This window comes from bacterium, assembly GCA_041648665.1.
Classification (GTDB): Bacteria; UBA10199; UBA10199; order 2-02-FULL-44-16; family JAAZCA01; genus JAFGMW01.
This window is the reverse complement of record JBAZOP010000006.1, coordinates 1-49,988: the sequence shown is the minus strand read 5'-3', so window position 1 is coordinate 49,988 and position 49,988 is coordinate 1. Positions and strand designations below refer to the sequence as shown.

91 protein-coding genes (1 of these 91 running past the window's edge) are annotated in these 49,988 nt (G+C 60.3%); all 91 read right to left on the bottom strand.

From position 1 onward, the window contains the following. Positions 1-212, bottom strand: the beginning of a protein-coding gene (locus tag WC683_04290; protein MFA4971807.1) for a radical SAM protein. It extends 589 nt beyond the left edge of the window; 212 of the gene's 801 nt are visible here — the first part of the coding sequence; the start codon lies at positions 210-212; its stop codon lies beyond the left edge, outside the window. After that, complete coding sequence (locus WC683_04285) at positions 205-708, bottom strand: hypothetical protein (protein MFA4971806.1); 504 nt, start codon at positions 706-708, stop codon at positions 205-207. Before WC683_04285 ends, WC683_04290 begins: the two co-directional genes overlap by 8 nt. Next, positions 705-923, bottom strand: coding sequence for a hypothetical protein (locus tag WC683_04280; GenBank protein MFA4971805.1), 219 nt, complete (start codon positions 921-923; stop codon positions 705-707). The genes WC683_04285 and WC683_04280 overlap by 4 nt, the downstream gene beginning before the upstream one ends. Continuing rightward, positions 920-1,372, bottom strand: coding sequence for a hypothetical protein (locus WC683_04275; protein MFA4971804.1), 453 nt, complete (start codon positions 1,370-1,372; stop codon positions 920-922). The genes WC683_04280 and WC683_04275 overlap by 4 nt, the downstream gene beginning before the upstream one ends. Beyond that, complete coding sequence (locus WC683_04270) at positions 1,359-1,559, bottom strand: hypothetical protein (protein MFA4971803.1); 201 nt, start codon at positions 1,557-1,559, stop codon at positions 1,359-1,361. Before WC683_04270 ends, WC683_04275 begins: the two co-directional genes overlap by 14 nt. Further along, the gene (locus WC683_04265; GenBank protein MFA4971802.1) at positions 1,556-1,810 is read right to left on the bottom strand and encodes a hypothetical protein; all 255 of its coding nucleotides are present in this window, start codon (positions 1,808-1,810) and stop codon (positions 1,556-1,558) included. Before WC683_04265 ends, WC683_04270 begins: the two co-directional genes overlap by 4 nt. After that, a complete protein-coding gene (locus WC683_04260; GenBank protein ID MFA4971801.1) occupies positions 1,807-2,049 on the bottom strand; it encodes a hypothetical protein in 243 nt (80 codons plus the stop codon). The genes WC683_04265 and WC683_04260 overlap by 4 nt, the downstream gene beginning before the upstream one ends. Continuing rightward, on the bottom strand, positions 2,046-2,231 hold the full coding sequence (locus tag WC683_04255; GenBank protein MFA4971800.1) for a hypothetical protein: 186 nt from the start codon (positions 2,229-2,231) through the stop codon (positions 2,046-2,048). The genes WC683_04260 and WC683_04255 overlap by 4 nt, the downstream gene beginning before the upstream one ends. After that, on the bottom strand, positions 2,224-2,361 hold the full coding sequence (locus WC683_04250; GenBank protein ID MFA4971799.1) for a hypothetical protein: 138 nt from the start codon (positions 2,359-2,361) through the stop codon (positions 2,224-2,226). The genes WC683_04255 and WC683_04250 overlap by 8 nt, the downstream gene beginning before the upstream one ends. Next, positions 2,358-3,530 (bottom strand): hypothetical protein, encoded by a 1,173-nt coding sequence (locus tag WC683_04245; GenBank protein MFA4971798.1) that lies wholly within the window; start codon positions 3,528-3,530, stop codon positions 2,358-2,360. The genes WC683_04250 and WC683_04245 overlap by 4 nt, the downstream gene beginning before the upstream one ends. Beyond that, on the bottom strand, positions 3,527-3,847 hold the full coding sequence (locus tag WC683_04240; GenBank protein ID MFA4971797.1) for a hypothetical protein: 321 nt from the start codon (positions 3,845-3,847) through the stop codon (positions 3,527-3,529). Before WC683_04240 ends, WC683_04245 begins: the two co-directional genes overlap by 4 nt. After that, positions 3,844-4,140, bottom strand: coding sequence for a hypothetical protein (locus tag WC683_04235; GenBank protein ID MFA4971796.1), 297 nt, complete (start codon positions 4,138-4,140; stop codon positions 3,844-3,846). Before WC683_04235 ends, WC683_04240 begins: the two co-directional genes overlap by 4 nt. Beyond that, on the bottom strand, positions 4,140-4,442 hold the full coding sequence (locus WC683_04230; GenBank protein MFA4971795.1) for a hypothetical protein: 303 nt from the start codon (positions 4,440-4,442) through the stop codon (positions 4,140-4,142). The genes WC683_04235 and WC683_04230 overlap by 1 nt, the downstream gene beginning before the upstream one ends. 293 nt (positions 4,443-4,735) lie before the next feature. Then, positions 4,736-4,990: a hypothetical protein gene (locus tag WC683_04225; GenBank protein ID MFA4971794.1), complete on the bottom strand. Its 255-nt coding sequence runs from the start codon at positions 4,988-4,990 to the stop codon at positions 4,736-4,738. After that, positions 4,991-5,272: a hypothetical protein gene (locus tag WC683_04220; GenBank protein ID MFA4971793.1), complete on the bottom strand. Its 282-nt coding sequence runs from the start codon at positions 5,270-5,272 to the stop codon at positions 4,991-4,993. Beyond that, positions 5,272-6,141, bottom strand: coding sequence for an ATP-binding protein (locus WC683_04215; protein MFA4971792.1), 870 nt, complete (start codon positions 6,139-6,141; stop codon positions 5,272-5,274). Before WC683_04215 ends, WC683_04220 begins: the two co-directional genes overlap by 1 nt. After that, positions 6,141-6,947: a helix-turn-helix domain-containing protein gene (locus WC683_04210; GenBank protein MFA4971791.1), complete on the bottom strand. Its 807-nt coding sequence runs from the start codon at positions 6,945-6,947 to the stop codon at positions 6,141-6,143. Before WC683_04210 ends, WC683_04215 begins: the two co-directional genes overlap by 1 nt. Before the next feature lie 280 nt (positions 6,948-7,227). Beyond that, positions 7,228-8,286: a hypothetical protein gene (locus WC683_04205; GenBank protein MFA4971790.1), complete on the bottom strand. Its 1,059-nt coding sequence runs from the start codon at positions 8,284-8,286 to the stop codon at positions 7,228-7,230. Continuing rightward, positions 8,286-8,654, bottom strand: a complete 369-nt coding sequence (locus WC683_04200) for a hypothetical protein (GenBank protein ID MFA4971789.1) — start codon at positions 8,652-8,654, stop codon at positions 8,286-8,288. Before WC683_04200 ends, WC683_04205 begins: the two co-directional genes overlap by 1 nt. Then, on the bottom strand, positions 8,641-9,510 hold the full coding sequence (locus tag WC683_04195; protein MFA4971788.1) for a hypothetical protein: 870 nt from the start codon (positions 9,508-9,510) through the stop codon (positions 8,641-8,643). The genes WC683_04200 and WC683_04195 overlap by 14 nt, the downstream gene beginning before the upstream one ends. Next, positions 9,507-9,941, bottom strand: a complete 435-nt coding sequence (locus WC683_04190; GenBank protein MFA4971787.1) for a hypothetical protein — start codon at positions 9,939-9,941, stop codon at positions 9,507-9,509. The genes WC683_04195 and WC683_04190 overlap by 4 nt, the downstream gene beginning before the upstream one ends. Then, positions 9,938-10,195 carry a hypothetical protein gene (locus tag WC683_04185; protein MFA4971786.1) on the bottom strand — a complete coding sequence of 86 codons (258 nt, stop codon included), beginning with the start codon at positions 10,193-10,195 and terminating at the stop codon, positions 9,938-9,940. The genes WC683_04190 and WC683_04185 overlap by 4 nt, the downstream gene beginning before the upstream one ends. Further along, positions 10,192-11,103, bottom strand: coding sequence for an ERF family protein (locus WC683_04180; GenBank protein MFA4971785.1), 912 nt, complete (start codon positions 11,101-11,103; stop codon positions 10,192-10,194). The genes WC683_04185 and WC683_04180 overlap by 4 nt, the downstream gene beginning before the upstream one ends. Before the next feature lie 186 nt (positions 11,104-11,289). After that, complete coding sequence (locus WC683_04175; protein MFA4971784.1) at positions 11,290-11,850, bottom strand: hypothetical protein; 561 nt, start codon at positions 11,848-11,850, stop codon at positions 11,290-11,292. Positions 11,851-11,863: 13 nt separating this feature from the next. After that, positions 11,864-12,064, bottom strand: coding sequence for a hypothetical protein (locus tag WC683_04170; protein ID MFA4971783.1), 201 nt, complete (start codon positions 12,062-12,064; stop codon positions 11,864-11,866). Continuing rightward, positions 12,061-13,224, bottom strand: coding sequence for a hypothetical protein (locus tag WC683_04165; protein MFA4971782.1), 1,164 nt, complete (start codon positions 13,222-13,224; stop codon positions 12,061-12,063). The genes WC683_04170 and WC683_04165 overlap by 4 nt, the downstream gene beginning before the upstream one ends. 66 nt (positions 13,225-13,290) lie before the next feature. Next, complete coding sequence (locus WC683_04160; protein ID MFA4971781.1) at positions 13,291-14,325, bottom strand: DUF932 domain-containing protein; 1,035 nt, start codon at positions 14,323-14,325, stop codon at positions 13,291-13,293. Between the two features lie 102 nt (positions 14,326-14,427). Further along, positions 14,428-14,640, bottom strand: a complete 213-nt coding sequence (locus tag WC683_04155; GenBank protein MFA4971780.1) for a hypothetical protein — start codon at positions 14,638-14,640, stop codon at positions 14,428-14,430. Then, positions 14,637-14,876: a hypothetical protein gene (locus WC683_04150; GenBank protein ID MFA4971779.1), complete on the bottom strand. Its 240-nt coding sequence runs from the start codon at positions 14,874-14,876 to the stop codon at positions 14,637-14,639. The genes WC683_04155 and WC683_04150 overlap by 4 nt, the downstream gene beginning before the upstream one ends. Further along, entirely contained in the window at positions 14,873-15,337 is a 465-nt protein-coding gene (gene ssb / locus WC683_04145) for a single-stranded DNA-binding protein (protein MFA4971778.1), read from the bottom strand. Before ssb ends, WC683_04150 begins: the two co-directional genes overlap by 4 nt. A 352-nt stretch (positions 15,338-15,689) precedes the next feature. Continuing rightward, a complete protein-coding gene (locus WC683_04140; GenBank protein MFA4971777.1) occupies positions 15,690-16,001 on the bottom strand; it encodes a hypothetical protein in 312 nt (103 codons plus the stop codon). A 4-nt stretch (positions 16,002-16,005) separates the two neighbouring features. After that, a complete protein-coding gene (locus WC683_04135; GenBank protein MFA4971776.1) occupies positions 16,006-16,263 on the bottom strand; it encodes a hypothetical protein in 258 nt (85 codons plus the stop codon). Then, a complete protein-coding gene (locus tag WC683_04130; protein ID MFA4971775.1) occupies positions 16,260-16,493 on the bottom strand; it encodes a hypothetical protein in 234 nt (77 codons plus the stop codon). The genes WC683_04135 and WC683_04130 overlap by 4 nt, the downstream gene beginning before the upstream one ends. Next, the gene (locus tag WC683_04125) at positions 16,490-16,774 is read right to left on the bottom strand and encodes a hypothetical protein (protein MFA4971774.1); all 285 of its coding nucleotides are present in this window, start codon (positions 16,772-16,774) and stop codon (positions 16,490-16,492) included. The genes WC683_04130 and WC683_04125 overlap by 4 nt, the downstream gene beginning before the upstream one ends. 89 nt (positions 16,775-16,863) lie before the next feature. Beyond that, positions 16,864-17,007: a hypothetical protein gene (locus WC683_04120; GenBank protein ID MFA4971773.1), complete on the bottom strand. Its 144-nt coding sequence runs from the start codon at positions 17,005-17,007 to the stop codon at positions 16,864-16,866. Beyond that, positions 17,000-17,245 (bottom strand): hypothetical protein, encoded by a 246-nt coding sequence (locus tag WC683_04115; protein MFA4971772.1) that lies wholly within the window; start codon positions 17,243-17,245, stop codon positions 17,000-17,002. Before WC683_04115 ends, WC683_04120 begins: the two co-directional genes overlap by 8 nt. After that, the gene (locus WC683_04110; protein MFA4971771.1) at positions 17,242-17,532 is read right to left on the bottom strand and encodes a hypothetical protein; all 291 of its coding nucleotides are present in this window, start codon (positions 17,530-17,532) and stop codon (positions 17,242-17,244) included. Before WC683_04110 ends, WC683_04115 begins: the two co-directional genes overlap by 4 nt. An 80-nt stretch (positions 17,533-17,612) precedes the next feature. Next, a complete protein-coding gene (locus WC683_04105) occupies positions 17,613-17,828 on the bottom strand; it encodes a hypothetical protein (protein MFA4971770.1) in 216 nt (71 codons plus the stop codon). Continuing rightward, on the bottom strand, positions 17,825-18,013 hold the full coding sequence (locus tag WC683_04100) for a hypothetical protein (protein MFA4971769.1): 189 nt from the start codon (positions 18,011-18,013) through the stop codon (positions 17,825-17,827). Before WC683_04100 ends, WC683_04105 begins: the two co-directional genes overlap by 4 nt. A gap of 12 nt (positions 18,014-18,025) precedes the next feature. Next, complete coding sequence (locus WC683_04095; protein MFA4971768.1) at positions 18,026-18,250, bottom strand: hypothetical protein; 225 nt, start codon at positions 18,248-18,250, stop codon at positions 18,026-18,028. After that, positions 18,247-18,420, bottom strand: a complete 174-nt coding sequence (locus WC683_04090; protein ID MFA4971767.1) for a hypothetical protein — start codon at positions 18,418-18,420, stop codon at positions 18,247-18,249. The genes WC683_04095 and WC683_04090 overlap by 4 nt, the downstream gene beginning before the upstream one ends. Beyond that, a complete protein-coding gene (locus WC683_04085) occupies positions 18,417-18,599 on the bottom strand; it encodes a hypothetical protein (protein ID MFA4971766.1) in 183 nt (60 codons plus the stop codon). The genes WC683_04090 and WC683_04085 overlap by 4 nt, the downstream gene beginning before the upstream one ends. 44 nt (positions 18,600-18,643) lie before the next feature. Beyond that, positions 18,644-18,871, bottom strand: a complete 228-nt coding sequence (locus tag WC683_04080; protein ID MFA4971765.1) for a hypothetical protein — start codon at positions 18,869-18,871, stop codon at positions 18,644-18,646. A gap of 16 nt (positions 18,872-18,887) precedes the next feature. Beyond that, on the bottom strand, positions 18,888-19,454 hold the full coding sequence (locus tag WC683_04075) for a hypothetical protein (protein ID MFA4971764.1): 567 nt from the start codon (positions 19,452-19,454) through the stop codon (positions 18,888-18,890). An 86-nt stretch (positions 19,455-19,540) separates the two neighbouring features. Further along, positions 19,541-19,879, bottom strand: a complete 339-nt coding sequence (locus tag WC683_04070; GenBank protein MFA4971763.1) for a hypothetical protein — start codon at positions 19,877-19,879, stop codon at positions 19,541-19,543. A gap of 117 nt (positions 19,880-19,996) precedes the next feature. Then, on the bottom strand, positions 19,997-20,137 hold the full coding sequence (locus WC683_04065) for a hypothetical protein (GenBank protein MFA4971762.1): 141 nt from the start codon (positions 20,135-20,137) through the stop codon (positions 19,997-19,999). Further along, the gene (locus tag WC683_04060) at positions 20,134-20,304 is read right to left on the bottom strand and encodes a hypothetical protein (GenBank protein ID MFA4971761.1); all 171 of its coding nucleotides are present in this window, start codon (positions 20,302-20,304) and stop codon (positions 20,134-20,136) included. The genes WC683_04065 and WC683_04060 overlap by 4 nt, the downstream gene beginning before the upstream one ends. A 16-nt stretch (positions 20,305-20,320) precedes the next feature. Then, positions 20,321-20,479, bottom strand: coding sequence for a hypothetical protein (locus WC683_04055; GenBank protein MFA4971760.1), 159 nt, complete (start codon positions 20,477-20,479; stop codon positions 20,321-20,323). A gap of 80 nt (positions 20,480-20,559) precedes the next feature. After that, positions 20,560-20,913, bottom strand: coding sequence for a hypothetical protein (locus WC683_04050; protein ID MFA4971759.1), 354 nt, complete (start codon positions 20,911-20,913; stop codon positions 20,560-20,562). A gap of 532 nt (positions 20,914-21,445) precedes the next feature. Then, positions 21,446-21,955 carry a hypothetical protein gene (locus WC683_04045; GenBank protein ID MFA4971758.1) on the bottom strand — a complete coding sequence of 170 codons (510 nt, stop codon included), beginning with the start codon at positions 21,953-21,955 and terminating at the stop codon, positions 21,446-21,448. Then, the gene (locus WC683_04040; protein MFA4971757.1) at positions 21,952-22,293 is read right to left on the bottom strand and encodes a hypothetical protein; all 342 of its coding nucleotides are present in this window, start codon (positions 22,291-22,293) and stop codon (positions 21,952-21,954) included. The genes WC683_04045 and WC683_04040 overlap by 4 nt, the downstream gene beginning before the upstream one ends. After that, positions 22,283-22,600 carry a hypothetical protein gene (locus tag WC683_04035; protein MFA4971756.1) on the bottom strand — a complete coding sequence of 106 codons (318 nt, stop codon included), beginning with the start codon at positions 22,598-22,600 and terminating at the stop codon, positions 22,283-22,285. The genes WC683_04040 and WC683_04035 overlap by 11 nt, the downstream gene beginning before the upstream one ends. Before the next feature lie 11 nt (positions 22,601-22,611). Beyond that, the gene (locus tag WC683_04030; protein ID MFA4971755.1) at positions 22,612-23,361 is read right to left on the bottom strand and encodes a hypothetical protein; all 750 of its coding nucleotides are present in this window, start codon (positions 23,359-23,361) and stop codon (positions 22,612-22,614) included. Then, on the bottom strand, positions 23,358-23,720 hold the full coding sequence (locus WC683_04025) for a hypothetical protein (GenBank protein ID MFA4971754.1): 363 nt from the start codon (positions 23,718-23,720) through the stop codon (positions 23,358-23,360). The genes WC683_04030 and WC683_04025 overlap by 4 nt, the downstream gene beginning before the upstream one ends. A 12-nt stretch (positions 23,721-23,732) precedes the next feature. Next, the gene (locus tag WC683_04020; GenBank protein MFA4971753.1) at positions 23,733-24,317 is read right to left on the bottom strand and encodes a hypothetical protein; all 585 of its coding nucleotides are present in this window, start codon (positions 24,315-24,317) and stop codon (positions 23,733-23,735) included. Between the two features lie 9 nt (positions 24,318-24,326). After that, a complete protein-coding gene (locus WC683_04015; GenBank protein ID MFA4971752.1) occupies positions 24,327-26,213 on the bottom strand; it encodes a hypothetical protein in 1,887 nt (628 codons plus the stop codon). Beyond that, positions 26,210-28,483: a hypothetical protein gene (locus tag WC683_04010; GenBank protein ID MFA4971751.1), complete on the bottom strand. Its 2,274-nt coding sequence runs from the start codon at positions 28,481-28,483 to the stop codon at positions 26,210-26,212. Before WC683_04010 ends, WC683_04015 begins: the two co-directional genes overlap by 4 nt. Continuing rightward, the gene (locus WC683_04005; GenBank protein MFA4971750.1) at positions 28,480-31,608 is read right to left on the bottom strand and encodes a phage tail tape measure protein; all 3,129 of its coding nucleotides are present in this window, start codon (positions 31,606-31,608) and stop codon (positions 28,480-28,482) included. The genes WC683_04010 and WC683_04005 overlap by 4 nt, the downstream gene beginning before the upstream one ends. A gap of 13 nt (positions 31,609-31,621) precedes the next feature. Next, positions 31,622-31,795, bottom strand: coding sequence for a hypothetical protein (locus tag WC683_04000; GenBank protein ID MFA4971749.1), 174 nt, complete (start codon positions 31,793-31,795; stop codon positions 31,622-31,624). Between the two features lie 50 nt (positions 31,796-31,845). Beyond that, a complete protein-coding gene (locus WC683_03995) occupies positions 31,846-32,187 on the bottom strand; it encodes a hypothetical protein (GenBank protein ID MFA4971748.1) in 342 nt (113 codons plus the stop codon). After that, positions 32,141-33,451 carry a 6-hydroxymethylpterin diphosphokinase MptE-like protein gene (locus WC683_03990; GenBank protein ID MFA4971747.1) on the bottom strand — a complete coding sequence of 437 codons (1,311 nt, stop codon included), beginning with the start codon at positions 33,449-33,451 and terminating at the stop codon, positions 32,141-32,143. Before WC683_03990 ends, WC683_03995 begins: the two co-directional genes overlap by 47 nt. 16 nt (positions 33,452-33,467) lie before the next feature. Beyond that, entirely contained in the window at positions 33,468-34,244 is a 777-nt protein-coding gene (locus WC683_03985) for a hypothetical protein (GenBank protein ID MFA4971746.1), read from the bottom strand. Further along, complete coding sequence (locus tag WC683_03980; GenBank protein MFA4971745.1) at positions 34,241-34,648, bottom strand: hypothetical protein; 408 nt, start codon at positions 34,646-34,648, stop codon at positions 34,241-34,243. Before WC683_03980 ends, WC683_03985 begins: the two co-directional genes overlap by 4 nt. Next, positions 34,645-35,178, bottom strand: coding sequence for a hypothetical protein (locus WC683_03975; protein ID MFA4971744.1), 534 nt, complete (start codon positions 35,176-35,178; stop codon positions 34,645-34,647). Before WC683_03975 ends, WC683_03980 begins: the two co-directional genes overlap by 4 nt. 126 nt (positions 35,179-35,304) lie before the next feature. Beyond that, on the bottom strand, positions 35,305-35,661 hold the full coding sequence (locus WC683_03970) for a hypothetical protein (protein MFA4971743.1): 357 nt from the start codon (positions 35,659-35,661) through the stop codon (positions 35,305-35,307). Beyond that, a complete protein-coding gene (locus tag WC683_03965; GenBank protein ID MFA4971742.1) occupies positions 35,658-35,912 on the bottom strand; it encodes a hypothetical protein in 255 nt (84 codons plus the stop codon). The genes WC683_03970 and WC683_03965 overlap by 4 nt, the downstream gene beginning before the upstream one ends. Positions 35,913-35,977: 65 nt before the next feature. Next, complete coding sequence (locus WC683_03960; GenBank protein ID MFA4971741.1) at positions 35,978-37,108, bottom strand: hypothetical protein; 1,131 nt, start codon at positions 37,106-37,108, stop codon at positions 35,978-35,980. Between the two features lie 17 nt (positions 37,109-37,125). Beyond that, positions 37,126-37,602, bottom strand: a complete 477-nt coding sequence (locus WC683_03955; GenBank protein MFA4971740.1) for a hypothetical protein — start codon at positions 37,600-37,602, stop codon at positions 37,126-37,128. A 33-nt stretch (positions 37,603-37,635) separates the two neighbouring features. Further along, complete coding sequence (locus WC683_03950; protein MFA4971739.1) at positions 37,636-39,057, bottom strand: hypothetical protein; 1,422 nt, start codon at positions 39,055-39,057, stop codon at positions 37,636-37,638. Positions 39,058-39,082: 25 nt separating this feature from the next. Beyond that, positions 39,083-39,292, bottom strand: a complete 210-nt coding sequence (locus tag WC683_03945; GenBank protein ID MFA4971738.1) for a hypothetical protein — start codon at positions 39,290-39,292, stop codon at positions 39,083-39,085. Between the two features lie 16 nt (positions 39,293-39,308). Beyond that, positions 39,309-39,527: a hypothetical protein gene (locus WC683_03940; GenBank protein MFA4971737.1), complete on the bottom strand. Its 219-nt coding sequence runs from the start codon at positions 39,525-39,527 to the stop codon at positions 39,309-39,311. Between the two features lie 26 nt (positions 39,528-39,553). Continuing rightward, on the bottom strand, positions 39,554-40,063 hold the full coding sequence (locus WC683_03935) for a hypothetical protein (protein ID MFA4971736.1): 510 nt from the start codon (positions 40,061-40,063) through the stop codon (positions 39,554-39,556). 71 nt (positions 40,064-40,134) lie between these two features. Then, positions 40,135-41,064, bottom strand: a complete 930-nt coding sequence (locus tag WC683_03930; GenBank protein ID MFA4971735.1) for a hypothetical protein — start codon at positions 41,062-41,064, stop codon at positions 40,135-40,137. Next, a complete protein-coding gene (locus WC683_03925) occupies positions 41,061-42,695 on the bottom strand; it encodes a phage portal protein (GenBank protein ID MFA4971734.1) in 1,635 nt (544 codons plus the stop codon). The genes WC683_03930 and WC683_03925 overlap by 4 nt, the downstream gene beginning before the upstream one ends. A gap of 24 nt (positions 42,696-42,719) precedes the next feature. Next, positions 42,720-42,962, bottom strand: a complete 243-nt coding sequence (locus WC683_03920; protein MFA4971733.1) for a hypothetical protein — start codon at positions 42,960-42,962, stop codon at positions 42,720-42,722. Beyond that, on the bottom strand, positions 42,959-43,690 hold the full coding sequence (locus WC683_03915) for a transglycosylase SLT domain-containing protein (GenBank protein ID MFA4971732.1): 732 nt from the start codon (positions 43,688-43,690) through the stop codon (positions 42,959-42,961). The genes WC683_03920 and WC683_03915 overlap by 4 nt, the downstream gene beginning before the upstream one ends. Continuing rightward, positions 43,665-43,955, bottom strand: a complete 291-nt coding sequence (locus WC683_03910) for a hypothetical protein (protein ID MFA4971731.1) — start codon at positions 43,953-43,955, stop codon at positions 43,665-43,667. The genes WC683_03915 and WC683_03910 overlap by 26 nt, the downstream gene beginning before the upstream one ends. Beyond that, positions 43,934-44,392, bottom strand: coding sequence for a hypothetical protein (locus tag WC683_03905; protein ID MFA4971730.1), 459 nt, complete (start codon positions 44,390-44,392; stop codon positions 43,934-43,936). The genes WC683_03910 and WC683_03905 overlap by 22 nt, the downstream gene beginning before the upstream one ends. After that, a complete protein-coding gene (locus WC683_03900) occupies positions 44,389-44,574 on the bottom strand; it encodes a hypothetical protein (protein ID MFA4971729.1) in 186 nt (61 codons plus the stop codon). Before WC683_03900 ends, WC683_03905 begins: the two co-directional genes overlap by 4 nt. Beyond that, positions 44,574-44,786, bottom strand: coding sequence for a hypothetical protein (locus WC683_03895; GenBank protein MFA4971728.1), 213 nt, complete (start codon positions 44,784-44,786; stop codon positions 44,574-44,576). Before WC683_03895 ends, WC683_03900 begins: the two co-directional genes overlap by 1 nt. Continuing rightward, on the bottom strand, positions 44,764-45,225 hold the full coding sequence (locus WC683_03890; GenBank protein MFA4971727.1) for a hypothetical protein: 462 nt from the start codon (positions 45,223-45,225) through the stop codon (positions 44,764-44,766). The genes WC683_03895 and WC683_03890 overlap by 23 nt, the downstream gene beginning before the upstream one ends. After that, positions 45,222-45,401, bottom strand: a complete 180-nt coding sequence (locus tag WC683_03885) for a hypothetical protein (protein ID MFA4971726.1) — start codon at positions 45,399-45,401, stop codon at positions 45,222-45,224. Before WC683_03885 ends, WC683_03890 begins: the two co-directional genes overlap by 4 nt. 4 nt (positions 45,402-45,405) lie before the next feature. Further along, positions 45,406-45,573 carry a hypothetical protein gene (locus WC683_03880; GenBank protein ID MFA4971725.1) on the bottom strand — a complete coding sequence of 56 codons (168 nt, stop codon included), beginning with the start codon at positions 45,571-45,573 and terminating at the stop codon, positions 45,406-45,408. Beyond that, positions 45,570-45,779 carry a hypothetical protein gene (locus WC683_03875; protein ID MFA4971724.1) on the bottom strand — a complete coding sequence of 70 codons (210 nt, stop codon included), beginning with the start codon at positions 45,777-45,779 and terminating at the stop codon, positions 45,570-45,572. The genes WC683_03880 and WC683_03875 overlap by 4 nt, the downstream gene beginning before the upstream one ends. A gap of 1 nt (position 45,780) precedes the next feature. Continuing rightward, the gene (locus tag WC683_03870; GenBank protein MFA4971723.1) at positions 45,781-47,037 is read right to left on the bottom strand and encodes a hypothetical protein; all 1,257 of its coding nucleotides are present in this window, start codon (positions 47,035-47,037) and stop codon (positions 45,781-45,783) included. Further along, positions 47,034-47,783, bottom strand: coding sequence for a ParB N-terminal domain-containing protein (locus WC683_03865; protein ID MFA4971722.1), 750 nt, complete (start codon positions 47,781-47,783; stop codon positions 47,034-47,036). The genes WC683_03870 and WC683_03865 overlap by 4 nt, the downstream gene beginning before the upstream one ends. Positions 47,784-47,812: 29 nt before the next feature. Further along, the gene (locus WC683_03860) at positions 47,813-48,538 is read right to left on the bottom strand and encodes a hypothetical protein (GenBank protein ID MFA4971721.1); all 726 of its coding nucleotides are present in this window, start codon (positions 48,536-48,538) and stop codon (positions 47,813-47,815) included. Then, positions 48,529-49,104 carry a PIG-L family deacetylase gene (locus WC683_03855; protein ID MFA4971720.1) on the bottom strand — a complete coding sequence of 192 codons (576 nt, stop codon included), beginning with the start codon at positions 49,102-49,104 and terminating at the stop codon, positions 48,529-48,531. The genes WC683_03860 and WC683_03855 overlap by 10 nt, the downstream gene beginning before the upstream one ends. Continuing rightward, entirely contained in the window at positions 49,104-49,469 is a 366-nt protein-coding gene (locus WC683_03850; protein ID MFA4971719.1) for a hypothetical protein, read from the bottom strand. Before WC683_03850 ends, WC683_03855 begins: the two co-directional genes overlap by 1 nt. Beyond that, positions 49,466-49,768 (bottom strand): hypothetical protein, encoded by a 303-nt coding sequence (locus tag WC683_03845; protein ID MFA4971718.1) that lies wholly within the window; start codon positions 49,766-49,768, stop codon positions 49,466-49,468. Before WC683_03845 ends, WC683_03850 begins: the two co-directional genes overlap by 4 nt. Position 49,769: 1 nt before the next feature. Continuing rightward, positions 49,770-49,988: hypothetical protein (locus WC683_03840; protein MFA4971717.1), on the bottom strand; the 219-nt coding region annotated here is incomplete at its 5' end.

Here is a 49,988-nt window from a genome sequence, read left to right as displayed (position 1 = left end):
CCCGCGAGAGCCTCCGCTTGCAGATCGAGCTTTTGAAGCGAGAAGCTCTTGAGCAGCCGGTTGGAGCCGTGATACTGCTCCTTGGTCACGTGCAGGACAGCGGGGACATAGCAGTACTCGCATCCGTGCGAGCATCCCCCGAATATGTTCAGGGCGAGCGGTGAGTACTCGCGCGCTCTCCCCTTCGGCTCATAGATCGGTCCGTCACTCATGGGCCAATCCCTTGTGTCCGTTCATCGAGCGGTACATGGCCTCCCCGTAAGGCACACTCCTCCACAGGGTGCGCTCGGGACTATCGGTAACGTCCGCTCCGCCCTGCGCCTCGTACCACCGACCTCCGAAGATCACCCAAGCGTGCGGGGTGTCGCCATCGATCCCGGTTGCGAGCGATGGGTACTCGCCCGTCTCCCAACGAATCAAGTACATCATCAAGAGCGCGATGTCCTCGCAATCCCCCGACCGCTCAAGCCACGTCAGATCGGGAGGTGCCCAATACTCCGCCCGCTGCTGCCGTTCGATGTCCTTGGATCGACGGATATGAGACCCAAGCCATTTCCCTATTCCCTCCGGCGTCGCGTCGCCACCTATCGTTGAGGAGACGGGATGCGGGATGCTCTCGAACTGCGGATCATAGCCCATCTCCCCGAGCCACCAGCCGGTGCACCCCGACAACGCGAGGATGCAGACCGCGACCAATACTCGCTTCATCGTTCCCCTCCTTTCCTCTCCCGCGCGTCTTGCAACTCCGCGTAGCTCTTGCCTCTCCGCTCGGCTTTGCTCAGGTGGGTTCCGTAGGCTTTCGGCCGCCGCTGGTAACCCGCCACGTCGATGACGTGCGCGCCGTCCTCGAATGCCTCAGCCGCCTTGGCATGAGAGAGAAAAACCATTGCCGCGAAGGCGCTCAGATGCGTTCGCCGGTTCACTCCCCCCCTCCCCCTACGCAGCGGACCAGTACGCCCGCGATGCACTCCATGGGCTTACAGTCGAGTGCCTGCTCGTGTTCCTTTTCGCCGTGAGGACATCCCGTCCGTAGCTGGCAACCCTTAGCGTGGTCACAGATCACGCGCCTCGGTGCGCTCGCCGGGGACAGGGCGACTACGGGACCGAAGCACGCCATGCCTCCGGGGTGCTTGTCGGCGTGGCCTACCATGTCCTCGACGCGCACCATGTCTTTGCAGACCTTGCATTGCCGGTACTGCGAGACGTTGGGGTCAGGAATGATGTTGAGCATGGGCGTCTCCCCCACCGGGTCCGGGGCGTACTCACGGGCAGCGGCTTCGGGTCCGTGCGGGCAATATCGGGGCCAGTCATCACGAGCATGCCACCCCGCCACGAACGCCCGCCGCGCTATCTCGGCCTCATGCGCGGTCATGGGGAACCTCCGGGTCGGGGTACTCGGCGAGGGCTTCCTTGAGCAACCACTCCTCCGGGTAAGACACATCGAGATGATCGACCGCTCCCTTGACATACGCCTCCCGCTGGAGCTTGCGGCACTCGGCAAGGGAGACGAACAGGCCCGCTGCCTTACCGCTGGTCACGGGCTTGGAATTGTCACTCACGGGGAGACCTCCTTGTCGGGGTAGCGGCGATACGCCTCTGCGCCCGCCTTCCACTCGCGAGTTGCGACATCCTCCTGATCCCACGCCCATCGACAGGCGGACTTGAAGTCCTCCCGCCGCTGCGCTGCCTCGGGGTACCGGGCGAGAAGGGCGCGGATCAGCTCTGCCACTTCCGACCCGGTATAGGCGTCATCGTTGGAGTAGGCTTCCAGTCGCTCGCACAGCTTCACCAGCTCACTCTGTAGGCTCATGGCAACCTCCTTACGAATCGTGGTGGGGCATCCTGCTCCGTGAAGTAGGCCCGCGCTTGCTTGTAGGCTTCCTCGTAGCCGTCACCGATCAGCTTGTAGAGATCGTGCTTGATCTTCCGTGGCAGACGCATGAAGCAGGAATAGCAGAATGACTTCCCTGCCCCCTTTGTCTTTCCGCATTGGCACTCGCGGCCAAGCAGCTCGTCTCGAAGTTCTGCCGCCGTCGTTGGTAGGCTCATGGCTTCCTCCCTCGCTTCTCCTTGCGGTAGGCGGCGTTAAGGGTGTCAACTATGAGTCGTGCGATTTTCTCCATGTTCCTCGCCGACACCTTCCTTGACAGATCAGACGGATAGATATGCCACCCCATCGTCCCCGTCTCTATCGTGAACGGCCCCGCCCGCGTCAGCAGCGTGCTACTCATGGGGTGCCTCCCGGCGCTTGTGCCGCATGATGAGGCGGAAGGCTGGCTCCCACATCACCATCACATACAGCGTGACGAACATCAGCGCCGCGCCGGTTGCGATGCCGACGAAAAACACAAGTAGCATCATTCCTCCCCCTCCTTTGGCTCCTCGGCGAGGGCGGCGAAATCGGCAAGAGCTTTGCTGTATCCGCAGTCACAGTCCTCTCCGTCTCGCACTCCGCATCGAGAGTCATGGACAGCATAGAGACTGAGTGCCCGCAGCCGCACCAGCCGGTCCTTGCTGGCGGCAAGCTCAGTAGCCGCTCCCCCTGGCGTCCTCCCGGCGAGGGCGGCGCGGGCACGACTCCCTCGGTCTATGTTTACCTCTGCCGACAACGGGATGGGTTGCTCTCCAACGCCGATGTCAACCGTATCTGGCTTGTGGTTCGCTTCATCTGCGTACCATGCCAGCGCCCCCTCCAGCGCCGTGATACGCGCCTGGGCTGTGAAGAGGTCGCGCCCCTTCTCCTTGAGGGCATCGAACAATTCGCAAGCGTTTTTCCCTTGCTCGTCACGCTCGCGCTTCGCCTCGGCAAGCTCGCGCTCCTTTGCCTCCAGCAGCCTGCGCACCTCGGCGAACTCGCTGTCGGCCAGCAACCGCTTCTCGTGCTCCAAGACAAGCTCGCGCTCAAGGGCGGCAACTTTCTCCGCATGCGCGCCATAGATGACGTATGGTCCTCCCGCGTCCACGACCTGCTTAAACGTCGCATTTCCTTCATCGCCGCATTCAGCGACTATCGAGTACCGCTTCACTTCCACGTCTCGCGCCCGTATGTCGGGTACCCTCATCTTCCTTTGCGTCGCGAGCGCAAGGGCATCGTCCTTTTCCCTCTTGGCGATCATCTCCGCCGAGTACCCCTGCGCGCGCATCCACGGCGCTTGCTCCCTCACCATCAGCGCCATCGGAAGCTCCTTGGCTTTCTCCGCGTGCCAGTGCGGAGCGCTCGCCCCGGCGACTCCGTTGATGGCGATGTCCGCGATGCCTCCGCCGTTCGGACCGTGGACTTCAACCCCGTCGATCATCTCCCCCCGGGCGACGCTGAGAATCTTCCCCGTGTCGTAGCAGAATCCGAGGAGCCGAGCCGCCTGACTTCCGCAGCTACCGCACAGATGCATCACGCGAGCATCCCCGCTCGGATTCCACCACGAGACAAACCTCAACTCGATCTCCCAAAGCTCGCGGCCATCGAACACATCCCCGCCGCACGCGTCGCAAACGCGATGAATCACGACCATCTCTCTTCTCTCCTTTCTCACCTCTTCGGCTTCCGGATGAGCCGGTAGAGCCGCCCGCCAACGTGCTCGTACCGACCGTATGAACTGCCGTCGATGATGCACCCGTAGATGAAACGCATGTCGAACGGCTCGCCCTTCCGTTCCTTCTCCTGCTCTACCACGAGCCGCTTCCGAGCTTCGGCAAGCTCCGCCATTGCCGCGTCCAGCCCCGGGTCTTTGTCGCCGATGACCGCCTTACCCCCCTTGCCGTCCGCCCCGACGATAAACACCTCCATCGGTCCGACAAGCATCGACGCGTGGCCGAACGTCTTGGAACCAAAGTCATAGGTGGTGATCATCGGCGCAACCCATCGAGGAGAGCCTCCTCTGAAACGTCGATAGGTTCCGGAGGTTCCGCGATCGTATCAGCTTCGAGCTTATCGTCAAGCATTGCCTCCGCCGTGATCGCCGCGAGCTTTGCGGCCTTCACCGCCGCGTCTTTGTCGTGGTAGTCGCGGTCCGCGAATATCCGGATCCACGCGCCAATCGCCTGACCTTTGTAGTACTGCCGAAGCGTCATGCCCCTGTAAAGTGTCTTTGTTCCGTCCGCGTGTACTTTGACGAGAGGAAACGCGGGTTGATTACCGTCCATCAGCTTCCTCCCCTCTCCGCAAGCTCCGCGATACAGAGTTGCTTCTCCGTTGCGCACGGCTCGCACAGCGTGACCGTCACCGGGTCCATCATCTGTTGCGTCACGTCCTCGTCAGTTCCCATCACCCGCGCAAGCTCCGCGCTTCCGAGGAGCGCCGCGAGACCTCCCTGCCTGATGAGCGTGTTGACCTTGATGCCGTGGCGCTCGATGGTGATAGTCCAGAACAGGGGAAGGCCGGTATGCGTAATGACCTTGCCGCAGTTGGAGCACTTCGAGTGCTTTCGCAATTCGTCTTGCTTCATACAATCTCCTTCTTTTCTCCGCCGCGAAAAGAGAGCGGGAGAGCCGGGCAACGCCACGGCTCCCCTCGCTCAAGAAGAGGAACGGCGCATTGTCCCGTGGCTCAGAACAGCGCGGGTTGCTGCTCCGCGATCTGCTTGAGCAAAGCCACCCGACCTTGAGGAGCTTGATGGGTCTTGTCATTCGGTTTCCACTCGATGAAGCTCTCGCGCGCCATTTCGTTTCTCTCCTTCTTTGAAGTGAGCGCGCCCCGTCACGCCGACAGGACGCGCCCGATTGTCTACCGATCCGCCGATCAGGCCGGGTCTTGCGAGTCCAGAGCCTCCTTGGCGTCCTTGGTCGCGTTCGGCAGTTCTGGATCCTCCTCGTGCTCCACGATGGTCACCTCCGCGTCGAGGAACAGAAGATCAAGCAGCTTCTTCTCCTCCGCCTTGTCGTACGGAGCTTCGAGGGTGATGGTCAGTTTCTTCGTGTCCCTGAACCGTCTGTGCCGCACGTCAAACACTTCAAACACGCCCTTGTAAGTCTTGGGTGTTTTCTTCGAGGCCATTCAAACTCCTTTCCGTTTCTCCCACTTGTCACACGTCCAGCCGTTCCGTATCCACGCGGCCGGATCGTCCATGACGCCGATGAGTGTGCATTGCATCCCGCGCGCTCCGCTGCGGAACGTTGGCACCGCCATGTTCTCGCACCGCTCGCACACCGCCGCGCACACTCCCGCCGCTTGCCGATAGTGGACCTCCCGCTTGATGAGCTTGTACGGGCTGATCCCCATGTGTTCGGCTTGCTCGATCAACCGCAGCACGCTATTGCTCCGCCGCTCCTCCCTCATCACCTCCTCTCCTTCGCTTGCCTCAGTCGGTAGTCTCCGCCGTCGAACCGTATGAACTGGCACGCTCCCACCAGCCTCGACACAACCGCCCCGCCGAACTGCCGCGCGAAGTCCTCGATGCTCGTGAGGTTGGTCGTGATCAGAACGCTCTTCTTGTCCGCGATGAGCCGCGACACGACGCGGTAAATCTGCTCCTGCACCCACGCGTTGTCGCTCGCGAGCTTGTCAAAGTCATCGAACAGCACCACCCCGCGCGAGAGCAAATCCTCCGCGTACTTCCGGCCCTTGTCGCGATCCGTGAACTGCCCGACAAGCTCGGCCATCGCTTGGTACCAGATCGAGAGTCCGTCAGCCGCCGCGCGCCTGAGCACGCTCACGGCGCACCGCGTCTTGCCGGTCCCGTATGGACCGTACAGCACCAGACCGCTCCCCTCGCGATACTTCCTATCGACCGCGAAAGCTCGCACTTGCTCCATGGCGCTTTCCGTCTCGCGATCCACGGTATGGTCCCATGCCTCGAACGTCGAGCCGCGATAGTCGAGAGGAACCCCCGCGTTCAGGAGCCGATCCTCGATAACTCTGATCCGCTCGGAGCGCTCCTCCTCCGTCGATTCGCACTCACAGTCCGGTTGCCAGTACTCGAAGGATGCGAACCGCGTCACGCTCCGCGTCTTGACATACTGCCTCCCGCACTCGGGACACGCTCCGCCCTTCACCTCGCGCTCGATTCTTTCGCCCCGCCTCTTCTCATCCGGGTCATCGCTCGCCAGCAAACGCGCAGCAGATTTTAACGCTATCGCGTTCACCTCCTCGCCGGTCACGGCCTCGCCTTGCAGCACGCCCTTGATGATCTGTGCATGGTCACGCATCAGTGCATCACCCCTTCCAGTGCCGCCGCGTTTCGTTTCGCCCATGTGTTCTGAATCGCCTTCGCTCCCGCGTGTAGCGTGGAGTTGATCTCGTTGTAGTGCGAGAAGAATTGCGCGAACTCATATTGGAGACCTTTCCTGAACCACCAGACCCGCTTCTCATCGAAGTACGCCGCCATGCATTCGAGCACCACCTCAAGAGGCTGCGTCGTCGCGAGCACCTGCGCCATCTTCGCGTACTGCGCTTTCCAGACCGGCTTCTGCCCCTGACACCGCTCCTGAAACTCCTTCCAGAAAGCATCGGTGATAGCCCGGGCGGAAACGGCCTTCTTTTCCTTTGGTCTTTCCTCTTGATCTTCTCTCTTAATAGAGTCTCCATCTTTTGGGGAGTTTGAGTCTCCATCTTTTGGGGAGTCTTGATCCTCCAAGTTTTGGAGAGTCTCCATTTTTTGGGAAGTCAAGAAGTTGACCGCGTTCCCGTCTCGACCGTCTTTGCACTTGAACTCTTCTGCTTCTTCGAGGAAGGCCTGTATGCAGTACCGATCTGTACGACCGTGCCCGCGTCGCGCTCTCCCGATCCATCCCGCGTTCACGAGCACCTTGACCGCTCCCCCGACCGCCGAGAGCTTGAGTCCGGCGCGCTCCGCGATGTCCTCGTGCCCGGGGTTGCATCCTTCTTTCGCTCCCTCGAAGCTCGACAGGGCGATGAACACCCGCAGAGCGTTCGGAGTGATACGTTGATCCTTGAGTATCATCAGAGGCACCGCTCCGAACACCCCGAGCTTTGCATGAAGTCCACCAGCCATCTTCCCTCCCGAAACGAAATGAGCTTGTCTGAATCCCCGGCCGGTGATAGCCGCTCCCCTCAGGCGACCAAGGAGAATAGGATCGCAGACAAGCTCAATCCGCCGCCTGATACAGAAGACACGCGAGCGGCTCACCACCTCCGCTCGCCTTGGAGTATATCCGACAATCACTGAAAAAGAAAGCCCCGGTCATTTCTTTTTCTGCACCCTCTCGATCAACACCACGCCCGGCCCGAGCCTCGATTCCAGAACCTCATCGCCCGGTTCCAGACCGCACATCTCATTCAGGTGCACCGTCCTGCCGGTCTTTCCCGTCCTCTGTACCTTGTACGGCTTGAGTCTCAATAGCTGCTTCCTCTGATCCTTCAACTGCTCCCCCTTTCTCGAAAAGCTCTTCTTGCGATTCGGCTTCCTTGTCGCTCTCCGTGTCCGGCCACTTCAACGCGAGAGCAACCTTGTACCGAGTGTGCTTGTACTTCGCGACGAAAGCAACCGCTCCGCCGCCCGGCTCTGACCAGAGCGAGTGACACTCCGCGCAGAGCGCCAGCCAGTCGCTCGCCTTGTGCTTGGCCTCCGCGAACGTGACCCCGCTCCCTTGGCTTGAGATGTGGTGAACGTGATCGGTCTTTCCTCCGCATCCTTCGCAGATCGGGTTGCCCGCGCGGTACTGATCCTCCGTCAGATACTCCTCGCCGAGTACAACCTTGTCGTCGTTCATCTTCTTGCGCCACTGCATCCACCAATGTGCAACGTCCGCTCCCGATTCGAGATCAACTCCGTTGATCGCGAGCCGGTCGAATTGCATCTTGATGTGCTGGTGCATCCTGATGCTGTTCCAGTGCGAGCTTGTGATTACAACGTCGATCACGACCATATCGGTTCCCTCGATGGGATGAACTCGCTTCACGGTAACCATCTGTTTCAAGTCCTCGACCGCGACCGCCTTGGTTGTGAGCGGGAAGGTTGGAGCGTAGTCGAGCATGTCCTGTGAGTACAGGCTCTCGGGAGTCACCAGCTTTTCCGGATCTCCGCCCGGTCCGTTGTGCTGGATCGCCTCGATTCCGTACAGCGACCACATCAGCGCGTTGGCTTCGAGGCTCCGCTTGGCGTAGTGGATCTCAATCAACACGTCCAGATCGACCATCCACGCGTGCTCCGCCCGCTCCTCCACTGTCGCCTTCTCTCTCCGCTCCCTCTGCTTCTCATCGAGCTTCACAAGAGCCTTCCCGACCGCTTTGAAGTATCTCGGATCGACGCGGAGTACGAGGTACCCCGGAGGCAGTCCGCTCTGCTTGCGCCAGACCGGATTCCAATTGGCTATGAACTTTGTTCGAGCCATCAGGCCTCCCCGTACACGACCAGCACAGCGAGGAGCGCCGCTCGAACGGTCCACGGGTTGGCCTTGGCGTGTGGGCTTGCTTCGTTCTGGATCCAACCGATCAGGTTGTGGCTCAGGCTCTCCTCTGACGATCCGCTCTCCGTTTCCCTCCACCACTCGCGCACCCTCGCGAGCGGGAGCCACTGTCCACCGAATGACGGACCTCCGACAGACGCGACACCGATGATATCTCCATCCTCCTCAGCCCAACAGTGCCGCTCGGCAGTCTCCACGACCGCGAAGCAGTACCGCGTCGCGTCCCCCGGCTGGATCTCCACGATGGTCGCCCGTGTCGTCTCGCCCTCCCACGTGAGATCAAGCGTCTGCATCTTCGACCTCCGCCCCGAGTGCCGCGCGCTTCTTGTCGCGCTCGATGAACATCGTGGCGTTGCTCCCTTCCTTGAACTTCTCGACCATCGGTCCCCAACACCGATCTCTCCACCGACAGTAGTTGCACTGCCAGTCCGTTTTGTAGAGGTGCTTGTCGAGCGTGAAGCCCTGCTCACGCAACTCCCCGTTCTTGATGGCCGCGATGTAGTCGCGCTCCGGAGGCTCCTCGGATTCGAGCGATGCCTCGACAGCGGCAAACTTCTGCGTCAGAGCCTCGACCGTCCACTCTGACCAGTCGATCTCCTTGTCCCCGACCATGTACTGCCCGTCATCGCTTTTCGACAGCCAGAACTGTGTGCGGTACCCGAAGTCTCTCCCGAAGTACGCGAGGATCGCGGGAAGCAGGAGCCGCTGGACATAGAGGAACGTCTGAACGAGGTGCCCCGGCTTCGGAGCTTGTTTCTTCTGAATCTCCTTGATGCCCTGTCCGAACATGCTCTTGACCTCAGCAATGACCTGTTTCCCTCCGTTCTCTGTGATGAGAAAATCGAGCTTCATGCGGATCGGATACTTGAGCGCTTCCGGGTGGAACTCCTCCCTGACTTGCTTCTGGAAGCTCTCGATGAGACCATCGTTCACCGCGTCCGCGAGCGCTTCCTCAACGATCACCTCCACGCTCCCCCCGAGCCGCATCTTGAGCAGATCGCCAGCCGTGGGCGGGTTACTCGGTTCGGTTCCCTTCCACGAGTACCACAGTTGCCGCCGACAGGCATCGGCATCGCTGGCGTAGTGGCTCTGGCGTGTCCTTCGGTCCTCTTTGAGTAGGTACCGGTCCACCAAGTCGATCAGGTTCATGTCTCCTCTCCTTTCTGCTTGACCGCCTCGGCGATCAGAGCCTTGACTCTCGCGATCTCCGCTTGAGCGTCCTCGATATCCTGCTTGTTGCGCCGGATTCTCGTTTCCAGATAGATCAGCGCGTGACGGAGCCGCATGATCCCCTGCGTCGGCTCCTCGCCTTCGAGGAAGTTGACCAGAGAGCGGAGGTGCTCCTTGTCCACAGAGTACAGGTAGGCTCCCTCTTTTACCGCGAGGAGCTTACGCGCGATGTCCAGCGGAGTGTCCTCGATGCGGATTCCATCGGTGAACTTCTCGATGGCTTGCACCCTCTCCACAAACAGAGACCGCGTTCCCTCCGGCAATCCCTTGAACTGGAAGGCCAGCTGCTCGTCGTTCGGATTCGTCGGGTCCATCCGCCCTTTCCCGAATGTCACGGTGATCAGATTCACGCTCTCCTCCTTTTGTTCGCCTTCCTTGACGGAAGTATTCGCAGCTTCACCGCCTCGAACGCTTCTGCGCTCGGCGAGCAGATCACTTCAAACGTGACCTTCTTGAGCACCCTCTCCGCGAGGAGCGCTCGCCCGGCCGTTATGTGCTCAAGGCTCGGTGGTATCTCCTCGATGGAGACCTTGACGCTGAGCGGATTGAAAAGCTCGAACGCGCGGACCATGTACCGCTCTTTCGGCAACCTCTTGCGTCTCACTTTCTCTCCTCCGCCGAAACGCTCGGAGGTTGCGCGGCCGGTCCTGCCGAGAGCACCGCCTCCCCGAGATACACGACGCGCCCGTGCTCCTTCGCGTCCTTGCGCCGCATGTCGGCCTTTGCCTTGGTGTCCTGATAGAAGGAGTTGAGCGCTTGGAGGTTGCGCTTTTCGGTATCGGCCTGACGCTTGAGCGCGATCCGCTCTGTCCCGTCGAACAGAGGAATGCGCCTCTTGTCGGGTGAAATCTCCGTGTCGTTCAGGAGCACCATAAGCGCTCCGTACACGGCAGCGTTGTCCTCGGGCAACGGTGCTTCCTTCTCGCGCGGTGGCTGCTGCTGGGCGCGCTGCTGGTTCCTCCCCTGCTGCTGCCGCTCACCGGCCTCCGGAGAGCCGTGGTCTGGATCGGTGCTTTGCGGTTCGGTCTCGATGAGGAATAGCCGCTTGAGAGCGTTCTTGAATGCTGCGGTCTCCGCCTTGTTGGTGGCCTTGTCCGAACTGTCGATTGCCTCCCCGTAGGCGCTCATCCTCAGCGTCGATCCGTCCTCGGCGCAGACCATCGTGTACCGCATCTTGACCGACACGCGGATGCCTGTGCCTCCGCTCTTGTAAGCGCGATCCTCCTTGGTCGAAGAAAGGGCATCCTGCAAAACCACGATCCTCTCTGCTGCCATCTCCTTGCTGAGCTTCTTCAGCAGCGCCTCGATGCCCCAGAACATGTACCCCTGATCCTTGTTCCGCTCCGTCTTTCTCATCGCCCCGAGCCGCCCCATGATGGCAACTATCTTCGAGACGATGAGGATGCCACCAGTTGGCCCCCGCTCGATAACCTCCTCCGCCGCAGCCTCGCTCTCCTCCTCCGGCGGAGCGAACAGGTTGCGCTCCCGTTTCTCTTGATCGGTTTTCTCCATGCGATCTCTCCTCTTGACTCTCGGGTGGGGTCACGCGTATCCTACTGACAGTAGGGGCATCGTAAGCCGCCGCACGCGATGATCCCCGATCACCCGGAGCCGATGATCTGAACTCTCCTTCTGCATCGGCTCCGTTCTTTTTGCCCTTCCATTATAAATTACTTCACCGGGAAAGTAAAGCGCTTCTCAAATCCCCCGCCGCCTCGCGGCCCTGCACTCGTAACGGCACCACGACTCTTGCCAGTCGCAGCGCCTCGCGTACTTGCGGTGCAGCCGCGTCATCCCTTCGAGATTGTCGGAACAGATGTCGTCCCATATGTCGTGCCACACCATCTGATACCGCTCGCCCTTCGGTGGCTTGTACTTGAAGGCATCCGCGCACACGATCCTGACGCGCGGATCGGAGGTGTAGTGCTGACCGACCAAGTCGATCAAGTCCTGCGATATCTCCACCACCGTGACCGCTGTCACCTCCGGCCGAAGCAGGACCGCCTTGAGCACCGCTCCCAACCCGAGTCCGTTGATCAGGCAGTGCCCACGCGCCATGTGCAAAGCCGCTCGGAAATCCTCAAGCTCTGCCGGTGTATCGGACATCACCAGCGTCTGCCCGCGAAAGAGCCGCGTGAACGTTTCCCCGATAGGAACGGCTCGACGGGCTTTCAGCGCCGACCAATCCTGACGGTCCGTTGTGAACCTCTCGATGCGCCACGGCCCCTTCGAGCCTTCCGGCAGATCGACCTTTTCCACCGCCCCCCTCCTTTCACCCCGCCCATATCGAACGGGGCAGATGCTTCCGGATAACGTCAGCCACCTCCCTCGCCTCGGTGCACCCCGTGGGACCAAGCAGCGCCGCCTTTATGTTGTCGCACACCGTCATGCTCTCCGATGACACTCTTGGAGCTCCGTCAACAATGAGGGTGTAAGTGCCCGGTTCCGCTCCGGGCACAATGTCGATCTTCACGCGCGCCATCCTTGCGCTTCCGAGATCACCTCATCCTCGAACAGCGCCGCGAGGTGAGGGCTGATCTGATCGGAGTGGCGGTCCAGCCACACCTTGAGGAACGTCGCGGGAGTCTGCCGCTTGCGCGCGATGAACTGCTCGATGTACGAGTCCCATCCGTTCGACATCTCGCACGCTTTCGACATCGGCTCCCCGACCACGACCACCTCCGCGTTCCCGTACTCTCTCACGAGAGTCTCGCGGTGGGATTCGTTGCGAGCGGGAAGCGCTCCGGGGTGCTCCTCGCGGAAACGGAAAAATGCTTTGTCGGCGATCCGCTGCGCCCACTCCCCCTCCCCGGTCGGGTTGCCAACCTCGAACAGCGAAGCAACCTCGGGAGCCTCGCGCTTCATCATCTCGACAACCTTGTTCTCCTCCTCGCGCAGTTCTTGGAACATCTTGGCGGTGGCCCAATTCACCTCCCACGACCAGACCATGCGCCGGTCCCGATCCACGCGCACGACATCCGGATTCAGATCGTACCCGTAGGTTCGATCCTTCTCCTGCATCGTGCAGACATACAGGCCTCCCACGTACACCCTCCGCTCCTCTCCCTCCCCCGAGAGGAGGAATCCTTGGCTGGTGTGAGCCTCGTGCTGCGGACGTTGGAGCCGCCGGGTGTTCCTCCGAATCTCCTGCCACTCCGCCGGGGTGATTCCCGAGACGGCAATGGCGAACGTCTGATCAATCGCCCACCGCACGTCTTTCTGGATTTCGAGGGTCAAGACATCGCAGTCGAAAGTCCGGCTGTGGGAAATGTACGGCACCCACGTCTCGCTCCCGTTGCATATCTGGACGCTTTTGCCGCCGCGCAGCAGCACGAGGAGCGCGAGCTTGTACCCCTCGCCATACTGCCCGATGCTCCCCGGCGCCTTCTTGCTGTGCCCGAGTACCAGCGTGCGCCTCGACAGCACCGTGTTCTCGTTGGACACCACGAGGGTCCGCGTCTTGGCGTGGTACTTGATGCGCGCTCTGGACAAGACTGTGTCCTCGCTCACCTTCTCCCCGTCCAGAGCGTTCTGGATCAGTTCGCGCGCCGCCTCCCACGTGCCCCACGAGCCTACGTAGTTCTTGGAGAGAGGCAACTCCACGCGCTCGACCGTTTGACCATTCTTCTTCATTCGTCCCTCCTTCTGGACACCGAAGAGAAACGGCCCGGAGAGATTCCCCGGGCCGCACCGCCGTTGTTAGTTGTTCAGCACCTCCCACTCGCTCGGCGAGAGCGCGACCACGTCCCACCCCGTGGACTCGGCGTCGTACTGCCGGTCCGGGGATTCGATCTCGTGGGCCAGAGCCGTGATCGCGTTCGACAGTCCCCACCGCGTCGGATCGCCGCCCGTGATGAGGTTGTTCATGACCTTGGTGCCCTCCGCCTCGCTCAGTCCGAACCGCCGCGTGACCTTCTCGATGAGCTTCACAGGATCGTTGATCCGATCCTCCGCCGCCCCCTTCATCTGCGCCAGCTTCTTCTGGAAGCGCGCCTCATCGAGCGCCGTGGAGACGATATCGCGGAGCTTGAGTTGGAACGCTTTGACATCGGCCTCGACCGTGTCGCTGCGGAATATGCCGTAGTCGGCATCCTCCACCCGCCGCCCAACGTGGTACTTGTTGAGCAGGCTCTCCGCGACCGCTCCGTTGGAGCAGACGTAGTTGAGCAGGAAGCTCCGAACGTCCACCGCTCCGCACCCGACCTCGCTGTTGGAGATCACGAGGCCAGCCGCCACGAGCACGCCCGGCTTCACCTCGCCCGCGATGTTCGGGAACAGCACTTGGAGGTACATCCGTTTCTCCGTCAGCGCTTGCGCCCACACCTTGAGGTTGGTGTGCTCCTTGAGCGTCGGGAGGAGCGCCGAGAGAACATCGAAGTTGTCGTACGGCTTGAAGCTGTCCGACAGGTATGCCCTCGCGTTCCCGTCCAGCGTCCGCACCAGCCGCTTTTCGTTCTGCGCCCCGAGCCACGCGTTGACCGTGTAGGCTCGAAGCCCGGGCACCTGCGGCATCCGGTCGTAGTACGCTTTCGGAATCGCGAGCCGAGCCGCGATCTGCGAATGCGCGACCTCGCCAATGCCGAAGCTCTCGGTGTGTCCGTTCGGTGTGATCACCAGCGTGTTGTCCCCGTCCATTTCCATGGCGCGGGTGTGCACGAGGTAATCCTGCTTCGACCGCTCGACCTCTTCGATACGCGCGGCCAGGGCGGTGAGAGTCTCGTAGTTGCCTTTCATGCAACCCTCCTTGAAAGAGAATGACTTGAGAACTGCCCGGCAACGCCGGGCGAAAGAGAGGAGCGGGAATTGCACCCGCTCCGTGACGCCACTCGCGCTCTCTCAGATTCCGAACGCTTCTTTCATCTCCTCCTCCCATTCCCTCTTTTGCGCGACGTGTATTTGCGCCCGGCGAAATCTGTCAGCGACAAAGAATCTCAGCGCCGTTTCGTTCCAATTGTCCGGGAGCTTTTGGATGTTGATATCCGCGATCATCCTTGCCGTGACTCTCGCGACCAGACCACGAATGAACTCCTTTTGCTTGGCCTTCGTCATGTCCCATCCTCCTCCGTGGAATCGTTTCTGACTTCCTCGTGGGTTCCCCCGATCCGATCCACGAGAATCTTGATGAGGTTGATGACCTGATGCTGCCTCAGGGCGCAGTACTTCTCCCCGATAGTGAACTGCACCCCGGCTCTCCCGATATCCCCGCCCGAGAAGGCAGTCACCATCATCCTGTCTTTCCCGGGTCCCAAGTCCATCGACCGATAGTTGCCGATGGTCGTGCTCACAGCCCGGCCTCCTCCGTGGAATCGTTTCTGACTTCCTCGTGGGTTCCCCCGATCCAATCCACGAGAATATTGATGAGGTTGATGACCTTCTCTTGGATTGATTCGGGAGTCTCGGGAACATCATCGCCGGACTTCAAACGAGGCTTGAACTCGACGCGCTCCGCGACGATGACAACCTTGCTCTTGGGCTTTCCTTCCGTGTCGGTCCACCTGTCCTGCTTGAGCCGTCCGACCACGCGCACCCCACGGCCTTTCTTGAGGTACTCGCCGCAGACCTCGGCGAGCCGAGCGAAGGAGGTGACCTCGAAGAATGAGACCTCCTTCTGTAGCTGATCGTCCTGCTTGTAGAACCGGGTGACCGCGACCGCGAAGCCGCAGACCGCCGTTCCCTTTCCCGTGTAGCTCAGTTCAGGATCATTGGTCAGGTCCCCCTCCACGAGAATCGAGTTGAGATTGTCCATAGATGCCTCCCCTTCTTGCGCTCCTCGCGCTTATGTCCCGAGCCATACGGCTCGGAGGCTCTCCGCCCGCGCTTGCAGTCCGGCTCCGAGGTGCCGCAAGCGCTCCCCGCTTTACTCGGGGAGTGTCATATCCCGTTCCTCCTTTCTGGCATTCGCCTCGCGTGGGGAAGTGTCCCAGTCTTGCGCCTCCCCGCGTCGAGTCATTTACAGCCGCACCGGAAACGCGGCCCGTTGTGCTTCTTGCACCACCCGCACTGAGTGTGACCGCCTTGCCCGGCCTTCCGACAGTTCACCCGTTCCAGATCGTCCTGACGGGGCAGTCTCCCCGTCCTCAGAAGGAAGCCAAGCGCCGTCATCTCGGCTCCTCCTTGAGCATGTGCGCCGCTCCCGCTCTCGCCAAGGCGATCAACGATGAGAGGTTGAACCGAAACTGCGGCACGTAGTAGCAAGCGCTTCCACTCCCGTCCCTGTAGAGCAGGACAACAAGCTCCTGCTGACCAGCCGCGATCCGCTCGGGGTCAACCTCCTCGCCATGCGCGTTGTTGAGCCGATCCCCAACCACCCTCGCCGATACGCCCTGCACGTCTGGATCGTGCATGTCATCTCGGCACCCGTCCGTCGCCCTGAGCAGATTCTTCGCCAGACCTTTGAAGTATTCATCCATCGTTTCATCTCCTCGCCCGAGCCGATGTCGCGAACGCTTCGCACGCATCGTCTCCGAAAAGCTCTGACGCTCTTGCCGCGTCCCTGACCAGCGCGCGCCGTTCCCGCTCGCGATCCTTCTTCACCCTCGCGTCGAGGCAGACCTCATCGTACCAGCCTCCGCGATACCACATGGGATCCGGGACCATCTCGCCGCACCCGAAGCACCGATGCGCTCCGCCCAACTCCCCCGAGGTGTAGCCGCCGCTCTCGCTCCTCTTCATTTCGTTCCCTCCTCCTTCATCGTGGCGCGAACCGACCGCCGTAGCCGCTCGGCTTGCTTCCTTCGATACTCGATCAAGTCACGGAGCCTCTTCTTTTCCGACTCGGGCCAGTCGCGAACCTCTCCCCACTCCTCCCGCAGCCGCCCTCGCTTCTGCTCGATTGAGACGTTTGCCGCCGCGATCATCAAGCGCAGATCGTGCTGGAACATCTCGCGCCTTGTCGCTCTCATGACGCGCCTCCTTTGCCGCTCGGCAACCACTTCAATCCGTCCGCTCGCATCGCGCAGAAGAAAGCCCACGGCGTCATGATCGCCCCGTCCGCAACGAGAGCCTCCGCAGCCGTTCCGGGCTTGTAGTAGTTGGCCCATTCGGTCCTGCGGATGAACTCCTCCACGGTGATCTTCTCCCAATCGTCATCACCCTTGTAGCGCCGTTCGATGCTTGCGATGCCGTGCTTCTTGAGAAGAGCCTCCGCCTTGCGGACATCCTCCGCCGTTCTGCCCTTTTCCATACTCCACCTCTCTCCTTCTGATTCGCGTCGCCGGGCTTTGGACCGGCGTTGCGGTTTACCGCGCGGAGCCGAAGCTCCCCGCGCGTCCATCACCGTTGCGATTCGTGAAGCAGCCGCCGCATCTCATTGAGCGCTTCCCCGAATCTGCTCTTGAGCTTTCCGTCCGCGAGACGGCGCGAGTAGATCAGCCAGCTCACGGTCGTGTCGAAGAATCGCGCTGCCTCTCTACTCATCGTGCACCACCTCCTCTCTCTCGACAGGCTCCTCCGCGTCGCGCTCCCATTCCTCGATCCGCTGCGCCAATCGCTCCTTTGCGCTCTCGCTGACCACCGCGAGGAAGTCCTTGCCGTCAGGATCCAAACGAATCGCCTTGATGGTCGCGATCCGGTTGAACCTGTCCCACTCGTACTCCACGACCACGTCGATGCCCTCGATGTATCCGAGGTACACGCTCGGCGCTGCGCCCCTCACGCCTTCGCTCCCTTCCCTTGGGGCAGCTTTCCCCACTCCGGGGAATTAGCCTCCGCCCACAACATCGCAGGGTCATCCTTGTGCGAGTACATGTAGGACGCGCACGACTCGCAGAGGCACAACGCGTCATCGTGCCACTGATTGCCGAGCGGATCGTTTCTATCTGTCCACGGTCCGCTGAAATAGTCCTCGCCCGCGCTCTTGCCACATCGGTAGCAGGGGTTGAACTCGCGGTACCGTCCATCCTTCGAGCGATACCTCTGGCGATGCTTCTGTGCGTTTGTCATTTGATTCCTCTCCTTCTGTCGTCCACGGGCTTCGGACCGTGTTGCGGTTTACGGCTCCTCGCGGAGCCGCCGTCACCATCTCACTCCCCTCGCTCTGCCGCCGCCTTTGCCTCCTTGTCCGTCCACCGGTGGGAATGGCTCAGGCAAGCCGCCCGCATCCCGTGCTCCCTCTGAATCTCGGGATGAATCAGGGTTGCCACTCCCCCGTAAGCTTGAGCGATCATCGAGTGCTCAGTGGCAATCTTCATGATCTGGTTCCACGCTTCCTCCTCGCGCTGCTTCTGAGTTTTCTTCACGCTCCGCTCCCTTCCTCGCTCTTGGAGGTGACGTACCATTTCCCGTCGATGGCCTTGATCTTTCCTTCTTGCTCTGCGACGCGGAGCGATCCGTGCGCCGAAGGATTCCAGCCCTTGAGCTTGAGACCAAGACCATCGAGGCCGGGGTAATCTCGGACGAAATCGACAGCCGTTCTCTTCTTCATCTCTCGACCTCCTCAATCGTTGAGCACGTGAAGCTCCGTTTGCGACCTCGGCGCGTAGTACACCCTCCCGCCATCCTGTAGCGGTCGAGTGACCGGGCCGTATATCTTCGCATCACCGTTGTCGTCCAGAACCACGATTATGGACGGCCACTCCCCGGGAGCGAGTCCTGCCGTGCTCGCCTCGATGATGAGCTTGCTTCCGTCCAGCGTCGCGTCCCGCTTGTTTATCGCGATCATCTCCGCAGCCTCCCCTCCCGTTCCGCGATGATCATGTCGAGAGCCTTCTCTTTCGGGATTCCCATAATCTCAGCAAGGACACTCGAAGCTCCGAACGCTCCGTCTTTGAATCTCTCCACGCTCAACGCGATTACGCGCACCACGGTATCGACGTGCACGGTGATGTTCATACAGGCCTCCTCTCGAAGTCCCGCGCGAGCCGAACCGCCTCACGCTTGGTCAGCGGATTGCTCCGCGTCACGAATCCCCACCCCCTCACCACGACCACGTACCCGCCCTGCCCACCGATCACCTTCACGCTCATATCTTCTCTCCTTCTGTGCGGGATTGTCACCGCGCGATTCTTCATCGCCCCGCATTACGGGCGAGCCTCGCGACTCGCCTGACTCTGCGCTAAGTCCACTTGTTCGTCTGACCGGCGTAAGGCTCATACCTCAGCACCCCTCGCCCTTCCCCGTCCGTTCTCTTCGAGTGAGCCTCGCAGCGACCGGAGAAGAACAGCCCATCCTCGGTCATCTCCGATCTCTTGACCGCCACGAGCACGCCCGGCTTTCCGCATTCGTGACCGTATGTACCGGCCTCCGCGAAGCCGCATAGATTGTTGACTGGCGATTCCCTCATCTTCGTCCTCGCTTTCTCAGACCATCAGGCCCGCAAGCTGCTCGGCGTCATCGCGCTCGGTCAACTCTGCGAGTGCCTTCCTCGAAGCCCTCAAGACTCTCTCGGCCTTGATGGCAAGAATCCGATCCCGCGCAGCAACCCGCTCGGGATAGAAGAAGTCCAGAACGTCCGACCACGTTCCTTTGACGACCTCTTCGTCTATTGTTTGGAAACGATTCCTTGAGCCAGACAAGTCAGCGACCAGCGCCTTACCACAATCTTGCGTGTGACCGTTCCTCGGGGTGATCCAGAACAGAACCTCTTGGTCATCGAGCTTGCAGATGGAGAAGGAATCATACAGGCTCCCGTTCACGGGGCAGTTATTCTTGAAGAAGACATAGACCTTTTCGGGGTCAAACCGCTTGCTCTTCGCGATCTGGCAAACCCTTCGTCCGAGCCTCTGCGTTTTGGCCGCAAGCGCGCTGTCCTTGCAGAACCAGTCGAACCATCCCGCCTTCATTTGCGTGTGCGCATCGGGCGCATCGTAGTCCCCGCGATTGAACCTGTTCACCCATTCCTTCAACGAAATCTGGTTGTCTGTCATGGCCTCTCTCCTTCTTGAGTTTTGGTTTCGCACGGGCTTGTGACCGTGCTGCCGCATTAACGGAGCCTCTCGGCTCCGCCACTCTGCTACTTCTTGAGAGCCTCGGTCAGACGCGAGACAACGTACTCTGCCGCCTCCGTTGTATGCCGAGGGTGAAACATCTTGCTCTTTCCCTTGTACATTTCCTCAGTGATGGATTGCATCGGATCGCTCTCCCCGAAATAGACCACGATGGAATCCGATCCGCGAGCCTCGGAGAAGCAGACGAATCGAACACCCGCCAGAGAAAGCGAGTAGCCCTGCTCCCTCCCGTTCTGGTAGGCTCCAACGCTCACGACACCCTCGGCATCGACCATCGCCAGCCGAGCCTTTGCAAGCGCCAGAACCGCGCCAGCCACGTCCATCTTGTAGGAATCAATCTCCATATTGCTCTCCTTCGGCTCTCGCCTCGCCCTGCCGCCTTGCAACGGCTCCCCGTGATACGGGAAGGGCATTAACGGGGTTCGCCATTCGTTGGCATCTCGCGCAACCCCGCTGCTCTGCTACTCGTCATCCTCGCCCGCGTTGTCGTTCATCAGCGCGATCAGCGCGTCCAGATTCCGCTTGACCATCGAGTCTCGCTCCGCTCTCGCCCTGAGCCGCGCTTCAAGCTCGGCCTTTTGCTGTTCGCGAGTTTTTCTCATCCCCGCTCCTCCGTTTCGAGAGCCGCCAGAACGTTTCGCAAGTCGATCCTGATACCGGAGAGGATCGTTTCTCTTTCGAGCTTGGTCATCTCTTTGCTGAGTTTCGCGATCTGATATGCCGCAGCCCTGCACGATACCGACAGCCTTCTGTAGTCCGTTGTCTCCATCGCTTCTCTCCTTCTGTTAGCGCACCCAGTAGATCGCAACTCCCGTTCCGATATCGAAGCACTCGAACGTCGCGCCAGCCTCGCGCCTCTTCAAGTGCTCCAACGCTCTCTCCGCGTTTCGGTACGTCGCCAAGGCTCGATTCCTCGCCAGCTTCCCGCCGATGTACACGTCCATATTCCTCTCCTTGTGATTTGTCGCTCGGGCTTGCAACCGAGCCGCCGCATTAGCGGAGCCGAAGCTCCGCTGCTCTGCGCTTACTTCGCTTCGATCAAGCGAGGTTTGAAAATCGAATTGGGTGAGTAGTGAATCGTGATCCCTACATCGCGCCCGCAGAAAATCGAGTGCACCACGACCAGAACGTCATCGGGAACCTCGAAGGAAGGAAACGCGCGCCGCGTGTCGCCGAACGCCGCAGCCTTCATCTCTGCGACGGCCAGCTTGTTTCCGAATTGCTTGACGGCTCGCGTGTCGTCCTTTGTCCCGCCGCCCCAAACGTTCTCGACCGCGACTGTCGTGCTCTCGCACGCTCTGAACTTGCGGCCCCTGTACTCGGGGAACGTCGCCGCGATGATCTCGGCAACCTGTGCTTTCCGAAGTGTCGTTGTCATGGTCTCTCCTTCTCTCGATTTGTTCGCTGGACTTGCAACCAGCGCTGTGCATTAACGGTCGTGCTCTCCGCTCTCCGCTCTCCTCGCCTTCGTGCACTCCTTGGCCTTGGCTCCTCGTGGCTGTGATCGCTTTCGACCGCTGCTCTGCCGCACCCCCGGTACTATCTCAACCGGCCCCCCCAGGCTCCGCCTCAATCGCTCCGCGCTCCTTCGCTTCGCGAGTCGGCTTGTTCGCCTTCCCCTTCTCTCTTTCGCGCGTCGGCCTCACTCAGCCTCAAGGCTCCCTTACCGCCGCTCCGAACATCTTTCAAAGAACCCAAACCCTAACGATGTAAATATAAATGATGATAAGTTATTTCACAAGCCCATAGACAAGTTTTTTTCGAGAAATCGTCTGGAATCGGAGATAAATTACTAAACGTGCGTTTCGTGTGTTTTTCGTTGGGAATCGTGGTGGGTTTCGGCCCTCGAAGGACAAAAGAAAGCTCCCCGCGTTACCGGGGAGCCTCGAAGGAAGGAACGGAGAGCGATTCTATGGCGCGAGGATCGCCTTGAGCGCGAGCACAGTCAACGGAATTGCGACCAGCGCTCCGACCACGGCCCCTCCCGCCGCCCACTTGAGCTTCGCGGTCCAACTCTCCGGCTCGGGAAGCAATCCCACGAACGTCGCCGGATCGAACGTCACCGACCACGAGAGCTTCCCCGCCGTGACGGTGATGCTGCCGATCTGCGTCATGTGCACGTCGCGCCCCACGACAACCGCCGCCCACTTGGGCGCTTCGACAATCGGCTCCGAGTGCTCGATGTAGTCGTACTCGATCACGACATCGACCACCTCGCTCTCGGGAGCGAAGTCCATCCAGAGCCGCGCTTGCTCGGGAGTGAGCCGCTGATACTCTTCGGCCTCGACCGGCGCCAGTCCCGCGAACATGGCGAAAACGAGGGTGGCGACAACCACCAGAACGCCCCCCTGTCGCTGAAAGAGCTTGCTCTCGCGCGTGCGGACCCGTTGGTTGGTATCTTTTCCCCTTACAGCGTTCACGGATTGCTCCTTGAGGCTCCTCGCCTGTCTACCGGCTGGTGCTTGATCTGGACGTGAGCGTATGTCGCTCCCGTGTCGAGGCCAACCGCATCGACCTCCCCGGGCTTCACTCCGTCCGGGAGAATAACGGTGATCTCCTCGCCATCCTGTACCGCGATGATCTCGTGGTCGTTGCCGGGAATCGTGCTGAACGGAACGGGAGACGCAACGTTGTGCCGCATCGAGTACCGCTTGATCTTCCGATACACGACCAGCGAGACAACCGCGAGGAGCACGACCACGATTGCCGCCGCGATCCTCTTGACCCACGTCCAGACCGCTTCGAGTTTACTTTCCACCGACGCCCCCCTTGAACTTCGTCAGAACGGAGTCGATGGCCTTCTCGCCGATCACCATTCCCGCGACGGTGATCCATCCCCACTCGTCAATCTTCCCCGCGTACAGGAGGCCGGTCGCAACGATGAAGATCAACCCCTTGAACCCGAGCAGCTTGATGAGCAACTCCGCCGCCCGCTTTGGTATCGAAGCGAGCAACTCCTTCAAGGTCATCCGCACCGTTACAAACTCGCCCGCGTTCCCCGTGACAGCCTCGACCGATTCGCCCGGTTCCGCAAACCCCACCACCACCGTTTCGTCATCGCCCATCGTTCCCTCCCTTACATGTCAAACAGATGTTCGGTCGAGTAGTACACCACGACCTTGCCGTTGACGCGTCTGACGCACTTGAACCGATTGAGGAACGTGATGCCCTTCTGCTCTCGAAGCTCTCGGTACGCTGCGACCATCTGGCTCTCGGGCATCCCCTTCGTCAATGCGCACTCGGAGTACACCTTGGCGACCTCGTGGATGTCCATCTCCTGATCGGGAGCCTGATAGTACTTCTCCCTGAGGATGGCGTCGAGCAGCGCGCAACTCCCGCCCGCCGTGAACCCCGCGCTGTGAAGCTCGACGTGCGAGTGTATCCCGTCCGCGACTCCGTTCGCCCCTATCGTCCCGAGGAATGCCTTGCGGGTGATGGCCGCTCCGGCGGTTGCCGTGTCTATGACGGCGCAATCCTTCGGCCACATGTGACAGAGCCTGAGGGAGAATCCGTGAGCGTGATGCAGCCAAAGCTCCGTTCCGAACGGCGCGCTGTCCGCAACCCATCCGCTCTTGTAGAAGTCGAACGGCGCGAACATGCCGTTGCTTCTCCCTTGGAACGTGCAATCACTCGCTCCCCGATCAACGCCAAAGTGGATCCCCGGCGTTCCCCACTCTAACTTCCCTCCCGCCAGAACGCGGTACCGCTTCACCAGACCGAAGCTGCACGTGAACGGCGCGCGAGGCCTGAATACAACGTTGTCGAAGTTGAGACCTCCGTACTCGGCGAGGAATCCCTTGAGGCCAACTGCGGTTCCGTTCTTCATCGAGGCACCCTCAGCATCAGCGAGTCGATCTTGTCGCCGAACTTCTCCACGGTTTTGGTCAGCGTCTCAACCTGTTTCGTAAGCCCGGCGATTTCGCTTGCGACGTTCTTCTGCTCCCGTATGGCATCATCCTTGAAAGCCTCAACGGTGGAGATCCGGGAATCTATAGCCTGATGGTCCTTGTTCCCAACCGCCACGACCGCCGTGAGAGTGATCCCGAGACAGATGCCGACAATCCCTCCCGCGAGCTTCAACGCCGTCATTGCGTTCCGTGCCGCCTGCCCATTCGGCTGCGGCTTTTGCGATCCGTTGCCCGACGGAGCGCCCATCGTCTCGACCGTCGCCTGAACGTTGCTCATCGCGCCTCCCCTTTACAGAATGTAGTCCACTATGACCCATCCACGATTCACCGAGGTATCGTTGTAGAGAGTTGAGTCGAATGTACCCCCCGCGTCGCGCAGGATTTCGAGAGTCCCATCAGGGTTGAAGTTGTAGTACCCCCCCCTGGCCAACTCGCTAACAATAGTCAAGCCGTCATCCATTATGAAACATTGAATCCCAACGATTTTCGTCTGCATAGATGCAATACCCGAGGTGATGTTGACCTGTGAGACCGTGTCCATATCCCACGATCCGAGCCTGAACACCTTTTGGTAAACGTGCGCTTTCAGATCGGTACTGCCAGACTTGTAGCTCCTCTCGACGGAAGCTCCAAACGTGTTCTTGGAAGCGAGTCCCGATGCCTTCGGATACTTCGCGAACGTCGCGGTGCCCGTGAACACCGTCGATGTTTTGAACGTGACGGCATTCTTGAACGCGACGGTGCCGGAGAAAGTCTTGCCCCCCCATATAGTTATTGAGCCACTGCGAAGCTCCTTGAAGTTGTCGACAGCCTTGTCCCATCTACTCTTCTTTGTGCTCTCGCCAATCGTCACGGTCGAAACATCCCACGCCATCTCGTCACCTCACCACCAATAGGATAGATACCGCGAATCCGGATCGGCAGGATCAGCGAATCCTCCATCGTCAGTCCAGTATCCCCAATTCGCCTTGGCATACGCTTTCTGCGCAGCCGTCCAACTACTCGACCACGTTGCCCCACTCCCGCCTCCCAGGTCAGTGGGGAACGTCGGGGTGTCGCTTGTCCAGTGCCCGATCAACTCTCCGATTCCGCGCAGATCGTTCGCCCTGATCGCTATCACAGAGCCGTCGAAATCCTTTTCGATAGAACTGATCTCGATGCGTCTGCTGTTGAGCCAACTCAGCGCATCGGAACTCGGAGTGCGGCGCCACGTTATCCGCAATCGCTCCCCGATGTCCAAGTCAGCCAGTTGAAGCTTGGTCCTGAAACCGACCTCCGTCATAGCCATCGAGTAGATGAGCGCCAGCCTGTCGCGGAGGAGGTGCGCTCCGGTCTCCGTTGAGAGCAGAGTCTCGACGGTGATGCTCTTGCGGATTCCGTACAGCCGCTCAACCTCGGAGGAGCTTACCTGAACGTGGGCGCTGTCCCCGTCAACCCATTTCCTCCTCCACCCGACTCTGACCACCTTCCGTACATCGTCGAGCGCCGTGTCAGCCTCAAGCGATCCGTCCGCGATCTCCACGTCACTGATCGTCGGGAGAGTCGCTTCAAGCTCAGGGTCCCAAACGTTGATGCTCACCTGTCCCGCGTTGTTGATGAAGATGTTTCCGAGGCAAGACTTCATCAACTCTCCGCAGACATCGAGGAAGGATGGCGCGTCGATCACGGCCAACCCAATCGCGAAATCCGCCGCCCTTGTCTTGGCGGTCGCGAACGCTGCCGAGTCGGGAGTGTACGTCCGGCCGCAGAGCGTCGCGAGCTTCGTGAACACGTCCACGGGATTCTCTATCACCACGGTGCCGCTCTTGTAGCCGATGCAATCGACGCTCACCGAATCGCCCGGCGCGTAGTGCGTTCCCGAGAGCTTGAACGTTGCCGCCGAAACGCTCCCGCTCAAGTACGGCACCGCCACTCCGTTGACGCGGACAGTGCTCAACTCGGACACCGCGTTGAGGCCGGTGTACGCGTACTTGAAACTATGGATGCTCGTCGCGGTTCCCTTCGCTCTCGTCACGCACACAACGGGCAACTCTCTCACCGTCCCGAACACGAGCGGTATCTGCCTCCCCGCGTCATCGTCTGCAAGATTCGCCCACGCGCTTTTCTCGAACGTCCCACCGCTCTCGGGCAGGGCCGCATCCTCCCAATTCTCCTTTTCGTCCCGGAAGCTCAGATCAAACAACTGCTCCCCGAGGTGCTTTTTCTCAATCACCCCCGAGAACAGCGTTGAGTACTCGCTGTACGGCAAGTCCTCTCCTCCCACGAGGAGCTTCACGGCCTTGTTCTCCCAAACAAACCGGTTGGTCAGTTCATCGAAGAATCCGTCAGCATTCTGCAACGACAAGGAGCCGCCCGATATCACTGACACTCCCCAATGGGAATCGGTCTGCGACTGCTGGACGGAAGGAACCGAAAGGAGCATGGGGAGATAGTGCCTGTCGTTGAACGTCGATCCTCTCCGCGAGAACGTCAGGAAGTACGTCGCCACGACCGTCTTGGTGAAGATGGAGCCGGACGCGACCTGTACCGTGAGCACCCCCCCGAGCCAGCAATATTTCTCCGCCCCGAGCGCCGCCACGGAGTACACCCGCGTGTAGCTCACACCGTCCACGGTGAGCGCCTCCACCTCGTACGCCCCGACCGTGATCGTGTAGGTTGGAGAGCTTCCCGCCCAATTGGTCAGAAGCTCGCTCGGCCGAGCTTCGAGCAAAACCTCTTTCTTGCTCTCCGCCGCCGCGATGAGCTTGGCGAACGTTGTGATGCGGCTCACTTCTGCTCCCTGATCGTGATCGTGCTCGGCTGGAACGCGCTGCTGTTGCCGATGCGCGAGAACTCGTGCCCCTTCACGATATATCCGTACACGCTCGACTCACCGTTGAAGTCAGTGTAGAACACCCGACTGTCCTGAGCTTCCTCAAGGAACGTCTCGATGCGCGTCTTGGTCCCGCTGTTCAGGTACGGGTCATGCAGATCGAGCGGCACCTCGTACTCCCAAAGTGGATCCTCGCGGTCGATGTAGCTCACCCCCGCCCGGCTCATCGTGGCCTTGCTTCGGAGGATGCGAGCCTTGCGCTTGAAGCTCATCGGTAGTCCCGTGTAGTGGTACTGCTGCTCGGCGTGGTTCCCGATCCAGAGCCGCCCAATCTCTGAATAGTCCGTGGTCGGATCGTGCCACGACAACTGGACGCTCTTGCCCTTGATCGGAGTCGAGAAGTAGTGAACGCTCCGGCCCGCCTTGAGGCCGATCTCCTCATCGGTGTGACCGTGGCCGTCATCGGATTCGAGGTACGTCATCCACGGGGTGTTCTTGTAAGAGTAATCATAGACCGGCGTTTTGCTCGCATACGCGGCATCAAACTCGGCTTCGGTTGCCCAATACACCGGATCGTACCCGCGCCAGAGCTTGAACTCTTGGATGTAGCTGTCAAGGTTGTTAGGGGCTGTGTAGGTTGCGAACGCGAGGTTTGTCAGTTGCGACACCAACGGTTCCGCCGCGCTCCCGAGAGCATACACGCTCACGCCGGGATTCCAGAGCGTCACCCGCGCTCCCGCCACGGTTGGACTCAAGTCAATCGAGAACACCCAAGTGTGATTAACCATCAGTGACCCATTGTCGGTATAGAGCGGACTGACGTTCCAACTCTTGAGCGTTTCCCCCTCGAAGTAATAGAGCAAAAATCTGTCCGAGTTATAGTGGTATCTGAGGAGGAAGTATGAACCGGCGAAAGAGCCGAGCGATGAAGGTTGGTTGCTAAAAGCGAACGGGTACTTGTATCCGCTGGCGATGTCGAAGGGGAAAAGAGGCTTCATCTTCAACTTGAAAGTGAACTTGGTCGGCAGAGGCTCGACGTGGTGGTTGAATCCCGTTTGGCTGGCGCGCGTGGTTTGTGTGTAGGCTGTCGGAGGAGTAGTGTCCTCGGCCATTGCCGCCGTCGCGTATACCGTGGCACCGACTGCCCCGAGGGAGCCGAGCACGAATCTATTGACGTTTCCCGTCACCACTCCAACCATTTGCGCCCGCACTATAACAAGATCATCAGAAAGCCATTCCGAGCTTCCGTTCACCGCTCCATCGGCGAAAGAGACCGCTTTGGTGGCCCAGTTTATGGTTATCGTTCCGCGCTGTGCGGCTGCCGTGAAATCCCGTACATAGATGTTCGTTGTAGCACTCGTGCCGCGAACCATTATCGCACTGATAGATGGGGTTGCTGTAGTGAAGGTAACGGCTTGTTGAATATACCCGCCAGCCGTTATTGCAGAAAGCGCGGTCAATCTCTTACCGAGAGCATACTTCAAGGACAAGTACGAACTCATGTTAGAGACGCTCCAAGGACTGACAGACCAATCCTCCGGATTCGTCACGAGGTTGGTTGTCGCCCTGAAAACTCCCTCGCCCCGATACCGATCATTCAGCCCGTTGAAGTAGCTGCCCGTGCTGTGAGACCGAACGCGCATCACCGTTCCGCTCGCGAGATTGTGCGCGTCGATCACCATCACCGTCCCGCTGATCTGGTCATCGAAGTCTACGCGCAGCCACTGCTGATTTCCGCGCGACTCCTTGTGAGAGTAAAAGCTCCCGTAGAGCGAGGAGGCTGTGCGGTCCGTTTCGTTCATCCCGAGCAGATGCGCCAGCGAGCGATCCTTGCTTGTCCCGAAGAGCAGAGCGAGTACGGTTGCGGTCGATCCTTTGATGAAGCGGAATCTCCGATCCGTGGTACCCGCTCCGTTGTAAGTGAACGTGTGCCCGTTGTACCTACCGTACCCGCGCAGCCCGCTCTGCACTTTCGCGGCCAGCCCGCTCCCCGTGTAGGTTCCGCTCGCCACGACAAAGCATCGGATCGAGTCGGTGGCCGTGTCGCGGAAGCTCACAACATCGTTGTACCCGCCGACCACCTTGAACGTGCCGCTCGCGCTCTTCCACTTCTTGAGCAGCGAGCAGTCCTGTAGGTTGGAGACGGGCAGAGTCTCGATCTGCGAAGAGTACACGCTGATCGTGCCCTCATCGACGTAGTTGTGATAGGCAAACCGAATGATGCTCATGTCCTCGCCCTCACCGCTCTCGGCGCGACGCGGAATGTCCCACGGTCGCTCTCCTCCGTGAGAAACGGTATCTGCGCCCGCGCGATCTCCCGCCCGTCAAGACTCAGCACGACCTCGCCCGGCGTGATCGTCAACCCCTGCCCCGCCCCGCCTCCCGAGCGGATCGCTTCGAGGAGTCCGATATTGGCTGCGGTCTGTTCGGACGGCATGATGAACTCCCCGGTGCTCGCGCGAATGACGTTGGTGTCGATGCCCGGGCTTCCCCGTAGCACTCCGCCTTCGTTCGCCCCGACCAATCCGCCCTTCTGATACGTGGGGAACACAGGCTCTGGCGCGTCCGATGCGATCTTGTACTGCGCGGCCCCCGCGAGAGCCATCAAACCAGCCGCCGCGATGCCCCACGGAGTGAAGCCGAACTCCGCGAACGTCCGCACGACTCCCTTTGCGGTATCGGCAACGATACTCACCAGCTTCGCGTCGCGATCCGCCTTCCACTGCTTCAAGGCGATGGCGTTGAGCTTGTTCCTCGCGTCGCGCTCGGCATCGTCGCGCGCCTTGTCGTACTGATCGCGGATGGCCTTGATCTCTTCTTGCTTCTTCTCCTCGCTCAGCGCGGATGCTTCGACGGCCTCGATAGCCGCTTTCTCCTCCGCGTCGTACCTCTTCTCGACCGCCTTCTGCTCGTTTTGCAGAATCTGTTTCTCATTCGCCCACTGCTGATCCTGCTTCTCGCGCAGAGCATCGTACACCGCCATGCCAGCGCTCGATATCTGTCCAAACGCGGTCTCCCAATCCTCCACCCGCTTCGCGTTGAACTCCCGCTCCTTGTTGGCGATCTCCTCGTTGGTCTCTTCGACGTTATCGGCCTTGTCAAGCTCGCCCTGATAGACCTGAGTCCAGTACTCCTCCCAAGCCTTTACCCGCTCCTTCGCGGCCCATTTCTCCGCATCGACCTCATCGACACCGGCGTTGATGAAGCGCTGCTTCTCCATCTCGATGTCGTACGCGTTCCTCTCGTACCCGTCCATTTGGAGCTTTCGGAAATCCTCTTGCGCGTTATACCTCTGCTCCAAAGCATCGTTCTCGGCCTCGATTGACTCGATCATCTTCTGGACGTTGTCGTCCCGCATCTCGGTCAACTCGTCATAGTACTCCTTGTGCTTGAGCTTCATGTACGCGAGAATCGTGTCCATCGCGATACCGAGCTTGGAGTACTCTGCAATCTCATCCTCTATGATCTGACCTTCGGTCTTGGCTGCGTTGGCGACCTCCCTCTCAATCTGCCTGATTCGGTTCAGCCTCTCCGTTTCTATGGCTTCGCGTTCTGCCGCCGCTGCCGCGTCTTTCGCGGCCTTTGTTGCTGCCGCTGCCGCCGCTTCGGTCTCGGCCTTTATCCGAGCGTTCAGAGCGTCAACAGCCGCTTTCTGCTCGGCCTCATATGCACTCTTCGATTCGGTGATCGCTTTCGTCTCACCCTCAAGTCGCTCGATCATGTCGTCAATCTCTTCGAGCTTCTTGCTCCCGCTCCAAATCCTGTCGGCGTTCTTCTTGTCCTTCGCGGTCTCCCAATAAACATCGCCCGCCTTCTTCAACTCGTACCCTTCCCGCCGGTATCCGTAGAGCAACCTGTCCTTTTCCATCTGTAGCTCCACGAGGTACTTTCTCTCTATGTCGAGCGCCTTCTGGTATTCCTCGGAGCTTTCGAGCAGCCCGTAGCGCGCGTCCTTGAGTAGCTTCTCTTCCGCCTGCGCTGCTTGCATGGCAGCGCGGTACTTGAAGAACGCAACGGCAGCGGCAGCAAGGAGAGCGGTGATGACTCCGATTGGTCCAGACGCGAGCGTCATAGTAAGGGAGAAAGTTTTCACGGCAACCGCAACCTTCTCCGCGATCAGCAAGGCAGAGAATCCCGTCGCCACTACCATCAGCAGAGAGCCGTTTTTCCGTAACCACTCGGCCATCCCCGACAGTATCTCGACAAAGCGCTGGAAGAATCCAACGATGCGATCCTTGTTGTCCGTGAGCCAAGTGGAGAACATTTCGAGGAAGTGCCCGAGAGTCGGCATCAGTTGCGTCCCGACCTCGATGCTGACCGTGTGTAGGGTCTCCTTGAACACATCCCAACGATGCTGCAACGTGGCGGTCTGCTTGGAGTACGCGTCCTGCATCACGGATCCGGTCGAGAGCGCCTCGTTGAACAGCACCACCTCGCTCCGCAAGTCCTTGGCCGCGTTCAGGATACCAGCCAGTCCACGGATGTTCGGGAATAGCTTCTCCAACGCATCGGGATTCTGCTCGGCGACGCGCGCAATATCTGCAACCACCTTCGCAAACCCCTGAGCGCGCACAGCGGACAGGCTGAAATCTATACCAAGGTCAGCCGCCGCCTCCCGAGCTTGCTTGCTCGGAGAGATCATCGCGTTGAGCACAGCCCGAATCTGAGTCATTGTCTGCGACGCATCAACCCCGTTCCTCGTGATCACAGATATCGTGGCCCCCAACTCTTCGAGCGACACCCCCGCGTTGTACGCCAAGCGCGTGACGTCGCCGATCTGCTCGGCCAACTCGGGCATCGTGATCACACCGCGCTTGATGATCTCGAAGAACAGGTCACCAACCTTTGGCGCGGCCTCCGCCGCCGAGAGTCCGAAGCTATTGATTACCGCAACCATTGCCTTGGTCGCGCTCGCGGCATCCCCCAACCCCGCCTTCGCTGCTATGACCGACTGTTCGAGCACGGTGATGGCGTCCGATGCTGGAATGGTCGCGGAGAGGATGTCGTACAAGCCCTTGGTCAGCGTGTCCGTCGATTCTCCGTACGCTCGGGAGATATCCAGTACCTGTTTGCGGTACTGCTCCATGTACTTGATCGTTGACTTGTCGAGAAGGGTGCTGATGTTCGCCAACTGCTGCTCGTAACGTGCGGCGTCTGCTATCGCTTTCCCCGTCGCGGCGCTGATCGCGGCAAAGGCTGCGATGGCCGCTTTCTTCACGAGTCCGAACATCTTGTCTGCCGCAGATGAAAACACGGTCGCTTCCTCTGCGGCCGTTTTCATCCCCTGAGAGTACCCGCCCTTGTCGAGCTTGAGGTATGCGATCAGATCGCCAACTGATATCGCGTTCGCCATCGCCCCTCTCCTCTCAAATCCATCCCTCGCCCTTGAGCACGTTCAGCAGCTGGTCGTCGGGCATCGGTTCCATACTCTGGAAGCGACAGCCCGTGTGCTTTTCGAGAATCTGCTCAACCTTGTTCAGCAGGACCGCGAGAGTGGGCTGTTTCTTCCTACACAGCAGCAGCGCCCGAATCTCTCGCATCGACAACTCCTCTTCGATTGTGCGTACCGTGTAGCCCGGGTACGCGACCATTACCGCGTGGTATGTCTCCGCCCAGGATGCTTCCCGCCGCCCGGATTGACCGTCTCCGTTTTGATCGTCCTCGGCTCCGCCGTCTCCTCCATCTGAGACAGGGTTGACAAGCTGGAGGCCAAGGACTTCCGAAAAAAAGGCACGACCCATCCCAACTGGTTCAGATCGGCCAACTCCTCGATGATCACACCCATCTGTCGCAGGGAGATGTTCTCCTCAACCCACTCCCGAGTCAGTGGCTCATACTCCGCGTTGCGGTACTCGAAGATGTAGTTGAGGAGCTTGGTCAGTTCTTCAAACGCCAGCCCGCCGTACTTCGTCAGAAGCTCTTGAATCGGCATCCGCAAAACGCTTGACGCGTCCTGCCCCGTCTGCGGCTCCGCCGCCGCCTTGATCCGGTCGAACGCCGCCACCGCTCTCAGGGCGAACTCCTTTGCCCTGCCTATCGACATCTCCCTCATCAGAAGCACGCGAGTGCCGAGCGTGAACTGCCTCTCCGATTCGGTCAATCTCTTCACCTCGCTTGTAGAGGTGCTCGAATCCTTTTCCGCCACTCTTGATTACCTCCTCGATTGGAACGTATGGCATCTCCTCCGGATCGATCAGCGACCGGGGAGAGCAGTTGATCATCGGCATCCGGTCTATGCGCCAGATGTCGAACAGAGCCATCTTGTATTCGATCTGCTCCTCTGTCGTGAGAAGCCCTTTGGCCGTGCGGTATATCTTCCTCGTGGGAGGTGGCGGAGGAGCACACACCCTAACCCATGGATCCAAGAGCGTTCCCTCGCGCTTCAACTGGACATCCACCTTGTGCCTCTTCCAGCCCTCGCGCTGTACCCTCGCGGTCCACGGCCTCTCGAACATATCCGCGCGGTACACTTTCTCATTGAAGCCGAGATCGAAGCCCACAAGGAAAATCGGCGAGCACCCGATGAACCATGCTATCTGCACGAGGTTGTTCCCCGTGCTCCCCGCGTTCATCACAGAGCAGCGGATGTACGGGAACAGGACGGGGAGCGTGTCCTCAAACCAATCGTGGCCGAAATGATTCATGATGTAGTACCGCTTGTTCCAGCGCGACGCGTGCGGCCATCTCCACCAGCGCATCACCTTCGGCGACACCGAAGGATTGGTCACGAGTTTCGCCTTGCGGTACCGAGCGCCCCGGATCTGGTCGTACACGGCATCCCCGCAGTCGAACATCCCGATCACGTCAGGCTCTCTCCCGTACCTCATCAGCGTCTTGGCGTTGCTGCCCGTGCAGAACACCATGCCTTTCCAGTCCTTGAGCAGAGGAGCCGCGTCATTGAGCGACGGTCCCGAGCCGACCACTATCGCGGGTCCGCGCCAGTGGCGCTCGATGCGCTCCCTTTCGTGGTCGATGTGGGCGAGGTTTAGCAGCGACAGGTCACGCCGACCAAACTCCCATTCGAGCGTGGGCCAGTTCTGAGTCGCGTTCCGCACCCATCGCGGAAACCACGACCGAAGCACTCCCATGTTTCGCTCATCGTGAGTCTGCGTCAGTTGTTCTCCGTTCGCGACACCGGCATCGTCGTCCGGCTCCGCGAGCAATTCCTCAAGCCGCTTCGCTTCCTCGCCCATCATCCGTGATCCCTCCTTCTCAGCTTTCCAGCGTCCAGTAGAACAGTTGCTTGCCCGGGACTTGGCTCATGTCCGCGAGCACCTTGAACGTCATCGGGATTCCTCCGAACTCAGCGGCAATCGAGATTGCCAGATCGCTCGCGCCCATCTTCTTTGCCCGGTAGGCGTAGAACTGTAGAGTTTTCCCGTCATTCAGGTAGTGCACGAAACGGAGCGGAGCCTCGTAGTCGGCCATCTTCCCGCCCGTCGCGATCTTGCTCACCGTGACGTTGCTCTTGTTGTACTCCACGATGACCGTTGCTCCGGTCGGGATAGTGCTCGCTGCGGTCCGTTTGATCGTCCCGACGCTCGACGTTCCCGTCCAGTCCGTGCCCTTCGTGTACTCGACGCTCAGGTCACTCTTGTGAACCTGTACCGTGCCCGTGACCCACGCGGCCTTGCTGACCGTCGCGGCCGTGGTGCCCGAGAGCTTGATGTTTTCACGGAAGCGAACCGTGGCGGTGGTGCTCGACTGATAGGCAGTCGTGTCGAGCGTCGTTGCGCTCGCGTCGCTGTTCGCCTGATCGTACAACCAGCGCATGCGCTTGAGGTTCAGATCAGCGATCACGATGTCCACCTCGCAACTCTCCTTGACCTTTTTGGAGAGCACGTCCACTCCCATCTCCTCGATGGCGCCCTGTACCGTTTCTTTCGTGTAACGGATCGTCACAGCACCACGAGTGAAGCCCAGGCGCTTGTCTCCCCAATAGACATTGCACGGCCCGATGGGGATTGTTTTTGCAGCAGCCTGACTCATGCCGATTCCCTCCTGTCATGAATCCTGTAGCCGTCCGTCCTGCCCCAACAGTTGAACTCCGCATCGTAAACATCGCTCACCCAACCGGTGTGCGAAATGTACGCCGTGCTATTCACCGTCTTTTGATGCAGAACGTATTTCACGCGGCGCGCGATCTGATCATACACCTCAGTCACTCCCCAACTCACGAGGAGCATCTGAACGTTGTTCAGTTCAAGTGCGCCGTCCGTTTCCTCGTCCTCGTTCGACCCCTCAAACCAGAACACCACCTCTGGCAGCGTCGGCTTTTTCGGGGGCACTTTGTAGAATATCTGGTACGGGTACGCGGTCGGAGTCCCGAGCAGAGTCAGCAGCGTTGTGTCTCCCTTGAGTAGATCGCGGATCGCTTCCTTGATGTCCGTCATCGCGGACCTCCTCCGAAATGCAACCCCTTCGAGAGAGCTATCAACGTGCGCCTTACCCCTTCTCCGATGATACCGAAGTTGCGTCGAGCGGTTTTCATGATCGCTGGCCTGAAAAACGGAAAGGCTCTGCGCCCCGCTCCTCCGAACTCAGTCAGCGCAGCCCACGGATTGAAAGCTCCGCCTCCGAACGTCGCGGCACTCTTCCTCCCCGTCTCGATGATCGCTGCGTAGTCCACTCGCGTGTCTCCCGCCACAACGGGCACCGTTATCGCAAGGTCACTGACTTGTGCGTTCTCGGCCCGCATACTGTTCACCAGATTTCCCGTGCGAGTGTAGAATCTCGGGTCACTGTGCTCTCGAACCGCCGCCGGAGATTCGGGTGGTCTCCGATGGTTTGCCTTCGCGTGCTCCACCACGTTGTTTCCCGCGATCTCCATGGTCAGAACGATCATCGGGTGGTTGAGACTCGCGAGCTTCTGTAGGTTCGATACCAGATTGCCCTTGACGTACTCGCCCTTCCACTCCGGCATTCAACTCCTCCTCCTCAAGATATTGCTCGACGGGGAGCACGTTGCCGTCTATCACGATCACGCGGTCACCTCTATCTCTCGCGGCAAGAAAGTGAGCGCGCGTCAACGGCGCCGGTATCGGTTTCTTCATGCCCTGCCCTCCACTCTTTTCGCCCAAAGGCGCTTGTGGTCCTCGTACGCGTCCACCCCGAGCACTTCGAGGTACCCGACCGTTCCTGAGAACGCGACGTGGTCCCCGACCTCGACCGTGGCGCTCGAAGCGCAGTACAGGTGGTGAGTCGCCTCAGCAACCCATCCCCTCGCGTCCTTGGTCATACCGGCTCGGATCGGCGTGGAGTGCATACGCGTGGATGTCACAGAGGTGGCGGTTTGCTTCGGAGGTATCAACTGGACCGCTCCCGACACGTGCCTGAATACCGGCCGCGTCACGGTCCCGTACGGCTCATCCGCGAGGATAGAGACCGTGTCGGAGATATAGCTCATCCGTCATCCCCGATCACCGTGGAGAAGTCCTCGCCGAATGCGCTGATATCGACATCGACCATGCTGACATCCTCCGTTGGAGTGTCCTTGAGAAGCTCGGTGTACATCTTGCGCATTTCCATGAGGTACTTGACCATCCCGGCCTTGTCCACGCTCTTGTCGCCGATCCGATAGCTGACCACCGAATCGGGAGAAGCCGCGATTGCGGCGAGCTTGGTATCAATCGCGTCGATGATTGTCTGTACGTCCACCGCCATCTCCCTTTGCGAAAGGAGCGGAGCCTCACGACTCCGCCCCGGTTCCCGTCTCTTCTATCTCAGCCAGCGCCGGTGGACTTGATGACGTAGCGGTTGGTCACCGCTCCGCACCCGCCCATGAAGCGAGCCTTCCACTGGTAGATCACGTCTCGCAGCCACTCCTGATCGCTGCCGGGGCGAGCCTGAGTGACCTCGGGAGCGAACACCTCGGTGTAGATGAACTGCTTGCGGAACGCTCCGATGAACCACGCGGTCGCGCTCACGATGCTGTTGACCCACGGGGAGGTGTAGGGCTGGTACTTGCCCTTGTAGATGTTGTCCCCGAGGCTCGAAGAGGCCAGCGTGCGGTCCTGCTGGAAGAGCTTCATGGCCGTGCTCGCCTTCCCGAGATTGGTCAGGATGGCATCGGGCACCACCTGAATGAACTCCCCGTTTTCGTCCTTTGCCGACGCCCACGCCACGAATGCAGCGTCAATGTCGGTTTCGTCGGAGAGTACATCGGTGATGTTGTTGTCGAACGTGGTGGCGCTGTACGGATCGGTGGAGGTGTCGGAATACAGAGCGGTCGATGTTCCGCCCGGCCTCCAAGCCGCGAGAACTCCCGAGGAGGTTTTCTCAAGGACAGCCTCCATGATGACCTGTTCTCGCTTGGCCTTCATCTTCTCGCCGATCAGCTGCGCCCGCGCGATCATCTGGCCCGTCTGGTCGAACTTCACCGCTTCCTCGGTCAGTCCGACGATGCGGCCAAACTTGCGGTTGTAGATTTTGTGGTGCTTTTCCTCAAAGCCGGTCTCTTCGTAGCTCAGGCCCTCGCCCACCTCGAAAAGCTCGCCCTCTGCGGTCATGCCCACGATGGTGTCGTCTTTCTGCGTGCTCGGAATCACCCGCACCAGCCTGTCGCCGATGCCGTATTCCAGCTGGTACGCATCCATGACGACCTTGTTGATCATCGTCCCGGTAATCTTCGGGAACATCGTGCTGTCAACGGCCTCCTTCAGTTCGGCATCGTTCTCGATCTTGCCTCTGAACAGGCCACCGGTGGAAGGAGAGAGCCGGGGACGGCCCATGGCCTCCCACAGCGCCCTCAAGGAGAACTCCTCCGGCTTCAGCTTCCCTTCGACGATGAGGTTGATGAGCTTGCGAGTGAATACAACCTCGCCTTCGCTCTCGTACAGTTCTCTCAGTCCCATATCCTCTCAACCTCTCCCTACGCACCCCAGGTGCCGGTGGACCGCCTGTTGATCTGCGCTGCCCACCTCGTCTGCCTGAACATGACCTTCACGGTGCTGCCGCTCGCGGCCATTCCTTCGGCCACGATTGCGACTGCGTTGGTCCCTGTAACCGCGATGTTGGTTGCGGTCTTTTTGCTCAGCGTCTGTTTCCCCGTGATCTTCAAGGCCTGTCCGAAAGCGAGCGCTGCGGTTGTCGTACCGCAGATGAACTCGAACACGCTGCCGAACATGATGATATTCACGGGCACCTTCGCGCCGCTTGCATCGGTCGCAGGGGAAGCTCCGCGCGCGACAGCGATCAGTCCGGTGCTGTCACCAGACACGCTTGCCGGCGTGATCTGCCCCGAGGTGTTGAGCTTGAGCATGTCACCTTCCTCGATTGCCACGGTGCCGCTCTTGGCGATGTATGCCTCGGCAACGGGTCCGCGAAGGTAACGCATCTTGTTTGCCATTCTCTCGATTCCCTCTCGTGATTCGCCCGACGCCTACGCGCCCCGGGCACTCTCGACAACGGCAGCGTGGTACTGATCGTCCGTCGCGCCATTGTCCTTTTTGCCACCAGCGGATTCATCGAGCTTCTGCTCATCGCCCATGTCCCGCACTCCCGCATTCGCCCCTTCGATGAGCGCTTTGCGATCGGTGAGGAGCGCCTTGACCTTTTCGTCGGTGTCGGCCGCTTCCAGTACCTCGCGGAACGTGGCGGTGATCATCTCTTCTTTGATCCCGCTTTCCTTGATCGCTGCGGTGATCTTCGCTTTCCTCGCCGCGATCTTTTCCTTCAACTCCGCCTCGTCAACCTTGGTCTTGAGGGTCTTGTTCTCCGATTCGAGCATGGCAATCCTGTCCTTCTGCTCCTTGTCGGTTTTCTGAGCCTCGACCACGGCGCGCGAATCGGCCTCCACCGCCTCGACGATGTCCGGCCGCGCTTCGCGCAACTCGGCAAGAGTCAGCTTTGTCAAATCCATTCCCGCTTCCTCCTCTTGCGTTTCTGTTCCCGCGTCACTGCGGGATTCGAACAGCGAGCGCGTACTCCCGGTCTCCGTCACCAGATCGGCGCTCTTGAGTCGGGTCAGCCGCTCCACCTGATCCATGCCCCGCTCCGGGTCCGCGACAACCGAACCGAAAGCATGCACGGAGAGGCCAACCTTGTCTGCCATCTGCTCCACGATTGGCTCGAACCACGGAGCGTGAGACGCGAGGTAGTGCAGATTGCTCCGCACGACCTTGTTCTCATCAAGCCGCGAGTCCTGCAAGTACCCGAGCAAGTCCCGCGTGCTCCTCACCCCGCCCCGAGTCTCCGAGCCTCTAACCTCGTGGTCGATGTATACCTTGGTTCCTTCGCTGAGCACGGTAGCGTCCTGTAGAGCCTGGTGACCGTAGTACCGGCCTCGCCCGCTCTCGCTCACGTTCACGCTTTCCGGGCGTAGCACCGCCACTCCCTTCACAACGTGCGCTTGCTTGTCGAGCGATACCCCCGCGAACTGCGCCACCCCCGCTGCCTCCGTGATCTCGGCAAAGGCAACCCCCTCCTCACGCTCCTCATCGCCGGGATTCGCGCTCTCGGCGTACTCCCCGATCTTGTAGCGCTTGAGCAACCCGTCGATTTTCCTCCTGATCTTCGAGGGCATGCTCATCGCCTTCCCGGACCTCGCGCCTCCGATGGCCGCTGCTACGGCCCGCAGAGCCGCGATGTTCACCTCGCCCGCCTGTCGATAGAGTCCCGTCTTGTCGTCGATACCGCCCGCACCCTCGCGATACGGCAGATGCCACGTGGCTTTCTTCTCTGGATCCTCTACCCACAAAAAGCAAGCAGCCGGAAGCTTGGACTTGTTCACCTCGCTCCACGGCCTCGTGGACTGCTCGACAAGCTCGGCGAGCTTGCCAGCAAAGACTCCGTTTTCGTCCATCCCTTCCCCCTCCCCTCTCCCGCGCTCAGTCCTCTGCTGACTCGACAGTCAGGTTCACGTACTTTCCGACCTCGAACGCTCCCCACGTCTCCTTGTCCTGCAAGACGATTTCGATTGACCCTCCCGAGTAGGAGGCATCCCAAAACAGTTGCGCGGAGGTGAGACTGACCGTGCGCGTGTTGGGGTTGTTCTGGCGAATCGACTGGACGTAAAACTTGGCCTTTGCCGTCTTCATTTTCCCTTCTCCTCTCTCAGAGAGCCAGCCCCGTCTCCGGGGCCGGTGCCGCTTCCTCTTTGACGACCGTGAAAACCGCCTCGACCGATCTGCCGACCTCGAACGTGATGAAGTCAGCCTTGTCGGTCAACCGCACTTCGAGCGCCTTTGGCATCCCGGGGAACTCGGTCTTGAGCGTGACGATGCGCGCTCCGTCATCAACCCTCACGCTCGCAACAAGGAAAGTGATTTTCACGGCAGGCCTCCCCCGCTTCGCGCGGATCAGAACCGCTTTTGCAGATGCCCGTTCGGGAGCGCCGCGATGCGCTCTCCGTACCCGACCAACCGGCCCATCCCGTCCTTCACCGGCTGTCCGTACTCGCCCTCTATCCACTTGAGCGCCGCACGAGTGAACCCGGCCACGAGAGCCGCGCGGTGAGTCGGCTCCTGCCGCGTGATGCCCTTGTCCAGAGCCGCCGCGTCGAGCTTCGAGACTCCGAAGCGATTGGCGAGATCAGCGCCGATCTCGACCGGGAGAGTGCCGCCCGAAAGCGAGAGCCGAGTCTCGATGTACGGCACCATCTCCTTTGTGATCTTCTCATCGCCGGGATTCACGCTATGCCGCGCGACCGATTCCGCCTTCAACTCGCTCACCCGCGCGTCGAGAGCGTTCTGCCTCACGATGCGCTCGCCTTCGGTCAGCGGACCTTTCCTCTTGGCCTTCGGAGCCTCCTGAACGACATCCTCCTCATCGTCTGCTTCCGGTGGTTGAACGTTTCCAGCCTTCGCCATACCTTTCTCCTCTTCTGATTCCTATGCCTTTGATTGTATCGCCAACGGCGATTGTGTCAACGCCATTTTCGTCACGCCGCCTCCGCCCCTCCGAGGCCAAGCGCTTGCAGATTGTAGACCACGACCAAGTAGCAGAGGCAGTGCGGGTGTCCTGAGTCGGGAGCCTCCCCCGCCGGATACACTCCCGCCCCCATCCCGTACAAGTCCTGAGCCGCGAGGGTGTCGCAGATATCGACCTTGGGGTGCGCAGCGCTCAACGTCCACCTCACTCCCGTCGCCCAACTCTTCTGTCTCGCGTACAGTTGTGTTGCCGTTCGGTAGGCTCGATTGCTCTCAGTCCTGAGAACGCGCTGAACGTTCTTGTAAGCGCTCCGATACACTCCGCGTCCCGGGGGATTCTGCTCGAAGAAAGACCGCCACGCCTTCGTTCTCATATCGACGTTCGGCATGAGCAGGAAGGATCGGATATGGGAGACGATTTCCGACCTCGACCGCGCGGAGGCCATCGACTGCGCGAGGTACCGCTGTATGCTTTTCAGCGTCGTGCGCTCCACCTCCCATATTCGCGGAGAAAGCTCGATCCCCGGGGTGCCCCCGTACAGCGACTGCACGGCCTCGCTCCACAACCTGTCGAATCCCATCGGAGTCCCGAGAGTCTTCACCGCAGCGGCCCTCCCGACCGCAGAGGTGGCCGTGGCGTAGAGCGTAGCCTCCCCGTCGCGGAGACCTTGCGACACAGAGCGGTTCAGATTCCTCGCGACGATGGCCTGAGTGCGCTGCGTGAGACGGATGATCTGCTCGTCAACTTGCTGCGATGCTTTGCGTAGGAAGGAACTGGCCGAGACATCATCTATCTCGTCAATCCTCCTCGCCAACTCCGCCGCCGCGCTCCGATACACTCTCAGCAACTCCCGCTCCGTCACTTCGAGAGCGGCAGTGTGATGGACCATCCCGCGTCGAGCGTACTCCTTCGCGATGCGGTCCGCTTGGACTTGGGTCACTGCTCCTCGCCCTCCAAATCGGTATTCATCTGCTTCTCGGCCTCGCGACTCTTGAGCAAGTCCTCATCGCCCTGCCCTTCCTCGCCGGTCGTCAAGTCCATCTCCTCGCGCTCCTGCTGGATGCGCTGCTTTTCGGTCTCGTTGTCGTACCCGAGCTTGGTTCTGGCCGTCTCATCGCTCACCCAATCGTTCGCTTTCTGAATATGCAACGCTTCGCTTTCCGTCTTCACGTCATGGTGAGTGATCTCGGGGAACGTAACATCACACTCCGTGGACACCGGCCTCCGCGTCTCCACGGTGGTCGGCTCTCCGTCGAGAGGCTCATCAACCGCAGGCTCTCCGTCAGCCTCTGCCGCTTCGCGGAGTCTCTTGACCGCCATGCGCGCCGCCTCCCGAGCTTCGAGCGAGGTGAGCATCGAGCCAACGGGAATCGTCTCTTGCACAATCTCGTACTCGGGAATCTCGCCGATAGTCATGCCGTACTTGATCACGCGCTCATACATCCGCTCGAACGCGCCCCTGAAGAAGTCCTGCCAATCGTAGAACTCCATGACGCCCGGCGACTCGGCCACCAGCGTCGAGGCATAGTTGGCGTTGCTCGCGTCGGCAGTCACCATAAACTCGGGAAGCCCGACGCCAGCGCTGATCGAGAGCAGCACAGACCGCCCATCATTCTGCGCGTCCGATGCTTGGAGATTCGGCGTGAGGAACTCGTACTTGACCCCTCGGCTCGCGGTCAGGATGTTCACCCCGTCCATGAGCTTCTGCATGTAGGAGCCATCGGGGTTGACCTTGCTGGCCGTCTTGGTTGCGGAAGCGATGTTGGCGACCTGTGTTGGAGTCCCATCGACGTTCTTCACCAGCCCGATTGCCGTGCGGAGCTTCGCGAGGGTCATGCGGTTCTGTAGCCAAGATCGGTAGTATGTGAAATCGGGCATGTCGATTTCGAGTATCGACCGCCCGCGCTTCACGTCGCTGTCCACGAGTATCTTTTCATGCTGGACCTCTTCGGCCGGTATGCGCTTCCCCTTATACCAATACGCAAGCACCGTCTCGACATCGTCGTTGTCCGTCTCGACTCCGCACGACACGTTCCCCACGGCTCCCGCGTTCTTGGCCGTGGTCGCGTCCGGCTCCGCCACCAGATCGGGATTCATGAAGCGCACGATGGGCACCCCGTCCTTGTCCTTGAAGTATCGGAGGAACACCTCACCGTCCCTGACCGTGCGACGGACAATCTCCCTCCGCCTCCGGTCCATCCCGTTCTTGCGCCAGAACGCTTTCCAATAGTCGGCCACCCGTCGGAGCTTGGCCTTGGGGGAAATGTTGAAACCTCGACCGGCGATGTACTTCTCGAAGAGTCGCACGATGCCGCGAGCGTGAGGGTTGCGATAGAAAAAGTTGACGGCCTGTGTGCGCATCGTTCCGTGGTCAGCGGAGTCGAGCGCTTTCAGATCGGAACTCCCCCCGATCTTCTGCCACCGATCCTCGTCAGGGTCTTTGAGCTTGTCGCGCGGGTCATACGCTTCGTGCAACGCGCCTTCGAGCACCCTCAAGACCTTGCGCTGGCTCTCGATCTGCTCGACCTCCCACAGCGCCCGCGCTCGCCTCGCTTTCAATCCCTCGAACATCTCGACCTCCTCCGCCCTTTCTGATTATGGGTCATCCCCAATGGTCCCGCTCAATCCATCTTCGCGTTCCTTCGGAAGCAGAGCGCGCAGCTCATCCCGAAGCGCAATGAACTCGGTGTGATCCTTCCCGCCGACGCGGATGGCCTCTGTTGCGAGGCCAATCAGCTTTTCGATTGTGGTGTCCGTTCGCTTTCTCACTATCCACATCGTGATCAACACAAAGCCAAACCCCATGAGCGCCATACCGACCGCTGCCAGCGCTATCATGGCGATCCCTCCTCGGAGAGCACGACCTCCGCGAATCCCGCATCCAGTTCCGCTTCCGTTTCGAGTATGCGGATGAAGTGCTCCATTGTGATCTGCTTCACGTCACCGTACCATCTGCCGCAGTTGTACACGAGCAGAGCCTTGAGCCACTTGCCGAGCCGCCGCGAATCCGCAGAGAGCTTCTGAGCCGAGAGCGATATGTTGAGCGCTGGCTCCGCAAGCTCGGCGACGCTGTAGCCCGGAAAGCTCCGCGTGTTCAACTGATAGTCGCCAACGTCAATCGAGCCGTCCGTGTTCACGTTCCGAGCGCGGGAGGTGAAATCGCTCTCCTCGCACCCGAGCGCGAAAAACCCGTTCAGCGGAATCCTCTGCGTCAACGCCGCCGCGATCACCAGCACCGTCTTGCTTCGGTCGCGCGTCTGTCGGTCATAGAAAGCAAAGAGGCTCTCCGTTTGACCGCTCCCGATCAATCGCAGCGCCTCCTCGTTGACCACCATCCCGCTCACGTTCATTCGGACGGTCGTTTCCGTTCCGTTCCCGAACGCGATACCGGATCCGAACAGCACCGCCCCGAGCGCCAACACCAACCCGAGTAGTACCACGATGAGCGCGGTGTACGCGAGGTGCTTCAAGCTCGACCTCCGCCGCTCCCCTCTCTCGCGCTCCCCTTCTCGGGATGCCTCTCGCATCTTCTGTTGGATGTCATCGGGCAAGTCCATCGTCTTCATCTTTTCTCTCCCTCATTATATCGTGTGTCGCTGTAGCGTCTACCGCTTCAAGGACCATCTCCGAAGCGAACACGCGCACCAGTCCACGGACATCGGCCGCCGCCGCGCGAAGCTCCCATGTCCTCCCCTTCGCGAAGTAGATGCCCTTGCTATGCTCCATCAGCTTCGACCACTGATCGCGATCCATCAGCTGAGAAGCGTTTGGCGGATCGTAATAGAAAGAGTCCCGAAGCTCCCACCCGCTCAACTGACTTGATCGCTCCATGGCACTTGCTCCCAATACCTCACCGCCGCCTTCGATATGTCGATCATCGTCTCCCGGCTCGCCCTCCCCCAAAGCCCGGCGCACGACAATCTCCCGTCTCGACTCCACGCCACGGTCATCAGGATCGGGACTTCATCGTCAGTCCCCATCTCTAACAGCTGTGAGGCTGCGTACGCCTGAACGTAAATCGCCATCTCCACGACCGGCGCCGCGTATGGCCTGTACGGTTTCTTGATCCAGCGCATCGCCCGCACGAACATCTGCACCGCGACGAAAGTGAGTAGATGCTGCACGCTCCGCTTGATCGACGTTCGAGACCGGACGTGATGCGCGATGATCCCGAACAGGCTCCGCCAGAACGGCCTCAGCGCCGTCTCTCCCTTCGGCTCGACGGGAACCACTCCGCCTTCCTCCGCCGCCGTCTCTTCTGTGTTCATGCTCCCGCCTTTCTGAGTAGGTACTCGGCTTTCTTCTTTTGCTCCGGGGTGATGTGCTTGTTGCCTTCGGCGCTGTCCTTGATGTGCTCAAGCTCGCCCTCGATAGCAGGCACCACAACGTGCTCGTCGATGAACTTCTCGATGTCCCTGTACCAGATTTCCCACCCGCACTTCTGGCACATCAGAGCCACCTCTCTGTGCGTTGCCGCGCGCGGATTTCCTTGACCACCGCGAGCACGAGCGGAGGTTGATCCATGATGCTTCGATGCGTGGCGATCTCCTCCGCACGGTTCATCGCCTCCACCAGCAACCGCCTCTCCACGAGGAAACACTCGCGGCAGTTCCCCGCCTTCGGAAAGCTCTTGCACTCCTCACACGTTGGCGCTCTCGCCATTGACAACCTCCTTTGCGTATAGTTCGACGGTATGGCTTACAACGTCGCGCATCAGCAGCCCCCGGGCCTTGCACGTCTCCTTGAGTACCATGATCGTACTCGCGGGGAGCCGAATGCTTGTCGCTGGCTTCCCTTCGGTCCTCGGGACATCCAGCCCTTCGATCAGGGGAATGTATGCGGTCACGGCATCGTTTACCAGAGCCTGTATTGTAGTGCCAGAGGATCGCGCGGCCATGCCCGCGACCTCGTTGGCCGAGACGGTGAGAGCCATCGAGCACATTGACCCTCGCCCCTCCATGTTCCTCAGCGTGCCCTTGCTCTTCACGCTTCGCAGCCGCTCCACCTGCCCCGCGTCCAGTTCGAGAGTCATGCCGTCCGGGTACGAGAGCCTCGACCGCCCGCCGGAAAGCTCCTCGATAACCCCCTTGATCGGCCTCATCTCCCGCCTCCCTCGATTAGCTCCGCCAGCCGCGAGGCTCCCGGCTCCTTCGCTATCGCGGCAAGGATGTTCTCGACGGTCCTCTCCACCTCCTTCTCATTGCCGACGATTGTCACGGTCGCCCGAGAGCGCCCCGCCTCTTCAAAGTCGCGCGCGTGGTTGATGCGAAAGGTCACAGAATCACCCCCCTCTGATCGCTTTTACTTCGCTGATCAAGTCCCTCAATCCGTTGAGCGCGTTGCACACCTTCTCTATCTCATCGCGCGTCAGCGGCCTCGCCTTGAAATCCTCGCTCGCCCCGACCGCCCACTGATTGGTCTGAGTGTTCAGCACGGGCACGTACCTCATCCCTCCCCCTCCTTTCCTCCGCCATTCGTCAGAACCTCGATGATCACCTCGCCCTTCACAACGTCAAAGCCCGCCTCCCACGTCAGGTTGTTCACCGATCCGCAACGCTTCATGTAGAAGTCCACCAGCCTCGACAGCGGCATCCGAAGGATGATCGAGCGAGAGCCGCCCCGTACCGCACCCTCTTCGCATTCCTCTCCCGCCATGTCAACTCTCCTCCTCTCCCGTGTACTTGTAGATCACGTCTCCCTTCCGATCCTTCCCGACCGGCACGACCATCCCGTTGAACATCTTGTATGGCGAGCGGAACTCGTTTGGGTTGTTCCAGAGGTGGCGCATGTAGTCCGCGAGAGAACAGTGGAGGTACTTCGCTTTCGCCTCGGAGGTGGCCTTGTTGAAGCCCTTCGCGTTCATCCACTGCACCGAACGCATGAAGCTCATGTGAGGCTCGATATCCGAGAATCGCACCCGCCCCTTCCTCTTCGCGATCAGGAGCGCTTCGGTGAACTGCCCTTTGCTCCACGGCACCCCTTCGGGCAGTCCGCAGCAGCTTCCCGTCGAGCACCGCTCCTTGAAGTCGGCATCGGAGACATAGAACCGCATCCCGACCTCCGCCGCCGCTTCCTCCATCTCCTGCACGTACTCTTCTTTCACAGCCCGATTGAGCCGCCAGTATCCCGAGCCGCGACTGTATCGCCCGTAGTACGCATACAGATCGAATCCCGCCACGTCGCTCATCTTCGAGTACTTCACCCGCGCTCCCCTCGCCCTTGTGTCGAGGCAGAGGAACTCCGTGGTAATGCTCTGTGCCCCTGCCGAGGCCGCAGACCGAATCAGCGCGCGCGCCGTCTTGTTACTGACGCCGATGATGTATGGGCGCAGCCGCAGCGTGACCGTTCCCTTGGTCGCCCTCGCCAGCTTCTCCATCGCCTTCAACCTCTCCTTCGGAGGATCCACTCCGCGTTCGATGATAGAGGCTGCGCGCGCGTCCGCCGTGATGATGGAAAACTTGACGTGCCAGTTGTCCCGCCCCTCGAAGAGTCCGAAGTACCGTGGGTCCCGCGTCCACCACGTTCCCTTTGTCGAGTAGCAGATGCCTTGGTTGACGCTCGCGAAAAACCGCATCAGTTCCAGCCCCACTCCGCGCTTCCTCTCGAACTCACAGAACGGATCGGCGAGTGATCCCCACTGGAACGCGAGACCTTCATCGAGGTACGGACCGAACTGCCTGACGGCGACGTTGTCCTTGCGCCGCTGCCAGATGTTCTTCACCTGATCGACGTTGACCTGTCGCACGATCTTGTTCTCATACGCGATCCGCGAGAGAGCTACAGACTTCTGGAATTGGGAGAAGCAGTACAGGCATCCAAACGAGCAGATCGAATATTGGTCAAAGGCCATCGGCAGAGAGCAGTCGGTCAACTCGTGCGACCAGCGCGGGGATTCGTACTGGCCGACGCTCACTCTGCTTTCGCCTTCGCTGGTTTCGCCGCCTTCGCTTTCTTCTCCGCTTCGAGCGCCCTTACGAGGCCGGGGCAGTTCTTGAACTCGAACACGACCACCTTCCCGTCCACCGTCACCCCAAGGAGCCGCGAGAGGAGCACGCGCTGCTTCTCCGTGGAGAACACGACGATGATGCGGTTGGCGAGCAGCGAGGTGTCCTCAAACTCCACGTCAGGAACCTCGGGAACGTTCTTTGCATCCTTCTCCGCCTCGCGGAGTATCTTCTGCACGTTCACGTCCGGGAGATTGATCAGCCCGTCCAGATCGCTCAGGTCAATCTCGCTCTCCCCGACGAAATCAATCACGCCGCCTTCGGTGATCCGCCCGTACGCGCTCACGATCAGGAGGAGCTTCTGCTTGGCCTCCTTGCGCGTCCTCGCCTCGATCACGTCCACGGGCAGCGGAGGAACCGTGTACCCCTCCTTCTCCAACTCGATCAGCGCCTTCATCCGCGAATGGCCGTCCATGATGTAGACCTTTCCGTGCTGATCGCGCCAGATGAAGATCGGAGCGCTGAATCCGTACTTGAGGATGCTCGCCTTGAGCCGCTCGATGTTGTCCCCGCTGATCTGTTTCAGCGTCGCCTGGAATGCGTTGAGCCTCGCCAGCGGGATTCGCGCCGCCCCCTTGCACTTGATCGCGATGCTCTTTCCCTCGCCGGGCCTCGCCTCTTGTGTCTCCGCCGTCTCCGCCTTCTTTCGTGCCATACCCTTCTCGCCCTCCCTTCCTCTCAAGTCTAAGCTCTCCCGCCCTTCCTCCGCAACAGCACCTCATCCTTCCTTCGAGGATTCGCGCGGAGGCACCACGCGTGCTTCTTGAGCACCCGAGCGCACATCGCCCCCGCCTTCTCGCGCCAGTATGTCCCGCCGCCCGTCACATGGTTCGCTTTCGCCGCAACGTCATCGTACCTGAGGATGGCCCCGAACGATCCGAGTACTTGGCAGCTGTACTCGAAATCCTCCTTGAGCCATTGATCGCTGTCGAATCGCAGACCGCACTCGATGATCCCCATCCACGTTCCCTCGCACAGCGCCCACGTCGAGGTTTTGCGATCCATGAAGTACGGATTCGCGACGGGATAAATGCCCCATAGTGGAGTGCCGATGCGAGCGGCCTCCTTGAATCCTCGTTCGGTGAACGAGATCACGTTGTCCAGCAACGAGAGCTTGCCCCCGCGTTCGAGCCTCACCACTTCCTTGATGTCATCGTCAAGCTGCACAATCTGGTCACGACCATCGTTCCAGTCGAGTATCGCGTTGCGATTCTCCGAGAGATTGCGCCCGGGACTGTAGATGATCCCGCGAACGTCGCCCGCGTAGCGCTCTTTGTAAGCTCCGTAGTCGGCCTCGCTCTGGACCGCGATCACGATCATGCTTCGAGGCACCCCGCTCTTCTTCAACCAAGCGAGAGTGCTCTGCTTCTCCGCGCGAAGATAGGATGGAATTGCATAGACTATCCCCATGCCAACACCGCCTTCGCGATTCGGTACGGCTCCCCGCCGTGGTACTCAGCGATCCTTCTCAGCGCTTCGATCTGTACCGGCCCCAAGCCATACTTCCCCGCGACTCTCATTTTCCCTTCAACGGAGTCGATCTCCCCGACACACGTCATACCGTCTCCGCCGTTGGTCGTCCAGTATCCGTACTCATACGCGACGCGGATGAACTCGAAGCCGGGCCGTAGGAAGGATCGGCAGATGTCCTGCACAACGCGGTGGTCTTGATGGGTGCTCGGCCCGGGGTAGATCAGTCGAGACGGTCGGTAGCGCTCGACCTCCGACTGCAAGAGCATGTGCAACTCCTCGATGCTCTCGTAGAATCGGCGATCAACGAAATGCTCTGCGCGCCCCTCCACTCCGAGCGCCTTCCAAATCTCCTTGCTGATCTCGGGAGCGTCTGTCCTCCCTCCGTTCGAGAGAAGGACAACGCGCCTTTCTCCGTAGTGGGTACAGGTCAAGAAGTGATACGCCCAAAGCACCTCATCGTCCGGGTGCGGAGCCACGATCATCGCCCCGATCCGCCTTGCCATCATCTGTCTCCCGTCTCTACCGCAACGGGCACGGTCCCGCCCTCTCCGACCCTCACCAGCACTCTGCCGCTCTCGGATGCCTCCGCCGCCGTCATCGCGATCCTCGACACTCCCGCTCTCCCCTCGGCCATGTCGCGCAGCTTCGCGATATCCGCCCCCGTGCGCGCCGCCTGTTCCTCCTCCGCTCTCCACTTCGCAATCACCGTCCTCTCGTGCGCCGTCAGGGGCCGCATCTTCTGGTACTGCACGAGTGCGAACCGCGCCAGATCATGCACCCCGTCGAATCCCTTCACGTGTGCGTAGTCTCGCGCCTCTTCGTACTGCGAATCCGCAAGCCCAAACTTCACCCGCCGCTCCCTCTTCATGTTGACCCTCCTTCCTTTCGCTCTCTCTCTTCTTTCCGCCTTCGCTCCGCGAGAGCCGCCTCCTTGATTGCCTCGCGGAGCTTGTCCTCTTGCCGATTGGCGTACGATGCGTAGCTGACAGACCGGATTACGACCGCGACCGCCGCGAGGACAACGATCACCGCGACGGCCACCCAATCCCCGAGGCTCCAATGCGCCAGTATCATCCGAATCGACCATATCACGCCGCTTTCCCTCCCTCTCCTCCGCCCGAGCGCCCCGGTACGCCCCGAAGCCGCCCCGCCCCACTTTGATACCACCTCAGGCCTCCGCATCGTGCCTTGACGTGCCTGCGTGGTCTCCCGCCCGATTTCCGCCCCCCTCCCGCTTTTCGACCTCCGAACCCACCTCGAAATCGTCGAAAAGACCTTGCTCCCCGCCCCCGGACGCGATCCGCCCCGCTTCCCCGTCCGATTCCCCCACCTCTCCGCCCCGCATCGCGCCTTGAGGCTCCTCGGTGGTCCCCGTGCCCAAAACCTC

Coding starts and splice junctions, on each gene's coding strand:
- WC683_04180 (MFA4971785.1), bottom strand. CDS start 11,103: ATGGAGAAAACCGATCAAGAGAAACGGGAGCGCAACCTGTTCGCTCCG.
- WC683_04255 (MFA4971800.1), bottom strand. CDS start 2,231: ATGAGTAGCACGCTGCTGACGCGGGCGGGGCCGTTCACGATAGAGACG.
- WC683_04005 (MFA4971750.1), bottom strand. CDS start 31,608: ATGGCGAACGCGATATCAGTTGGCGATCTGATCGCATACCTCAAGCTC.
- WC683_03970 (MFA4971743.1), bottom strand. CDS start 35,661: ATGAGCTATATCTCCGACACGGTCTCTATCCTCGCGGATGAGCCGTAC.
- WC683_03875 (MFA4971724.1), bottom strand. CDS start 45,779: ATGGCGGGAGAGGAATGCGAAGAGGGTGCGGTACGGGGCGGCTCTCGC.
- WC683_03895 (MFA4971728.1), bottom strand. CDS start 44,786: ATGGCGAGAGCGCCAACGTGTGAGGAGTGCAAGAGCTTTCCGAAGGCG.
- WC683_04225 (MFA4971794.1), bottom strand. CDS start 4,990: ATGGCCTCGAAGAAAACACCCAAGACTTACAAGGGCGTGTTTGAAGTG.
- WC683_04095 (MFA4971768.1), bottom strand. CDS start 18,250: ATGATCGCGATAAACAAGCGGGACGCGACGCTGGACGGAAGCAAGCTC.
- WC683_03995 (MFA4971748.1), bottom strand. CDS start 32,187: ATGCCGATTCAAGAGCTTCTGACGAAGTACGGCGGGCTGGCGTTTGAA.
- WC683_03935 (MFA4971736.1), bottom strand. CDS start 40,063: ATGGCGAAGGCTGGAAACGTTCAACCACCGGAAGCAGACGATGAGGAG.
- WC683_04200 (MFA4971789.1), bottom strand. CDS start 8,654: ATGCAGACGCTTGATCTCACGTGGGAGGGCGAGACGACACGGGCGACC.
- WC683_03910 (MFA4971731.1), bottom strand. CDS start 43,955: ATGGAGCGATCAAGTCAGTTGAGCGGGTGGGAGCTTCGGGACTCTTTC.
- WC683_04130 (MFA4971775.1), bottom strand. CDS start 16,493: ATGAGAGCGACAAGGCGCGAGATGTTCCAGCACGATCTGCGCTTGATG.
- WC683_04260 (MFA4971801.1), bottom strand. CDS start 2,049: ATGAGCCTACCAACGACGGCGGCAGAACTTCGAGACGAGCTGCTTGGC.
- WC683_04125 (MFA4971774.1), bottom strand. CDS start 16,774: ATGGAAAAGGGCAGAACGGCGGAGGATGTCCGCAAGGCGGAGGCTCTT.
- WC683_03985 (MFA4971746.1), bottom strand. CDS start 34,244: ATGAGTCAGGCTGCTGCAAAAACAATCCCCATCGGGCCGTGCAATGTC.
- WC683_04060 (MFA4971761.1), bottom strand. CDS start 20,304: ATGGAGACAACGGACTACAGAAGGCTGTCGGTATCGTGCAGGGCTGCG.
- WC683_04030 (MFA4971755.1), bottom strand. CDS start 23,361: ATGAAGAACGGAACCGCAGTTGGCCTCAAGGGATTCCTCGCCGAGTAC.
- WC683_03975 (MFA4971744.1), bottom strand. CDS start 35,178: ATGCCGGAGTGGAAGGGCGAGTACGTCAAGGGCAATCTGGTATCGAAC.
- WC683_04050 (MFA4971759.1), bottom strand. CDS start 20,913: ATGACAACGACACTTCGGAAAGCACAGGTTGCCGAGATCATCGCGGCG.
- WC683_03890 (MFA4971727.1), bottom strand. CDS start 45,225: ATGAGGCCGATCAAGGGGGTTATCGAGGAGCTTTCCGGCGGGCGGTCG.
- WC683_04195 (MFA4971788.1), bottom strand. CDS start 9,510: ATGAACCTGATCGACTTGGTGGACCGGTACCTACTCAAAGAGGACCGA.
- WC683_04035 (MFA4971756.1), bottom strand. CDS start 22,600: ATGGGCGATGACGAAACGGTGGTGGTGGGGTTTGCGGAACCGGGCGAA.
- WC683_04135 (MFA4971776.1), bottom strand. CDS start 16,263: ATGAAGAGGAGCGAGAGCGGCGGCTACACCTCGGGGGAGTTGGGCGGA.
- WC683_04110 (MFA4971771.1), bottom strand. CDS start 17,532: ATGACAAACGCACAGAAGCATCGCCAGAGGTATCGCTCGAAGGATGGA.
- WC683_03960 (MFA4971741.1), bottom strand. CDS start 37,108: ATGGGACTGAGAGAACTGTACGAGAGCGAAGGCGAGGTTGTATTCACT.
- WC683_03945 (MFA4971738.1), bottom strand. CDS start 39,292: ATGAAGACGGCAAAGGCCAAGTTTTACGTCCAGTCGATTCGCCAGAAC.
- WC683_04100 (MFA4971769.1), bottom strand. CDS start 18,013: ATGAAGAAGAGAACGGCTGTCGATTTCGTCCGAGATTACCCCGGCCTC.
- WC683_04120 (MFA4971773.1), bottom strand. CDS start 17,007: ATGAGTAGAGAGGCAGCGCGATTCTTCGACACGACCGTGAGCTGGCTG.
- WC683_04250 (MFA4971799.1), bottom strand. CDS start 2,361: ATGATGCTACTTGTGTTTTTCGTCGGCATCGCAACCGGCGCGGCGCTG.
- WC683_04240 (MFA4971797.1), bottom strand. CDS start 3,847: ATGATCACCACCTATGACTTTGGTTCCAAGACGTTCGGCCACGCGTCG.
- WC683_04230 (MFA4971795.1), bottom strand. CDS start 4,442: ATGAAGCAAGACGAATTGCGAAAGCACTCGAAGTGCTCCAACTGCGGC.
- WC683_03880 (MFA4971725.1), bottom strand. CDS start 45,573: ATGAGGTACGTGCCCGTGCTGAACACTCAGACCAATCAGTGGGCGGTC.
- WC683_03905 (MFA4971730.1), bottom strand. CDS start 44,392: ATGAACACAGAAGAGACGGCGGCGGAGGAAGGCGGAGTGGTTCCCGTC.
- WC683_04205 (MFA4971790.1), bottom strand. CDS start 8,286: ATGGCTCGAACAAAGTTCATAGCCAATTGGAATCCGGTCTGGCGCAAG.
- WC683_04155 (MFA4971780.1), bottom strand. CDS start 14,640: ATGACGAAGGCCAAGCAAAAGGAGTTCATTCGTGGTCTGGTCGCGAGA.
- WC683_03980 (MFA4971745.1), bottom strand. CDS start 34,648: ATGACGGACATCAAGGAAGCGATCCGCGATCTACTCAAGGGAGACACA.
- WC683_04010 (MFA4971751.1), bottom strand. CDS start 28,483: ATGAGCATCATTCGGTTTGCCTATCACAACTACGTCGATGAGGGCACG.
- WC683_04080 (MFA4971765.1), bottom strand. CDS start 18,871: ATGAGGGAATCGCCAGTCAACAATCTATGCGGCTTCGCGGAGGCCGGT.
- WC683_04165 (MFA4971782.1), bottom strand. CDS start 13,224: ATGAAGAAGAATGGTCAAACGGTCGAGCGCGTGGAGTTGCCTCTCTCC.
- WC683_03955 (MFA4971740.1), bottom strand. CDS start 37,602: ATGGCAAACAAGATGCGTTACCTTCGCGGACCCGTTGCCGAGGCATAC.
- WC683_04065 (MFA4971762.1), bottom strand. CDS start 20,137: ATGAGAAAAACTCGCGAACAGCAAAAGGCCGAGCTTGAAGCGCGGCTC.
- WC683_04275 (MFA4971804.1), bottom strand. CDS start 1,372: ATGACCGCGCATGAGGCCGAGATAGCGCGGCGGGCGTTCGTGGCGGGG.
- WC683_03860 (MFA4971721.1), bottom strand. CDS start 48,538: ATGGGGATAGTCTATGCAATTCCATCCTATCTTCGCGCGGAGAAGCAG.
- WC683_04085 (MFA4971766.1), bottom strand. CDS start 18,599: ATGAAGAATCGCGCGGTGACAATCCCGCACAGAAGGAGAGAAGATATG.
- WC683_04020 (MFA4971753.1), bottom strand. CDS start 24,317: ATGGCGTGGGATGTTTCGACCGTGACGATTGGCGAGAGCACAAAGAAG.
- WC683_04090 (MFA4971767.1), bottom strand. CDS start 18,420: ATGAACATCACCGTGCACGTCGATACCGTGGTGCGCGTAATCGCGTTG.
- WC683_04215 (MFA4971792.1), bottom strand. CDS start 6,141: ATGCGTGACCATGCACAGATCATCAAGGGCGTGCTGCAAGGCGAGGCC.
- WC683_03925 (MFA4971734.1), bottom strand. CDS start 42,695: ATGTTCGAGGGATTGAAAGCGAGGCGAGCGCGGGCGCTGTGGGAGGTC.
- WC683_04140 (MFA4971777.1), bottom strand. CDS start 16,001: ATGGATGAATACTTCAAAGGTCTGGCGAAGAATCTGCTCAGGGCGACG.
- WC683_04210 (MFA4971791.1), bottom strand. CDS start 6,947: ATGGCTGGTGGACTTCATGCAAAGCTCGGGGTGTTCGGAGCGGTGCCT.
- WC683_04220 (MFA4971793.1), bottom strand. CDS start 5,272: ATGAGGGAGGAGCGGCGGAGCAATAGCGTGCTGCGGTTGATCGAGCAA.
- WC683_03990 (MFA4971747.1), bottom strand. CDS start 33,451: ATGATGGGCGAGGAAGCGAAGCGGCTTGAGGAATTGCTCGCGGAGCCG.
- WC683_03915 (MFA4971732.1), bottom strand. CDS start 43,690: ATGAAGACGATGGACTTGCCCGATGACATCCAACAGAAGATGCGAGAG.
- WC683_04235 (MFA4971796.1), bottom strand. CDS start 4,140: ATGGACGGTAATCAACCCGCGTTTCCTCTCGTCAAAGTACACGCGGAC.
- WC683_04000 (MFA4971749.1), bottom strand. CDS start 31,795: ATGCGAGAGATTCGGGCGCTGCTGCTGTGTAGGAAGAAACAGCCCACT.
- WC683_04070 (MFA4971763.1), bottom strand. CDS start 19,879: ATGGAGATTGATTCCTACAAGATGGACGTGGCTGGCGCGGTTCTGGCG.
- WC683_03865 (MFA4971722.1), bottom strand. CDS start 47,783: ATGGCACGAAAGAAGGCGGAGACGGCGGAGACACAAGAGGCGAGGCCC.
- WC683_03850 (MFA4971719.1), bottom strand. CDS start 49,469: ATGAAGAGGGAGCGGCGGGTGAAGTTTGGGCTTGCGGATTCGCAGTAC.
- WC683_04265 (MFA4971802.1), bottom strand. CDS start 1,810: ATGAGCCTACAGAGTGAGCTGGTGAAGCTGTGCGAGCGACTGGAAGCC.
- WC683_04075 (MFA4971764.1), bottom strand. CDS start 19,454: ATGACAGACAACCAGATTTCGTTGAAGGAATGGGTGAACAGGTTCAAT.
- WC683_03920 (MFA4971733.1), bottom strand. CDS start 42,962: ATGATAGCGCTGGCAGCGGTCGGTATGGCGCTCATGGGGTTTGGCTTT.
- WC683_03855 (MFA4971720.1), bottom strand. CDS start 49,104: ATGGCAAGGCGGATCGGGGCGATGATCGTGGCTCCGCACCCGGACGAT.
- WC683_04285 (MFA4971806.1), bottom strand. CDS start 708: ATGAAGCGAGTATTGGTCGCGGTCTGCATCCTCGCGTTGTCGGGGTGC.
- WC683_04160 (MFA4971781.1), bottom strand. CDS start 14,325: ATGAAAGGCAACTACGAGACTCTCACCGCCCTGGCCGCGCGTATCGAA.
- WC683_03900 (MFA4971729.1), bottom strand. CDS start 44,574: ATGTGCCAGAAGTGCGGGTGGGAAATCTGGTACAGGGACATCGAGAAG.
- WC683_04055 (MFA4971760.1), bottom strand. CDS start 20,479: ATGGACGTGTACATCGGCGGGAAGCTGGCGAGGAATCGAGCCTTGGCG.
- ssb (MFA4971778.1), bottom strand. CDS start 15,337: ATGGACAATCTCAACTCGATTCTCGTGGAGGGGGACCTGACCAATGAT.
- WC683_04025 (MFA4971754.1), bottom strand. CDS start 23,720: ATGAGCAACGTTCAGGCGACGGTCGAGACGATGGGCGCTCCGTCGGGC.
- WC683_03950 (MFA4971739.1), bottom strand. CDS start 39,057: ATGGACGAAAACGGAGTCTTTGCTGGCAAGCTCGCCGAGCTTGTCGAG.